Raw genomic sequence first — 53951 nt, forward strand, 5'->3', positions numbered from 1 at the left:
CATACAGGCTGCTGCCGCGTGAGCTGGTAAGGCCTTCGAAACGTAAGAAAGCCGCCGGATCAGTTCCGGCGGCTATTTTCATTGTCTTGCCGTTTCGACTAGAGAAGGCTGAATATCAAGAGCACTGCCACGAGCGCCGCGAGAATGAGTAGCGCGAGGCGGAAATAGCCGAAAGGACCGTAATTCGGACCCGGCGGCAGAGGATCGTTCTCCTCAATATTCACCATTGCGGTTCGTGCCGCCTCTTCGGCGTTTTGCAGCAGTTCTTTCATTGCATTCTCCTCCCGGGCCAACAGGCCCATGCAGCATCCAAACAGCTAGCGTGCGCGCCTGAACAGGCCAAGCACCAGCGAGATAATCAGCAGCGCGAGGAAGATATAGAACAGGATCTGAGCGATACCCGCAGAAGCGCCCGCAATCCCACCAAAGCCGAGCGCACCCGCAATCAGGGCCACGACCAGAAATACCAAAGCCCAATAAAGCATGTTACCTCTCCTTGTTGTTCAGCGGTACAACGTCATCTTCAACCGTTGGTTCCAAAACGCAGAAAAGCCGCCTAGCGGCGGCTTTTCGAGAGTTGCGTGGCTGTATGCGTATCAGGCGGCGGCAGCCTTTGCCTGATGGTCGAAGAACAGAGCCTGGCTGATAAGTGCCTTCACCATATCGGGATTGAAAGGCTTGGTTACCAGGAATGCAGGCTCGGGGCGCTCACCCGTAAGAAGCCGTTCGGGGAAGGCGGTGATGAAAATGACCGGCACCGGCGTGGTTGCCAGGATCTCGTTCACCGCATCAATGCCCGAGCTGCCGTCGGCGAGCTGGATATCGGCCAGTACCATGCTTGGATTGGACTTCTGGAACAGTTCGGTGGCTTCCTTGTGGGTACGAGCCGTGCCGACGACGTTATGCCCGAGGCTCTCGACCAGCTCCTCGATATCCATCGCGATGAGCGGCTCATCCTCGATGATCATGATATCCGTGGCGACGGTCTTGGAGATCTCGTCACTCGCCTGGCGCAGAAGCTCGTTGAGCTCCTTCTCTTCCACGTCAAGGATCTCGGCCGATTCAGCAACATCAAAGCCTTCAACGGCGACCAGCAGGAACGCCTGACGCGGCAACGGAGCCATGGAAGAGAGATTGGTTAGCGCGCGCTGCTCCCAGGCAGAGGTCGGCGTTTCATCTGGGATGCGCAGATCCAGCGAGCCAAATAGCTTCGCGAAAAGCTTGAACAGCGCAATGCGGTCCGTGGAGGCTTCCGGGAACACCGAAGGGTCCGCGATGAGCGCTTCAAGGGTTGCAGCCACCAGAGCATCGCCGCTCGTCTGGGAGCCAGACACCGCACGCGAGAAGCGACGCAGATAGGGCAGATGCGGGGTAATACGGGCTGACAGACTCATTTTCTTTCAATCTCCCTCGGCCAAGAACACCGTGTGTTTTGAAAATAGCGAACTCAGGAACGGGTAGGCGAGAAAAAAGTTCCCAATGGTTCGGAACAAAATTCAAACCCCGCCGTTAAGGCTCGGATGCAGAGACGAAACAAGCAAAGCTGCGCGCGCAGGAAGGCTTCGCTATAATGCCAATTCAACCGGGGCGAGACGCTGCAAAAGAAGCGAACAACATGAAGTATCAGTCTTTTGAAAAAGGCCGTAAGGCAGGTGGTGCAGACGAGGGAAGTGACCCGCTGGGTCCAAATTCCGAGATCGGCCGAAAGCTAAAACAATATTACGACGATCTGGTTTCTGAAGATATTCCCGACCGGTTCGCGTCACTCCTGAGCCAACTTGAGCAAAAGGAACAGCCTCAGAACACGGAGAAGGAGTAGTGCATGAGTAACACTCCTAATTTCCGCGAGGCGCTACTGGCGGCCGTGCCGGTACTTCGTGCTTTTGCACTCTCGCTTTCAAAAAATGCAGATCGTGCGGACGATCTCGTGCAGGAAACCCTCGTTAAAGCTTGGGACAAGCAGAGCAGCTTCCAGCCGGGCACGAACCTGAAGGCATGGCTGTTCACGATCCTTCGCAATGAATTCTACTCGCAAATGCGCAAGCGCAAGCGCGAAGTGGAAGATACCGACGGTTCCATAACCGCAAGCCTCTCCATTCACCCGAGCCAGGATGGTTCTTCGGATCTGAATGATTTCAGAAAGGCTTTGGCGCGCCTTCCGGAAGATCAGCGTGAAGCGATCATTCTTATTGGCGCAAATGGCTTTTCATACGAAGAAGCAGCAGAGATCTGTGGCTGTGCTGTGGGTACGATCAAGAGCCGCGTCAGCCGCGCCCGCACCCGTCTACAGGAGATCCTCTCCATTGAGGGTGAAGGCGAATTCGGGCCCGATCCGATTGCCGCTCAGGTTACAAGCGCAGCGGGCGTTGCTTGATCTAACTTTTGACTGCCGATAGCGAAACGAGCACCTCCAGCAGGTGCTCGTTCGCAAATGGTTTCTCCAGGACCGGAGCCTGAGGAAACTCCTGAAAGAAGGTCTGGTCCGCCGTATATCCAGATGCAAATGCAAAGGGTATCGAAGCCGCGTGCAATAGTGCCGCGAATTCACGCGTGGAAGCTCCGCCGATCTTGGTGTCGAGCACTGCCACATGCGGGCGCGGCTCAAGCAATTCGCTGCTCAGCCGTGAGAGATTCGTGGCAATCACCACATCCTGCGCCCCATTCTCCTTACAGAACTCTTCAAGGTCCATCGCGACGATGGCTTCTTCCTCGACAATGAGCACGCGCATTCCGGTCAGTGGACGGTTGTTCAATATGCAATCCTTGAGTGAGGGTCGTTCGTCCCATCGCTCCTTCTCATTGATTTGAGTGCGCGTCATTTAAAAATGATGCCGAGGGCGAACTGTTTTGTGAGGTGACTATCACCAAAAAGCCGGAATTCGCATTAGCACCCGGGGTGGCCCGGCTTTTGTTATCCGTCCCTGGTGCTAACGATCCGCCTCTGGTGGCATGCCCCAATTGATGCCGGGGATCAGGTTCCGTCCGATCGCAAACACGATCAGGAGGGCCGGGATGGCGATGAAGCCGCCCACCGGGCCCCAGAGCCACAGCCAGAAAGCCACCGCAAGAAATACGATGAATGGGTTGAGCGTCATCTGCTTGCCGATCACGGTCGGCGTCACGAACTGCGCTTCCATCGCGTTGATGGTGAGATAGACCAGAGGCGGCAGGAAAGCTCCAGCGAATGTTTCAAAGCTCGTAAGCCCTACACCGAACAGGATTACCGCCATTATGGCCGGGCCAATATAGATGACGAAATTGAGTATGCCCGCCAGCGCTCCCCATAACATTGCAGAAGGAACACCGATCAGCAGAAGCGCGAGGCCGACCGTCAGCGCCAAGCCAATGTTGATCAGGGTTATCGACAGCAGATAGCCGGACACCAGATCCTCCACTTCCCGGAAAATGTGTGCTGCTCGCCAGCGCAGTCGGCGATCAATGAAGAATTTCAGAATGGTGGAGCGGGTCTGGTGGCGGGTCGCTACAAAGAAGTAGAGGCTGGCCAGGAAGATTAGGAGCTGGGCAAGAAGGGTCGGTGCGAGCACGGCCACGCTTTCGACCGCTGATTCCTCGTCGACATTCACAGTCATCTGCTCGCTGTTGCCGGTCACGCTTTGCAGTTCTTCCTGAAGGCTGCGCACGGTCTCCAGTGGTTCACGCAGACTGCTGAGTTTCAGTTGCAGCTCGCCCCAGAGCTGAGGGACGCGTTCGCTCCATGAAGCAAGTGGTGCAACGACTGCCGTGCCCACGCCAATGATGATGAAAATGAACAGAACGACCGAAACTGCTGCTGAAACCGTTGGTGGAAGGCGCCAGCTTTCCAACTTGTTGGCGACAGGTCCCATCATCAGCCCCACCACAACAGCCATCGTGAAGGGGGCGAGCAGGAAGCGTCCAGCCTGGAGAATGAAGATGACCGCCAACAGCGCCATAAAGATGATCGCAAGCTGAGCGCCACGGGCAAGCGTCAGTTCCAGATTGGACTTCGGCGGCAATCTTACAACTGGCGGTTTCTTCCGGGGCTGGCGGGGCATGAAATGTTCCATCTTCAGGTAACCATCAACGACTTCATCAGCTACCGGTTCCAGAAGAGGGAACCACTGCATGGGTCGAGCGTTGTTGAGGCAGCTTTTCAAAGGAGCTCATTCATGCCGAACACCACTTCCACCGCTAAATCCTCAGCATCTGAAACGACGGCCAACGAAGCCCGCACGCGGGATCTGGAAAGCGACATCCAGCGGCTCAGGGACGACATTACTCAGCTGACGGCGCATCTGAAGCAGACGGGAGACAATTCTCTCGCACGCGCCAAGGATGCCGCCAGGGAGCAGGCCCGCAGCATTGAGAAAGATCTGGAAGAGCGGGTGCGCGAAAAGCCGCTGCACGCACTGGCCATGGCGGCAGGAGCCGGTTTCTTCCTCGCCATGATGTTCCGCCGCTAACAGGGCCAGATTGATGCTTGCACGACTCCTGACGCTGCTCACTACAGGCGAAGTGTCGATCCTGAAGCGGCGCATCATGGTGTCGTCCATTGCCTATGGGCTGGCGGGCATTTTCGGGCTGTTCGGGCTCGTCTTTCTGGTCATGGCCGGCTTCATGTGGACGGCAGAGCAGATCGGACCCATGGCTGCCGCGATCTATTTCGGCATCGGGTTCTTTGCCATGGTTGTGGTGACGCTGATCGGTCTGCGTATTGCCTCGGCACTGCTTCGGCGTGCACAGCGCCGAAAGCTTGCCGCTGATCGGAACATGGTCGCAGGCGCCTCGGCAATGGCAATGCTGCCAACCCTGATGAGCAAGAAGGGCGGCTTCAGCGCGGGTCTCATCACACTGGCCGGATTCGCTGGCTACATGGCCTGGCGCGAATATGAGCGGCGCTCACACAAACGACGTTGAATCTGCAAGGAGCAGAAAATGAGAGAGAAGCTGCCGGAGAACAAAGCGCGGCAAGGCCGTACGGGCTTTCCTGTCCTCATCGTGCTGATCGCCGGGTTGATCCTGGCGGCCATCGCCTGGTGGGGGGCCGAGATCTATGGCGTTGCCATCGATGAATCACAGCCGGTGGAGACCCCGGCTTCCGAAGACACGCCGGACGGTGCCCAAGTCGATGATGAAGTCGACGCTGAGCTTGATCCGGATGCAAACCAGTAGGAGTTGACGATGAGTGACGCTGTAGAAGTACTTCAGCCGAAGACACGACGCGACAAGATGAATGTCGGGCTGACGGAAGCCGATCGCAAGGAACTGGCGCAGGGCCTGTCCGAAATACTCGCAGCCACCTACCAGCTTCTGATCAAGACCCACGTCTATCATTGGAACGTGGTAGGCCCGTTGTTCCACACCATTCATGTCCTGACCGAAGAGCAGTATAACGAGCTCTTTGAGGCGACGGACATCATCGCTGAGCGCATCCGCGCGTTGGGTCATCATGCACCCGCGGGCAAGGGCAAGGAACAGACGGTTACGCTGAATGCTTCCGGCCGATCGGCACTGGAGATGGTAGAAGACCTGATTTCCGACCATGAAGAAGCCGTGCGCAAGATGCGCGAAGTAGGCACGGCTGCGGATGAGAAGGGTGATCTGGTTACTGCCGACATGCTGACGGCTCGACTGACGTTCCACGAGAAGGCCTTGTGGATGCTGCGTGCGACGATTGCCGACTAGGTCGGATTCTCACTAAAGACGTCTCGAACCGCCGGATCATGTCCGGCGGTTTTTTATTGCTCGGTAGGGGACGGGGCGAGTACGCGAAGAACTTTCGGATGCAGCTTCACCAGCATATCCTGAGCCAGCGGTTCCAGCTCCCCGTCGATGGCGCATTTGAAACGCGGATCGAGATAGGGAAGGTGTAACTTAACCCATTTCGCCTGGTGAATTTCCACCTGGTCATTCTTGCGCCAACGCCCGATTGCCATATTGGCGAAGAAGAAAAAGAGGTCACTGCGTCGTGCGGCCCGGGTGACATACAAGCCAAGTGTCCCCCCGTCCGGCTTGTCGGTAAAGGGCAGGTGTCCCTCACCATAGAGGTTGTTCGTGACACTCAGGCTTTGTGTCACCGCCTCGAACCTGGTGATATCGCTTTCCACTTGCACGAGGATGTTGTGTGGGTGCTGGAAAGTGGCAACGGCTGCACGCGTGGAAGCAAAAATCTTCCCCACCCGACCGCGAAAGGTAAGTTTTTCGCGCAGGTCTATGAGTTGTGGGTGCATGCCGATCGATAACTGGTGAACCAGATACCGGCCATTCACGCTCGCAAGATCGACCTGTTTTATCTTCCCCTTCGCCAGAGCTTTGATTGCTTGGTCGAGATCTAACGGCATGCGCAGACTGCGAGCGAAAAGATTCATCGTCCCGGCAGGTAGCACCGCCAAGGCCTTATCGCTCTCCGCAAGCTTGCCTGCAGCCAGTGAAATGGTGCCATCACCTCCGCCGGCCATCACGACGTCGATATCGGTCGCGGTCGCCGCCTCATCTATGGCTTTGACAATCTCGCGACCGGCAACTGCGCGGACGGTAACTTCGTGCCCTTCCTCACGCAGCAGCTCGATCAACCGCGGGGAGAACACCTCGATATCGAGGGAAGAGAGTGTGCCGCCGTCGCGGTTGAGAATAGCCAGAAATCGCATGGCACTACTTTGTATTGGGTGCAGACGCCACACAATGGGGCAGAAGCGAAACCGTTCCCATCAGGCAACTTGTCTTTATTGTCGAAGATTGCACAGCCGACTGACCATTCTCGAATCAAACTAAGCATTGCGAAAGGAACACGCGGAACCGTTTGTGGGGGTCGGCGTTGTAGGCAGGTGATGGCCGCGCTGCTGAACGTCACTGCCAAGATCAGTCAGTAGCACGGCCTGTACAGATAAACGCTGCACATGGAGACCTATATCATGATCCGCAACCTTTTGGCGACTACCGCGATTGCAACGCTGGTTTCCACCGGCGCATTCGCTCAGACGTCCCAGCCAGCCGACCCTGCTGCCACCACTGCACCTGTACAGCAGGAAACCCAGATGACAGTTCGCGCCGAGGGCCATCTCGCTTCCAATCTGATGGGCGAGAATGTCTATAATGGCTCCGGCGAAGAAGCCGAGAGCATCGGTGAAGTGAACGACCTGGTTCTTGACCAGGAAGGCAAGGTTCAGGCCATCGTAGTTGGTGTTGGCGGCTTCCTTGGCATCGGTCAGAAGGAAGTGGCTCTTGAGTATGACCTCGTTGAGTGGGTCGAGCGCGATGGCGACCGTTTCATCGTTGTTGAAACGACCGCAGATGCCCTGAAGGCGCAGGAAGAGTTCGATCGCGCCGCGTATCGTCCGATGCCGGCTGATGCCGATGTCGCAGAGACGAAGCCTGCAACCAAGGAAGATCTCGCAGCCGCTCCCAAGCCGGAAGATGCTGAAAACGCAGAGGGCACGGATGGCCAGATGGCGGTTGTTCCTGCCGACAAGCCTGAGCAGGCTGAAGAGCAGGCCGCTGATGCCGAGCCGGCACGTGACGCGGTGAAGGATGACGAGCAGACGGCTGAAGCCGAAGTCGTGAAGGAAGAAGAAGCTGCCGAGGCGGCCGAAGCTAAGGAAGGCACTGAAGATCGCGTCGAGCAGGAAACTGCTGAGGCCGAGCAGACTGCCCAGCCGACCGACGAGACCCAGACGGCTGCCATTGACCGCAACAGCCTGAAGGAAGCTTCCACTGATCAGATCAGCGCTGACGACCTGATGGGTACCACCGTCTATGGCGCCAACGAAGAGGATGTTGGTGAGATCGGCGACGTGATCCTGTCCAGCGACGGCAAGGTTGAGGCGATCATCGTTGATGTCGGCGGTTTCCTCGGCATCGGTGAGAAGGAAGTCGCCATCAGCATGGAGAACCTTGTCTTCATGGCCGACGAAGATGGCGAACTCTACCTTTACACCGAGTTCACCGAAGAGCAGCTCGAAGGTCAGCCTGAATATGACGAGACGAGCTATGCCGAGAAGCGTGACGAGCAGCTGATGCGCGTCGAGTAATCCGGTTAAAGCTTAGCCAAGGCAAGGGCCCCGCGCAGAAATGCGTGGGGCTTTTGTTTGCCTGAGAAAGCCACTGTCTTTCATCTGTGAACAATGCATCTTCGGCTTGGAGGCTGTAAGTATTGTCACCTTCGCGCCATTTGTTCTGATGACAATCGAGCGCCAAGGGAGAATTCCGATGCTCCAGCAAATCCAGGGAATCCATCACATTACGTCAATGTCGCGCGACGCGCGTGCAACTGACCGCTTTTTCACCAAGCAGCTTGGACTGCGGCGTGTGAAGAAGACGGTGAATTTCGATGCACCCGATATATACCACCTCTACTATGGCAACACGTCCGGTGTGCCGGGCAGCGTGATGACCTATTTTCCGTTCCCGAACATCATTGCCGGAGTGCGCGGTACGGGTGAAGTGGGTGAGACTTATTTTGCAGTGCCTTCGGGCTCCCTCGACTACTGGTATTCGCGCTTGGCTGAAGCTGGCTCACAGCCGGAGCGGATGGTCCGGTTTGACCAGGAAGTCCTGGTATTCACCGGCGTGGATGGCGATGGATTCGTTCTGGTCGAGCAGGCCGATGATCCGCGTGAAGCCTGGACCGGCGGCGGTGTATCCGTAGATCATGCCATCCAGGGCTTTAACGGCGCCAGGATGGTTCTCGCCGACGCGTCAGCCACGAAGGAGCTGCTGCAACTGATGGCTTTCCGTTCGATGGGAACAGATGGCGCAGTGGAGCGGTTTCAGCGCAATGGCGGTAATGGTGCCGAAGTGATCGACGTGGAAACCCGTTCCGACTTACCTCGTGCACGTGAAGGTGCCGGTTCTGTTCATCACATTGCGTTTGCGGTCGCTGATGACGAGGCACAGCTGAAGGTTCGCGAAACGCTGGTTGAAGCTGGCATGCGGATCACGCCGGTGATCGACAGGGATTACTTCCACTCCATCTATTTCCGCGCGCCGGGCGGTGTACTTTTTGAGATCGCCACCAATGAACCTGGGTTTGCGCGGGACGAGGATCCCGACCATCTGGGCGAAGAGCTGCGTGTTCCTGCACAGCACGCACATCTGAAGTCGCATCTGGAAAAGGTGCTGCCAGCAATCGGAGACGACTGATGAGCATCAGCTTGTACGAACATGCCGTACTCCCCGGTGATGGAGCCGGGGAGACATTGCTGGTTGTCTTCCATGGTACCGGTGGGAATGAAAGGCAGCTTCTTGCGCTGGGCCAACGGGTTGCGCCCGGGGCCCGGATCATCTCACCGCGCGGCGACGTGAGCGAGCAGGGTGCTGCGCGGTTTTTCCGGCGCACGGCAGAAGGCGTCTACGACATGGATGACCTCGCGCGCGCGACGGAGAAGATGCGTTCTTTCGTTCATGCTCACCGGCATGCCTCGGGTGCCAGGCGGGTTTTGGGACTTGGATATTCCAATGGCGCGAACATTCTCGCCAGCGTGATTCTCAAACAGCCACAATTGTTCGACCGGGCGGTGCTGATGCACCCTTTGATCCCGTTCAAGCCCGAAATAGCCGGTGAGCTGTCGACGCGGATGCTGATCACCGCAGGCAGGCGGGATCCGATTTGCCCTCCGGACCTGACGAACCGGCTTGCGAGCTGGTTACAGGCGGCGGGCGGAGACGTACTCCTTAACTGGCATGACGGCGGCCATGAACTGCGTGAGGCCGAGATTGAGGCCGCACGTGAGCTTTTTTCCCCCGACGGCGAACAGGATGAAGCCGACGAAATCGTGCACGAGGGTTCCCCGGAAGGGGGACGTTATGTCTATGCGGCGGGTAAAGATGAGGCGGAGCTAACCTACGCGCTGGCAGGCGGGCGCATGATCATCGATCACACTTTCGTGCCGCCGGCCTTTCGCGAGAAGGGTATTGCACTGAAACTGGTCAAGCGCGCGGTGAAGGATGCGCGGGAAAGAGGATGGAAGGTCACGCCGCTGTGCTCCTATGCCGCCGTGCAGTTTCGGCGGCATGAGGAATGGCAGGATCTATTGGCCTGAGAAGGCGGTGTTCAAGCCGCCTTCTTTATCGGAGTGGCTTCCTGGCTTTCGATGAAAGTGCTGTGGAGCGCCTTCACCGCCTTGTCGCAATCCTCGCTGCGAACAACGAACTGAACGTCCACGCAGCGGCCGGTTTCATGCGAAGAAATCGGCTCTATTCCGGCCTTGTCCAGAGCCTGCAGGCCCTTGAGCATCACGCCCAGCCCCTTCAGCTCGCGACCGATAACCGAAACGATGCTTGCGCGGCGCGTGGTGATGCGCGCTGAAGGATAACGCTCCTTCAGGTCACGCTCCACGCGGCGGATCGCCTTCAGGGGCGCTTCCACATGGTGCACGATCGAATTGGCGTTCGAAGTCTTCGAGACGATGCGTACGCGGTGGCGGGTCAGCACCTCCAGAATGGCGGCGTCGTAGCCCTTCACCCCGACCATGTCCTGCTCGAACAGTTCGAAAGAGGTGATCGGCAGGCCGGTGACCATTTCGACGCCCGGCTCGGTTGCCGGTTCTGCATCGATGAGTGTGCCCGGGTCATGCGGCTCGAAGGCGTTCGCCACGCGCAGCGGTACACCTGCCTGACGCAAGGTCTTTGCGGCGTTCGGATGGATCGCTTCCATGCCCATATTCGAAAGCTGATCTGCAACGTCGTAGTTCGTGCGTCCGATCTTGCGGACATTATCTGTACCCACCAGGCGCGGGTCGGCGCTGGAGAGGTGGAATTCCTTGTGAATGATCGCTTCACGCGCGGCAGTCAGTGCGGCGATGGTCGCGAAGGTCACCTCGGAATAGCCACGATCGAACTCGCGCATCAGGCCTTCGCGGCACTGGGTGTAGCCGGTGACGATGGGAAGTTCGCGGGCGAATTCGACATCGGCGAATGCGCGTTCGATGCGCTCATGCAGATCCGGCTGCGTCTCATCGCGCCAGCCTGTCAGGTCGATGAAACGTGCATTCACGCCACGGCGGCGAAGAAGCAGCGTCAGGTTGTTGGCCGAGTGGGCTTCGCCCAGGGCCGAAAGCATCTCGCGGATCGTGTGCATGTGCTCCACGAGCTGGAAATGACCATAGGAGCAGAGGCGCTGCAGATCGATCAGACAGCCGCGCGCACCTTCGATGCGTTCGCGCACGAAGTCGTCAGCCGCATTTCGGTCGCCGGCATCGTCGAAGAGCTCGGCGTTGATCTCCAGCATGGCACGGCTGACATTGGACAACGCATCCATCCAGCCGTGATCATTGTCGGCATGGGCGAACAGCGCATAGACGCCGGGCTCGCCGGACTTCTTGTGTTCCAGAAGCTTGTCCGTAATGCCGCCGAAAGCAGAGACGACGAAGACACGCTCGTAAAGGTCAGCCTCCTTGCGGTTGCCGATCAGGATCGTATCCAGAAGTTCGCGCGCACGGCTCATCGACGTGCCGCCGATCTTCTCCACAGTATGGTTGCCGCGCTTCTCTTCCGGCGCAGCGCGCATCTGCGCGCCACGCTTCGTTTCGTTCTCATGTTTCATGTCTGGTCTGTAGCCTTTCTGGTTATACCAGGCGTCCCGTCTCGACCTTGACCGGAGTCGGCTCGCCACGTTCGGCGAGAAAGTCTGGACGGGGCTTGCTTGCGCCGAACGGCTCGGTGAGCTGGTTCGACATGGCGTTGAACACGAAGAAGGCATTCGAACGCGGGAACGGTGTGATGTTCCCGTTGGAGCCATGCATCGTGTTGCAATCAAAGAGTACGAGTGTGCCAGCCTTGCCTGTGGCCGTCGTGATTCCGTGGTCCGAAGCAAGCTTGGTCAACGCCTCATGTGAGGGGACACCCACTTCCTGCTTCTTGAGCGAGGTCTTGTGATTGTCCTCCGGCGTCTCTCCTGCACAGGCAATGAAGGTCTTGTGCGACCCGGGCATGAGCATCAGCGGACCGTTATTGCCGTCATTGTCCGTGAGCAGCAGGGAGGCCGAGATTGCACGCATGCGCGGCATGCCGTCTTCCGCGTGCCAGGTCTCGAAATCAGAGTGCCAGTAGAATTCCTTGCCCGTGAAGCCTGGCTTGTAGTTCAGGCGCGACTGGTGGATGTAGACGTCATCACCAAGCAGGAAGCTGACGATACCAGCCAATCTGCGGTCAGAAGCCAGACGCATGAAAAGCGGGCTCTGCTCCGGCAGCTTGAAGATGGTGCGAACCTCGTCAGAACCGGGTTCGGTGACAACGCTGCCGTCGATGAGGTCACGTTCGCCGCCGCGCAACGCAGCGGATTCAGTCACGAGTGCATTGACCTCGTCTTCAGTGAAAAGATCCTTGAGTATCAGAAAACCGTCACGATCAAACTGATCCGCCTGCTGGGCGGTAAGTGGCGCGTCGGGACGCCATTGGGACCAGACCACCTTATCCTCGCGCGGCAGCCACTTTTCTTCATGCAGCCGGCTCGGATAGGGGTCGCTGGTTCGCTCAACCGGGTTTTTGATGGCAGACATTTCGCTTCTCCTTCTTCCTTTGGATTGGAAGGCGCGAGAAGTTCTTATCTCACGCCTCTTCGGCCTCGAGTGCGTAGGAGCCGTCTTCCTGGTGAACTTCCTTGCCCGTCACCGGCGGGTTGAACACACAAGCCATGATCATCGGCTTGTCGTTCGCGCGCAGGATGTGCTTGTCGTGCTTGTCCAGCGCGTACATCACGCCCGGGCGGATCTGATGGATCTCCCCGGTCGCAAGATCCTCAATCGAGCCTGTACCGTCCACGCAATACACGCTCTCAAGATGGTTCTTGTAATGCATCTCGAGTTCGGCGTTGGCGTGGATCGTGGTGATGTGGAAGCTGAAACCCATATTGTCGGACTTCAGGAGCAGGCGAACACTGTCCCACCCATTGGAATGGATATGGCGTTCGGTGCCTTTCGCTTCGTTCAGGTCACGTACGATCATCTGAAATTACTCCGCTGCAATCTTGGTGGAACGTGCAATTTCACCAACGGCCTCTTCAAGAATGTCGAGACCACGGGAAAAGGTTCCAATTTCAATGTTGATCGGGCACAGGATCTTCACGACCTCGTCATGTGCGCCCGAGGTTTCGATGATGAGACCTGCTGCAAAGCAGCGTGCGCAAATCTCGCTTGCAAGCTCACCGGAGCCGACATCGATACCCTGCATCATGCCTCGGCCCTTGAGGCGCGCATCGGGAAGCATGGCCGCGATCTCGCCCAGGCGCTTCTTCATAAGGTCGGCGCGCTTGCGGATCTCGGTCTGGAAGTCGCTGTCTGCCCAGTATTTCTCAAGGGCAACCCGCGCGGTCACGAAGGCATGGTTGTTGCCTCGGAAGGTGCCGTTGTGTTCGGCAGGTCCGAAAATGTCATGCTCGGGCTTGATGAGCAGCATCGCCAGCGGCAGACCGAAGCCGGATAGCGACTTCGCCATGGTGATCATGTCAGGCTCGACACCCATCTCCTCGAAGGAGAAGAAGGAGCCGGTGCGACCGCAGCCTGCCTGAATGTCATCGACGATGAACATCGCGCCATGGGCACGGGCGATCTCGGCCACACGGCGCACCCAGTTGCGCGAAGCGGCGTTAAGGCCACCTTCGCCCTGAACGGTCTCCAAGATGATGGCTGCCGGCGGTTCAATGCCGCTGGATGGCTCCGAGAGCATACGGTTCAGGAAGTCAGCCGTGTCGACATCCTTGCCCATCGAGCCCTCGAAGGGCATGCGGGAGACACCGGTCAGCGGCACACCTGCACCGCCACGGTGATAGCCGTTGCCGGTGGCGGCCAATGCACCAAGCGTCACGCCATGAAAGCCGTTGGTGAAGGAAATCACATTGGTGCGGCCCGTCACCTTGCGCGCAAGCTTGAGCGCTGCCTCGACGGCATTGGCGCCGGTCGGGCCCATGAACATCATGCGGTAGTCCATGTTGCGCGGCTTGAGCACGATGCGCTCGAATGCCTCCAGAAACGCAGCCTTTGCGCTCGTATGCATGTCGAGCCCGTGAGTGACGCCGTCATTGGTGATGTAGTCGACAAGGGCCGTCTTCATGTCCGGGTCGTTATGCCCGTAATTGAGCGAGGAGCAGCCGGCGAGGAAGTCGATATAGTCCTTGCCGTCAGCGCCCGTCAGCACTGCGCCTTTGGCTTTCTCGAAAACAACCGGAAAGCTGCGGCAATAGGATCGCGCAGCCGATTCCCGGCGTTCAAACACAGCTTTATCGTCCGTCGTAACGGTCGTCATGATACTTCCTTTCGGGTTGGTTCGGTGCGGGCGCGCCTGCCTTCAGGCGGCGCTGCGTGCCGCATTCATCAGCGAGATGGTCACCATGTGCTCGGTGGCATGCTCGCCGTCGAAATGTTCTTCCTTGCGGAAGTAGGGCTCGTCGCTCAGCTTTGCGCCCTGTGAGCGGGCAAAGGAGCGGAAAAGCGCCCAGCTGGCATCGTTGTCGCGGGTGATCGTGGTCTTGATCGTGTCGACCTGGTCGCAGCAATCACGCTCCAGCAGTGCGTTGAGCATGCGCTTTGCAACGCCCTGACCCTGCGCGCGCGCGTCGACGGCCACCTGCCAGACGAACAACGTGCTTGGATCATCAGGCATCAGATAGCCTGAAATCCAGCCCAGAACCTCGCCGTCATCGCGCTCGGCGACGACACAGGTGTCTGCGAAATGATCGCACTGCAGGAGGTTGCAGTAGAGGGAATTCTCGTCGAGCGGTTCGCAGGAGCGGATGAGATTCCACACAGCCGTGCCGTCCTCCGTAACCGGCATGCGGAATGAAATTGTCCCGGAATTTTTCCGGACAAGTTTGATCTCACTGGGGCTCATGACTCTCCTCTTCGTTGCGCTGAATATTACGATCAGCGAACCATATTTCAACCGCTGAACAGCAAAAAAAGTTCATTTTGGGCCGCAAAACCCGCTAAACGACGGGAATCAATGGCGAAAAATCTTTCGCTAATCAAAATAAAGAATTTCTGCTATCAAAACACCGGTGGGCATCACGTTCAGGTGGGGCAATGGAAGACCGGACACAGACAACATTGATCGCGCTCAGGCGCATATTGAGGGCGACGGAACTTAACGCGCGCCGGCTCGCCAAGGCGACGGGGCTAACGACGCCGCAATTGATCGTATTGGAGATTGTGACGGCAGCCGGGCGGGCAACCCCAAAGGATATTGCCGGCAAGGCCGGTATCGGTCAGGCGACGGCAACCTCACTGGTCGACAAGCTGGAAATCGCAGGGCTTGTCACGCGCACCCGTGGCGAGCGCGACAGACGCGTCGTGTGGGTGGCGCCCACGGATTCAGGCAAGCAGATGATCGAATCCGCTCCCGATCCGCTGCAGCGAACATTTTCCGACCAGTTTGAACGGTTGCCCGATTGGGAGCAGGCCATGATCGTGGCCGCTCTGGAAAAGGTCGGTGCCATGCTCAATGCCGAAATGATCGACGCTTCGCCGCTTCTGGATGTGGGTGCGGTGGATCGCAGATAAGGCGTGGGCCATAAGGCAATCGTGAACGTATCGAGGCGGGAAATGCCCCCACATGCCTCGCCTTCGCCGTGATTGCTGTTATCCTCATTCCCTACGCATGAAGGCGTGATTGGCACGGATCGCAGATATGGCCGAAACGAGCGACAACAGGGTTTCCCGCGAGCATGGATCGCTGATGACGCGCCTTGGCAGGATGCGTGCCATCACACGGATGACCATGGTGTTCGAGCGGCTATGGCCGCTCCTGCTGCCCATTGTGCTCACCACCGGCTTGTTCCTCAGCCTTGCCTGGCTGGGCGTGTTTCGCGTCGTGCCGGAATGGCTCAGAATTGCCATTCTTCTTGTTCTGGGCGTTTGTCTGCTTGTTTCCTTCTGGCCATTCCGCAGCCTGAAACAGCCAAGCGAACCGGAGGTGGATAGGCGCATCGAACAGGCCAACCGCCTGCAGCATGCGCCCGCCGCCACGCAGCGCGACCGCCTTGCATCGGGTGGTGAGGATGCGTTCTCCCGGGCGCTGTGGTCAGAACATCAGGCTCGCATGGCCAGGCAGCTTTCGCAGGTCCAGAGTGACTTGCCGCGCACGCGCGTGCCCGACCGGGATCCCTGGGGGCTGCGGGCGGTAGTGGCACTGCTCTTCGTGACAGCGCTCGCCTTCTCGGTCAGCCCGATGAGTGGCAGCGTGTCGGACATTTTCGGTGGCGGTGCCGACGCAGAAGCTGCGACGGCGCGCGTCGATGCATGGGTGACGCCACCGTCCTATACCGGCAAGGCACCGATCTTCCTTACCGCGGAAGCGAATAGCGGGCAGGAAAGTTTCTCGGTTCCGGTAAACAGCCAGTTGCAGGTGCGTATCAGTGGTGGCGGAGAGGGCACCTCACTCTCCTTTCGCTCAGATGGGGAGGATGCAGCGCCTGTTGCTCCCGAGGCTTCCGGTGAAGGCGCTGGCGGGCGGCAATTCTCCCTGCTTCTCGACCGCAAAGGCCAGGTTGAGCTGGGTGGCGGCGGCGTGGCTGACAAGGCCTGGAGCTTCCAGATCATTCCCGATGCACCGCCACAGGTAAGCTTCACGGAAGAGCCGCGGCGCGCGGCCAATGGTGCGCTGGAACTCATATATTCCATCACGGATGATTACGGCGCGGTAAGCGCCGTGGGTGTTCTCGAGTTGGAAGAGATCGACCCGAAGGCACAGGCGCTTTACGAAGCTCCGGAAATCGTACTCGGCCTGCCGCGCCGCAACGCGAAGGAAGGTGCGGCCAAGAGTTCCGTCGATCTCACCGAACATCCATGGGCAGGCAGGCCTGTACGGCTTGTCCTTGAAGCGCGCGATGCTGCAAACCAGGTCGGGCGCAGCGAAGCCAAGGTGTTCAAGCTGCCGCAGCGGCCGTTCACCAATCCCATCTCGCGGGCCTTGATCGAGCAACGACAGATGCTTGCACTTGATGCACGCGAGCGCGAGCTGGTGGCGCGGATGATGGATGCTGTGCTCTTGTGGCCGGAGGAGACCTTCGATGAGCCGCAGCATTTTCTCCTGCTTTCAGCGGTGAGGTCGAAGCTTGGCATGGCGCGCAGTGAAGACGCGCTGCGGCAGGTGGTTGACGACCTTTGGGAGATCGCACTCATTATCGAGGATGGCGATCTGACGGCAGCCGAAAAGCGACTTCGGCAGGCGCAGGAGGCCTTGCGTCAGGCACTGGAGGACGGCGCAAGTGACGAAGAAATCGAACAGTTGATGAGCGAGCTGCGCGAGGCCATGCGCGAATTCCTGCGCGAATTCGCCGAGCGTAATCAGCAGCAGAATAACCAGTCTTCCCAGAGCCAGAACGCGCAGACCATGACGCAAAGCGATCTGGAGCGCATGATGGATCAGCTGGAGGAGCTGGCAAAGAACGGCGCACGTGATCAGGCGCAGGATTTGCTTTCGCAGTTGCAGGACATGATGAACAACCTGCAGGCCGGGCGCCCGCAACAGGGGCAGAACGGCCAGCAGCAATCCCAGATGCGACAGCAGATGGATCAGTTGGGAGACCTGATGCGCCGCCAGCAGGAACTCATGAACGAGACATTCCGGCTTGACCAGCAGCAGCGTGGCAATCAGCAGGGGCAGATGAACCAGCCCGGCCAACCCGGTGGCGAGGGTGAGCAACAGGGTGAGAACGGGCAGGGCATGACGGCAGAAGAATTCGCTGATGCCTTGCGCGAGCTCCAGCAGGGTCAGGGTCAGCTGCAGCAGGAACTGCAGGGGCTGATGGAGGGCCTTGAGGGAATGGGCATCCAGCCGGGCGAAGGCTTCGGCGAGGCCGGTGAGGCCATGGGTGAGGCCGAAGGCGCTCTTGGTGAAGGTGAGGGCGAACGGGCTGTCGGTGAGCAGGGACGTGCTCTTGAAGCCATGCGCCGCGGCGCACAGGACATGATGAACCAGATGCAGCAGGCCATGCAGGGGCAGCAGGGTCAGGGCCAGCAGGGGCGCGCGCAGGGGCAGAACGGGCAGGACCCGCTCGGACGGCCGCGCGCGAGCACCGGGCCGGATTTCGGGGATTCGGTCGAGGTGCCAGACGAGATCGACCGCCAGCGTGCGCGAGAGATACTGGATGCCATACGCAAGCGTCTGGGCGACGCGTTGAGCCCTGAACTGGAAAAACAGTATCTGGAGCGCCTGCTGGAGCTACAGTAGTGCCTAGAGCGGCGGGATTTCTCCTAGCGGAATGAATCCCAGCATCATGCGGCCCTTGTTGATGCGCAGCTCCATCGGTTTTTGAGCCAGCCCCAGGACCAGCGGTCTGACACCGTCGATCTGTCCGGCAAGTTCGGGTGCATTATCTGCGACGAAGGTCAGTATCTGTTCAACGTCGCGCACGGAAATCTCCAGAAGCCCGTTAACGCGTCCATCGTCATCAATGCTCAAAGGGCCTGAAGCGGCGATCTGTGCGGTGCTGCCGGACTGGCTGATTACCAATTCATCGAGTAGCCATTCGGTGCCGCGCAGATTGCTGGAATTTGCCAGAATGATTTCCTCGCCATTCTTCAAGGTGGCAGCAAATCGCGCGTCAAGCGCCGGCAGCGTGATTCCTGCAGCCTCGGAGGCCACCGCTTCGCGCAGCAGTCCTGCCATCTGAAGATTGCCGTCATGGCGTCGGGCATGAAATTCGCCGAGCTCGGCCGTCGCCAATATCTGCGAGGGCTCCTCTTCCAGCGCGATCCGGAGCTGGCGCGTTTCACTCGAGAGGCGTTGTGGCAAAGGATGATCAAGGCGAATGCTTGCGCGGAAAATATCCCATTCGATTGTCAGAGGTGCGGTAATCGGCAGTTCCAGCTCGGCGGGGCCGTCAAGCTCACCGACCAGGTGCTGCGGCTGGTAGACCTGGGCTGCGGAGCGGAACTCACCAGCACGAATGGAGATGCCTCGCTGAACATTTTCGTAAAAGACGCTGCCGCAATGAAGGCCGATGCGGAAGGGGTAGCCGCGGGCATCCGGCTCCTCACAATGTGCGCGGGTGCCGTTTCGGTTCAGCTTTGCGACGGCTTCCTTCGCTTCGGCTTCGAGCTTCCCTGCGAGATAGAACCAGCCGCCGGAATAGGCGGCGATTGCGAGAACAATCGCGGCGGCAAACCAGCCGAAGCGACGAAAGATCCGAGATCCACCGGCATTTCTTGACGTCATGGTCCTGCTCCCGCTACTCGCTCCACATCGCTGCATCGGCGATAACACGCAACTGGCAGGTGGAAATGGACGATTTTTGGGTCTTTGGCTACGGCTCTTTGATGTGGCGTCCCGGTTTTGCCCATGTGGAAACCATGAAGGGACGCCTGTTCGGCTATCGCCGCGCCCTTTGCGTTCGCTCCCACGTCCATCGCGGAACACCGGAGAAGCCTGGACTGGTGCTCGGACTTGACCGCGGCGGCTCGTGCCTTGGCCTCGCATTTCGCGTGCCGGGAGACTTGCGTGAGGAGGTCGTGACCTATCTTCGTTCACGCGAACTGGTGACAAATGTCTATCTTGAGCGTCAGTTGCCGGTACGGCTGGCAGATGGACGGCAGGTCGAAGCCTTGACCTATGTTGTTGACCGGAGCCACGCGCAATATGCTGGCCGGATGGACATGGCACATGCAGCCGAGACGGTCGCCGCATCACACGGGCAATCCGGACCCAACAACGAATATGTGCTCAACACGGTTGAACATCTCGAGGCGTTGGGAATACAGGATCACTGGCTGAAGGGCGTAGCGAAGCTTTTGCCCAGACACCCCGTCTAGACTCGCTCCAGCCCACGCAGTTCCGCCAGGCGTGCTGCAGCGGTTGGTGGCATTGGTGGCGGATTTTCGCTATGGGCTGCATCAAGCAAGAGCTCGTCGCAGGCCGTTTCTGTTTCACGCACAAGGCGGTCCTGGAACTCGGCACGGGAGAGGCCCGGCGGGATCGGTGGCAGAAACCGTGCCCTGATCGTTCCGGGATAGCGCAGGAAGCGGCGGCGTGGCCAATAGAGGCCCGCGACATGGGCAATGGGCACCACCGGTACGTCAAGCTGACAGTAGAGCTCCACGATCCCGTATTTGTAGGCGGGCTCTGCACCGGGAGGGCGGCGGGTGCCTTCGGGATAGATGATGAGCTGACGGCGCTCCTGCATGCGCTCACGCGCTTTCGCAACGGCCTGGCGCAGTGCCTTCGACCTGCTTCCGCGGTTGATCGGGATCATGCGCATCTTGGCAACATACCAGCCGAACAGCGGTATCCACATCAATTCGCGCTTCAGAATATAGAGTGCGTCGGGGATCACGGGAAGAAAGGCAAAAGTATCCCAGAAGGACTGGTGCTTTGGTGCCAGAATGCACGGCCCTTCGGGCAGATGTTCCAGCCCCTGAATATCAACCTTTGTTCCGACGATAATGCGGTGAAGCCACATGCTCGTGCGCGCCCAGGTTTTTGGTGCAAACCAGGCCATGCGGCGAGGCACCACGAAATAGATGGGCGTGAAAATGATCATCAGGACGATCAGATTGACATAAAACGCGATGTTGTATGCCAGGGAGCGAAGCTGCAGCATATCGGCTATCCATTCGGTCGGGCTGAGATACCCTTCTGCCGACGTGGTTAGCTCAACTTTCCCGAGGCGGAAAGCCCCGCAGCATCACTGCCACTACTGAGCGGAGACGTTCGCGCGCACCATCTCGTATGGTTCAACCGCATTGGTGACGGGAAGCATACCGCGTGCAAGGGCAGCGACATATTTGGAATATTCCGTCGCGAGCACGCGAAGCGCATCGGGTTTGGAAAACCAGACATTGCTGCGAAGAGGTGTATTGACCACCGGGTAGGGCTGGAGGTCAGCCTTGGGCAGGATGCGGCGCATTTCCAGAAGGCTGCGCGGCATATGGTAGTTGTTCGTTACCACGATAATGCTGCCATAGGTGTTGGCGGCTGCCCATTTGGCGCTTTCTTCCGCATTGCCGATCGTGTTGAGGGCTGCGCGATCGATATCGACGCAGCAATCGAACAGCCTCTCCTCACCGCCAGTGGCAAGGCGAAGATCTTCCATCCGCGCCTTTGGGTTGACGCCACTGATGAGCAGGCGCTTGCCCTTGCCCGCCTTGAGGAGGTCAACCCCGGTATCAAGGCGCGATTGGCCGCCTGTCAGCACCACAATGCCATCTGCGGCCGCGAACTCGGCGGGTGTCTCAAGCGAAGCGATGTGGGCGGCGAAAACGGCAAAGCCACCGACGAAAGCGGCCGAAAGGAAGAGGCTACCACGCAAGAGCCACCGCGACGTCAGGGCAAAGCGCGACGTCTTCCGGTCGGGTATATGCGTCGAATCGGTGTGTGCCATACTCGTCATATAGAAAGCGTTATCTCACAATTTAGGCAAGTAGAGGACGCCCTCGTATCGGGTATGCAAAAAGAATAACGCGCTGAATCAATGCGTGAGCCCGCCCTGAAGGTCAGGTCTCGATGCGCTTCAGGTAGCTGATGACCGTGAAATGGGAGGTTGCAGCGGTCAGGATGGCGATCACGCAGACGATCAGACCGACCCCCATATAGCCGGACATACCGATGGCGAAGTTGCCGAACAGTGCCGATGCCTGATCCGCTTCCGGCGTGGCAACATTGCGCGCAGACCACCAGGAAAACAGCACGAAGACAATGATCGCCGCCAGGCCACCAGCTGCAGCACCGCGCATGCCGGCAAGCAGGAAGTGGCGGCGGAATTGCCGCGCGATATAGGGTGCTTCGGCACCGACGAAGTGGAGCACCTCGATCACGTGGCCATTGCCCGACATCGCACCGCGGGTGGCGAAGATAACGGTCAATGCTGTGGCGACAAGCATGAGGCTCAGGACCGAGAGGCCGATGGTCACCGTGGTTCGCGCCATCGCGACCAGCCGGTCGACCCAAGTGCGGTGGTCATCCAGGTTGGCTGAGGGCACCTCCTGCGACAATCGCGCCCGCATACTCTCGAAATCCGGCTTCTCGCGCGGGTCGATGGTGACGATGACAAGGCGGGGGACCGGCAGTTCCTCCATATCCAGGCCTGTGCCCAGCCAAGGCTCCAGGAGCCGGGCCGTGGCTTCATTGTCCACGATGGTTGCCTGCAGAACACCGCTAAATTCTCCGGCGATTTCGCGTGCCTTCTGCAGTGCCGCGTCAATATCTAGGTTCTCGTCCGGCTTGATCTGGATGGTCGCCTCGCGCGCGATCTGCGTCTGCCAGGTGGCAGCGGTGTCGCGCACCAGCGTTACCGCCCCGAGCGTCAGGCAGGAGAGGAAGGTCATGATCGCGATGACCAGCACCATGGCGCGGCCGGCAACATTGTCCGGCGGTACGATGGGCGTGCGCCGTCGTGTCGCCTTGGCAAAGGGTCGGCGCAGAGCCGATGTGGCTGTTTCAGCAAGTTGGCGCCATCCAGCTTTGGGTGCCGACCTTCCGGGTTTCGGCTTGGGACTGGATTGTGGGCGTGCGGCGTGTTGATTCACGAGCGCCTCCGAGGTGAAGGCCGCCGGACGAGGCTATTCATAGACATCAAGCCTCCCGCCTGACAGGACAAGCCTTCGGGCGTCCACCTGATCCATAAGCCCGATATCGTGGGTGGCAATGACGACCGCCGTACCCATTCGGTTCAGCTCGATAAGCAGGCGCAGAAGACGCCGGGCAAGCTGAGGGTCCACATTGCCGGTGGGTTCGTCGGCAAGAAGGATGCGCGGCTGCTCGATCAGCGCGCGGGCGATTGCGGCGCGCTGTTTTTCGCCGCCGGACAATACGGGCGGAAGCACATGCATCCGGTCGCCGAGACCCACCCATTTCAAGAGGTCGGTAACGTCGTTTCGGTAGCTTGCCTCTTCACGGCCACGCACACGCAGCGGCAGCGCGACGTTCTCATAGGTCGTGAGGTGGTCGAGCAGGCGGAAATCCTGGAAGACAACGCCGATGCGGCGCCGGATATGAGGCAGTTCCTCACGGGTAATGCGCGCGCGGTCCTTGCCGAAGATCGTGATAAGCCCGCGGGTCGGCTTCAGCGACATGAAAAGCAGGCGCAGGAGGGTGGTCTTGCCCGTCCCCGAAGGACCGCTCAGGAACTGGAAGGAGCGTTCGGGAATGTTGAGCGAAATGTCGCGCAACACTTCCGGACCCATACCGTATCTCAGACCGACATTTTCTAAGCGGATCACGTGGCACGACCTGCTGGTTGGAGTGATGAAGCGGCGAAGGCCTTCTGCCAGGCTTCATCCGACCTTCAGATGAACATGGTTAATTCGTCGTTAAGATTTGCGTGCTTCGGGCAAATGTTAACCATTGGGGTCTATACGCTGGAGACTGACAGAAAAAGGACCCTTGGCACAAAAATGGGTGCAATGGCGCGTTTCAGTTCCACAGGTTTGGTTGCGGGCAGTCACTTCGGGGCAGAAGGCCGAGCCTCCCTCGCAGGTGGTGGCGATATCGTCGATGCCGAATACGAAACTGTGAGCCACCCTTTTGGTCCCGTGGCGGGATTGGGCACCAACCCGGACAAAAGCGCATCCGCAATCGGCACCGGCTTTGCCAGTCTGGCTGGTGGGCAAGTGCCAAGCGGGGATCACGCGGGTCGCGGAGGCATGGCCTTTTGGGTGGCGGGTGCGCTCATTGCGTTCTGTGCATTCTGGATGGCGGGCGGGCATCAATTGCCCTCATTTCTTGGCTCCCTGCTGCAGGGGGAAGCTGCACCCCTGCGGTTGGAAAGCACTTCCAGCCGCGTTCTTCCGGCAGGTGACGGCCAGCGTTCGGTGGTGTTGGTGGAAGGGATGGTCGAGAATGACGGTCACGATGTGGCCGCAGTTCCCGGGCTTGTGATCACGCTGGCCTCCAGTGACGGACACAAGATGCACCATTATCTGGGGACAAATGAAGACCAGCTGGAGCCGGGCGGACGCATTGCCTTCTCCGGTCGGCTGGTGGCCCCTAAAGAGGGGGTCCAGTCCGTTTCAGTTTCTTTTCAGGAGTTCGCCCGCTGATGCATCAGGTGCGTGGCAAGGAAATCGAGGTACTCTTTTCGGCGTCGACGATCGCGCGCCGCAATCTGGAACTTGCGAAAGAAATCGCAAAGCGCGACTACAAGGATCTCCTGGTCATTTCGGTGTTGAAAGGCTCCTTCATCTTCGCGGCCGATCTCATTCGCGCGATGAATGATGTGGGCATCTCGCCGGAAGTCGAGTTCATCATGATCTCTTCCTATGGTGCAGGTAAAACCGCCGGTGAGATCAAGGTCCTGCGGGATATCGACAATGATGTGCGCGGGCGCGACATTCTGCTCATCGACGACATCCTCGAATCAGGAAATACGTTGAAATACACGCGCGAACTCATGCTTTCGCGTGGGGCAAACAAGGTGGACATCGCCGTTCTTCTCGACAAGAGGTCGCGTCGAAAGGCAACGCTGGACGCGGATTTTGTCGGGTTCGAGTGCCCAGACTACTTTGTCGTCGGATACGGAATGGATGTAGCACATGCATTCCGTGAACTGCCCTTCGTTGGTGTGATCAAGGGCGAAGACTGAACCTTTCGTATCCGCTTGCGTTCAGTGAACCGTAACGATTTGCGGCGAGATTGACGCCATGGCTAGACTTCTCATTGTTGAAGACGACGTTTCCGTCAGAACCTTCACCGCTCGTGCCCTTGCGGCTGCCGGTCACACGGTAGAGACCGCCGAGGACGGCATGGACGGGCTCGACAAGATCAAGGCTGCGGAAGGCAGTTTTGATCTGGTGCTTTCCGACATCCGCATGCCGGCCATGGACGGCATCGAGATGGCGCGTGAAGCGGCAAGCACCTTTCCTGACCTGCGGCTTTTGCTCATGACCGGCTTTGCCGATCAGCGCGAACGCGCGGCAGAACTCGATGGCACCGCCAAGGGCGTCGTCAACAAGCCCTTCACGCTCGCGGAAATCCGCGACCGCGTCGGCGAGGCGCTCGCAGCCTAGTCCTTCTTCGGATGTGCAACGACGTGGCGGCCGAAATCCGGCACGTCGATATCCTGACCCGCCTCGATGATCGAGCGGCGAATGGCGCGCGTGCGGGTGAACAGGTCGAACAGCTTGTCGCCGTCGCCCCAACGGATCGCGCGCTGCAGTGCGGAAAGATCTTCCGAGAACCGTCCCAGCATTTCGAGGATCGCATCCCGATTGTGCAGGCACACATCCCGCCACATGGTGGGATCGGACGCGGCAAGGCGGGTAAAGTCACGAAAGCCGGAAGCGGAATATTTGATGACTTCCGATTTCGTCACCGTCTCCAGATCATCGGCCGTACCAACGATGTTGTAGGCAATGATGTGGGGCAGGTGAGACACGATAGCGAGCACCATGTCGTGATGCTCCGGGTCCATCACCTCCACGGTTGAACCGCACCGTTCCCAAAAACGGGTCAGGTTTGACACCGCTTCCTGGTCGGTCCCGGTGGGTGGAGTCAGAATGCACCAGCGTCCTTCAAAAAGTTCCGCAAAGCCTGCATCGGGGCCTGAATGCTCGGTGCCGGCGATCGGGTGGCCGGGAATGAAATGGACATGGTTGGGCAGTTCGGGCTGCATCTGGGAGATGACGGAGCCCTTGGTGGAGCCGACGTCTGTAACGATTGCGCCGGGCTTTAGTGTTCCCGCAATCGCCTTGGCGACGGTGCCGGATGCGCCGACGGGAACGCTGACGACGACAAGATCGGCACCTTCAACCGCCTGGGCGGCATCCTGAAAATAGGCATCACCCAGTTCGAGCGCTTCGGCGCGTTTCAGCGTCTCGGCGCTCCGGGTCGAGACGATGATCTCGGCCGCCAGATTTTCACGGCGAATGACTCGTGCGAGCGATGAACCGATCAGGCCAATGCCGATCAGCGCAACCTTCTCAAACATAGGTTCTGTCATGGCCTCAGCCATTCATGAACTCCGTAAGGGCGGCGACGACGCCGCGATTTGCTTCTTCGGTCCCGACACTCATGCGCAAGGCGTTGGGGAAGCCGTAGGCGGTGACGCGACGCAGGACGAAGCCACGCGAGACGAGATGCTCGTCGGCCTCTGCCGCGCCCTTGCCTTTTGCATCGGGGAAGTGAATCAGCAGGAAATTGCCGACGCTGGGGGTCACTCTCAAGCCGATCCGCTCAAATTCCTTCGTCAGCCAGTTCAACCACTCGTCGTTGAACGCCACCGCCTTTGCCAGATGTTCGCGGTCGCGGATGGCCGCAGCACCTGCCGCGATCGCCATTGCGTTTACGTTGAACGGGCCACGCACGCGATTGATCGCGTCCACCACATGTGCCGGACCGTACATCCAGCCGATGCGCAGGGCGGCAAGCCCGTAGATCTTGGAGAAGGTCCGCGTCATGACGACGTTCTGGCAGGAGGAGACGAGCTCCACGCCTGCCTCATAGTCGTTGCGGTGCACATATTCCGCATAGGCTGCGTCGATCACCAGCAGAACATGGGGCGGCAGTCCGGCCTGCAAGCGGCGGACCTCGTCCACCGGGAGGTAGGTTCCGGTCGGATTGTTCGGGTTGGCGAGGAAGACGATCTTGGTGCGCTCGGTGACCGCGGCAAGGATTGCATCAACATCGGCGCGCGCATTCTTTTCCTTGACGACGACCGGAGTTGCGCCGTTGGCCAGCGTCTGAATGCGGTAGACGAGGAAGCCGTGCTCAGTGAAAACCGCCTCATCGCCTGCACTCAAATAGACATGAGCGAGCAGTCCCAGGAGTTCGTCCGAACCGTTCGAGCAGAGAATATTGGCAGGGTTCAGCCCGTGGATTTCCGCGATCGCATCACGAAGCGCGTGGGCTGCGCCGTCGGGATAAAGCTCAAGATGGTTCGTAACCGCCTGCATGGCTTCTATGGCCTTGGGCGAAGGGCCAAGCGGTGTCTCGTTGGAAGACAGCTTGTAGACCTTTGCCACGCCTTCGGCCGTTTCGCGGCCGGGCACATAGGCAGAAATTTCCATCACGCCGGGTTTCGGCTGGGGGCGGTCGGAAGAGCTCATCGGAAGTTCCCACGGGTTGAAGCCGCCTCACTTAGCCCATCACCAGCGTTGACGCAAAGGGGCTTGAGGCTTAAAAGCAGCCCGATCTCGTGGTGATTTGGCCGGTCGGCTTGCAGCCACGTTAAACAAGTCGCTAAAAGGCCGTGCAGCGTTCCTGACCGGCTTTGCGATATTTGCATTGGCCGGTTTTTTTGTGCCCGCTGCCGTGAGGCGCATAGGGGCGAAGGAGCGTGGATATGGTGAAATCCCGGGTCGCGAAAGCGCGGGACGAGGCGAACAATCCCTCCAGCAAGGTGGTGCGGTTCGGACCAGACAAGCCGCTGCATCTTGCCGCCGGTATCACGCTGTCGCCGTTCCAAGTCGCCTATCAGACCTATGGCGAACTGAATGCGGACAAGAGCAACGCGATCCTGATCTGCCACGCTCTGACCGGCGACCAGCATGTTGCCAACCAGCATCCGGTTACCGGCAAGCCCGGCTGGTGGGAAGCGCTGGTTGGGCCGGGCAAGGTCATCGATACGGACCGCTTCTTCGTCATCTGCTCGAACGTGATTGGAAGCTGTCTTGGTTCTACCGGACCCGCTTCCCTCAACGAGGAGACCGGACAGGCTTATGGCCTCGGCCTGCCGGTCATCACCATCAAGGACATGGTGCGCGCGCAGGCCATGCTGGTTGAACATCTGGGCATCGAGCGACTGTTCTCCGTCGTCGGGGGGTCGATGGGAGGCATGCAGGTTCTGGAATGGGCGGCAAGCTATCCCGAGCGCGTAAACACTGCGGTGCCCATTGCCACGGGCGCGCGCCACACGGCGCAAAACATCGCCTTCCACGAAGTCGGGCGCCAGGCCGTCATGGCTGACCCGGACTGGCGCGGTGGCGCCTATCTGAAGGATGGACGCCATCCCGGAAAGGGGCTCGCTGTCGCGCGCATGGCCGCGCATATCACCTATCTGTCCGAGCCCGCGCTGCACCGCAAATTCGGCCGCAACCTGCAGGATCGCGACCAACCGACCTTCGGATTTGACGCCGATTTCCAGATCGAAAGCTATCTGCGGCACCAAGGCATCACCTTCGTCGATCGCTTCGATGCCAATTCCTATCTCTATCTGACGCGAGCGATGGACTATTTCGATCTGGCGAGCGAGCATGGTGGGATGCTGTCGAAAGCCTTCAAGGGCACCAGGACCCGCTTTTGCGTGGTCTCCTTCACTAGCGACTGGCTGTTTCCAACCGAAGAGAGCCGCATGGTGGTTCATGCACTCAACGCTGCCGGCGCTTCCGTTTCCTTCGTGGAGATCGAGACCGACCGCGGCCATGATGCCTTCCTTCTCGATGAGCCGGAATTTCATGCGGCGATTGATGGTTTCCTGAAAGCTGCGGCGCGCAATGCGGGGCTGATCTGATGAGTGTAAACAATGCACAGCGCGTGGACCTGCAGGTCATTGCCGATCTGATCGAACCCGGGTCGAAGGTTCTAGATGTCGGGTCGGGCGACGGATCGCTTCTCGAACTGCTGCAGGTGCAGAAGGGGGTGGACGGGCGCGGGGTCGAGCTGTCCCAGCGAGGCGTCAACGAATGCGTGGCGCGTGGGCTTTCTGTCATTCAGGGGGATGCGGACCGCGACCTTCGTTTCTATCCTGACAAGGGCTTCGACTATGTGGTGCTGTCGCAGACGCTGCAGGCCACGCACAATCCCAAGAAGGTGCTGGACGAGCTCTTGCGGATCGGCGACCGCGCCATCGTTTCCTTTCCTAATTTCGGGCATTGGCGCGTGCGGCTCTCGCTACTCATGAAGGGGCGAATGCCGGTGACGAAGGATCTGCCCTATTCCTGGTATGATACGCCGAACATCCATTTCTGCACGATCCGCGATTTCGTGGAACTTTCGGACGAACTCGGAGCAACCGTCGAAAGCGCCACGGCACTTGATGCGACTGGCCAGAAGATTGGCCTCTCCATGCCCTGGTGGTTCTGGAACTTCTTCGGTCAGCAGGCGGTGTTTCTTCTGAAGCGCTGAAGATCACCTGCAGGTTCTTTCCGGTTGCCTTTCTTAACCAATAGGTTGGTAGGGAGGGCCGGGATTTGAACGGGGTGGTTTCATGAAGAAGTTGAGTTTGGCGGTTTCTGTGTCCTTCCTTTCGGCCTTGCCTCTGCAGGCAGCAGAACTGGAGGCTGTTGGCAATCCGGACCTGATCGTGCCAGAGCGTATCCGTCTGCTTGGCGGCGTGGGTTATGCGTCACTGAGCGCGGAAGAGTTCGTCTATGACGATGCCGGCAATCGCATCAGCCAACTTTTCTGGGAGTCCGACGTTCCGGTCGTGACTGCGGCAGCGGAAATCGACCTTGGCAACAATTGGGGCATCATTTCCCATGTAACAATCGGCCTCAACGGCGACAGTCATATGGTCGACTATGACTGGCTGGATGCCGCACCCAGCTTCGCTTTTGAAGACTGGTCGGATCGCTCTGAGCATCCGAATACTGATCTGGAGCACTATTTCACCGGTGATATTGCGCTTGGCCGCAACTTCTCGCTGGTGACCTCAAGCGTCAATCTGCACGCCGGTTTCAAATATACGGATGTGAGATGGGCTTCCTATGGCGGCTCTTATGTCTATAGCGAGAATGGCGGATACCGGAACGAGACCGGCACCGAGCCTGAAGGCCAGCGCGCCATCTCCTATCGACAGAAGCTTCCCGGTGTCTTTATCGGCGCACGTGCGCAAACCCGCATAAGCGACCTCACCCTGATCGCGCAGGCGCGTGGGGGTGTGACGATCAACGCACAGGACCACGACTGGCACTGGCAGACCAACACCCGTTTCGATGACGAGTTCAACGCCCTGCCATTCATCAGCCTCTCAGGACGGGCAGAATATGCCGTGGCTCCGATGACAAGCATCTTCCTGGCCGCGGCCTATGACCGCTATTTCCACGGTGTTGGAGATGTCGTGCTCAGCAAAATCGATGACGGCATGGTCACCGACAGCGATGCCGACGGTGCCGGTGCGCAGCTTGAGGCGGTTACGATCTCCAGCGGGCTGAGCCTGCGCTTCTGATGCGCTTGAAGAACGAGGGCCGGGCCATCTCCTCGGCTCCTTCCATCAGGCTTTTGAAGATTTCTTCGGCAGGTGCCTCCCTCGCCAAGGCCACCGCCTGACCGGCCCAAAGTGGCGAGAAGTCCCCGGAATCGCGTTCTTCCGCTGCGTTGCGCAGCGGAGTCAGGGCGGCAGTCGCGCGCGGGAAGGCGGGGGCGTCTGCCGCGATGGGGCCGAGCTCCATGATTGCCCTGTTGATGATGCTTCTGGCGGGGCGACCGGTGAAGATGTTGGTCAGTACCGTCTGGTCGTCCTTTGCTTCTGCCAAAGCACGGCGGTGAAATTTCGAGGTCAAGGCTTCCGGCGAGCGCAGGAAGGCAGTGCCGATCTGGACCGCAGATGCGCCGAGCTGGAATGCTGCGGCTATCGCCCTGCCGTCGCCAATGCCACCTGCTGCGATAACGGGCAAGGTAACCGCATCCGCCACCTGCGGCACGAGCGCCATGGTGGTTGGCTGTGCTGCAAGCGAGCTTTCCATAAAGATACCACGGTGGCCACCGGCCTCCACGCCTTGAGCGATGACCGCGTCGCAGCCACGCGCTTCGAGCTCGCGCGCCTCTGTGACGGTGGTCGCTGTCGCAATGACCTTCGCGCCTGTGACGAAGACTCGCTCCAGCAAATCGGCATCGGGCAGACCGAAATGAAAGCTCACCACCTCCGGTTTCAGCTCCTCGACCAATGCGCAGGCTTCCTCATTGAACGGATTGCGGCCTGCGCCGGAAATCTCTTCAGGCGGCTGTACATCGAGCTCCTTGTAATAAGGCGCCAGTCGCTCCAGCCACAGGCTTTCGCGGCTCTTGTCCGCATCCGGTTCGCAGTGGCAGAAGAAGTTGAGATTGAGCGGCCCGGCGACTGCCGTCCGGATGGTCAGGACCTCCTTCCGGATCTGGTCGGGCTTCAGCATCGCGCAGGGGAGCGCGCCGAGGCCACCTGCTTTCATCACCGCAATGGCAAGTGCGCTGCCACCGGAGCCTGCCATCGGGGCAAGCAGCAGGGGCTTGCTGATACCAAGCATTTTCGTGATGCGCTCGTCATGCCACATAGCTATTCCTCGACAGGCTCGCGTTTCGCCCCGGCCATGGTTGCACCCTGCGGTGAGAGCACCGGCACCAGAACCTTGCGCTTCTGGCGTCTGGTGACCCTGATGCCCTGGTAGAGGCGCTTTTCAGCTTCCACCACGAGTACGCCTGCGAACAAGGGCCAGAACCGCCGTCCCGCCTGCTCCATCCACCGGTGCAGGCGCATGATCCAGCGCTTTTCGGAAGGTGGGAAATGCAGGGCATCGGCCCATTTGGTCGGCGTGAAATTCGCTTCGCGCAGGATCGTGGTGAGCTGTGCGCGCGAATAAGGCCGGCCCGTGCCGAAGGGCGTATGTTCAAAGCGCGCCCACATGCCGCGTCGGTTCGGCACGACAAGGATCAGCTTTCCGCCAGGGGCAAGCACCCGCCAGATCTCGCTCAGTGCCTGGCCCGGATTCTCCATGTGCTCCAGCGTGTGCACCAGCAGCATGCGATCTATTGAGGAATCGCTCAAAGGCAATTCCTCCTCGAAGACCAGTGCCGTGGCGGAGGGAGCTTGTGCCGGCCAGCGAACCGCACCTTGACGGGCGGGCATGAAGGCAAAGCAACGCTCCGCATCCGGCGCGAAACGCTCCAGCCAAGGCAGAGCATAGCCAAGCCCCACCAGCCGTTCATCGGGAAGACGCGACCAAAGGCTTGTCAGCGCCATCGCGATGGAACGCTCGGTAAGCCTTCCCAGAACGGAGGAATAAAATGCCTTGAGATCAACGATATCAGAATTCATGGCGGTGACGGTATGTTCACCCTCGTTCGGGCGCAAGAATTACCTGCCGGAGATGACAAGCAGGCGAGCCCGCTCTATCGTGCGCGGCGACCAGATGGAGGGGATGATGACGCTTCAGATCGAACAGTTCATGTGCCGGAGTGATAATTTCGGCATTCTGTTGCGCGACAGCGAGACGGGAACCGTTGCACTGGTCGACGCGCCAGAGGAAACGGCCATTCTGGAGATGATTGGTCGTACTGGCTGGCGGCCGAGTTTTATCCTCACGACCCATCATCATCCCGACCATGTGGAGGCCAATCTGGCGCTCAAGGAGCGGTTCGGGCTCAAGATCATCGGTCCTGCCGCAGAAGCTGATCGCATACCCGGTATTGACCAGAAGGTAGGTGAGGGTGATGTCGTGGAGATCGGCGCAGCCAGGGCGCGTGTGATCGAGACGCCCGGCCACACGGCAGGGCATGTCTCCTATCATTTTGCCGGAGCGAATGTCGTCTTCACAGCCGACACACTATTTGCACTTGGATGCGGGCGGCTTTTCGAGTGCAAGCCACCGGTCATGCTGGAAACGTTGAAGAAGCTGGCGGCGTTGCCACTGGAAACGCAAGTCTATTGCGGACACGAATATACGCAGGCGAATGCCCGCTTCGCGCTGACGGTCGATCCATCAAATTCGGCCCTCAAGGAGCGTGCCGACAAGATCAAAAGATTGCGCGCGGAAGGCAAACCAACGCTTCCCACCACGATTGCCGAAGAGCTTGCCACGAACCCCTTCATGCGCTGGCATGACCCGGTCATCCGGCGCAATCTGGGTATGGAGCAGGCGAGTGATGCGGAAGTCTTCGCGGAGATCCGCAAGCGCAAGGATCTCGCCTGAAACTACTCCGCCGGTGCAGCGGATCGCTGGCGCAGGATCATGTTCTTGGCCGCCAGTGCAGCGCCTCCGGTAATCAGGAGACAGGCCGCAACGATGTTGGCGGTCGCTTCGGCCTGACCGGCAAGGATCAGCACGATGGTGGAAAGTAGAGGTGCTGCATAGCTGGCGGCGCCCAGCACCTGGATGTTCCCGTGCTTCACGCCGAAATCCCAGGCGTAGAAGGCTGCTCCGACAGGCAGCAGACCGAGACCGGCCACGGCCAGCCATTCCTGCAGCGTGGCGGGCCAAATGGTGGTTTCAAGTGCCAGGTGACAGAGCGCCGAAAGTGCTGCAGTTGCCGCGCAGTACCATGTCACTATGCTGGTCGGCACCGCCTGAAAGCGACGCGACAACAGCGAATATCCGGACCAGAAGAGCGCGCAGGCTCCGGCTGCGGCATAGCCGAGGGCGAATTCGGAATTATAGGTGAAGCCGCCCCCTTTCGTGATGATGAGGAAGGTTCCCGCCAGGCCCATCAATGCACCAGCGATGTGGTGCCAGCCCAGGCGCTCACCAGGCATCAGGGCGGAGCCAAGCACGATGAGCAGCGGCCAGAGATAGGCGATTAAACTGGCTTCTACTGCCGGTGCGTTGCGCAGCGCGGTGAAATAGAAGAAGTGGTAGCCGAACAAGCCCGCAATGCCCACGATCCACGCGGTCACCGGCACGGGCTGTGCATTGTCGTTTGGCGTGAAGGGACGGGCCGCAAGACCAAGAAGGGCAGCAACGCTGAACGATAGCGCCGATAGCAGGAATGGCGGTACATTGCCCGAGGCTGCGGTGAACAGGGCCAGCAGCGCCCACATCACCACAGCGGAAAAGCCTATCAGTGTCGCCTTGATCATGTTGGTTGCCCTGCTGCCAAAGTCATGCAGCTTTTGCTCTCACCGGAGCTTATGCGCAATGGCACAGATCATCCCATTGGTACGGTGCATTACCGGGTGCGCCGCGCCTTTACATGCACGTTGCCGATCTTTGTTCCCACGATTGCTTCGGAGGGCGAGTAGAGGCTGGTGCCTTCGACCGGGTTGAATCCGATGCGAATGACCGCCTTGTCGCGCAGAAACTTGATTGAGGAATGGTTCGGGCGATGTCCGGAAAGCGGCACGAATTTCCCCCGGCAGGTGACGGCAGCCTGTTTGAAATGTTCGCTGCGTGGGGCAGGGGACAGTTTGAGATCAATCCGCATTTCGCCGTCATAGACTTTCAGGGTCTGACGACAGACAGAGGCCGCATCGCTCGTGTTGATCAGGCTGGCGGAAATCGGGTCAGTCACGCCTGAGAGGTGGCTCTTTTTCAGCGGTACCTTGTCCTTGCGCTTCTTCAGTTCCGGGACGTTCGTTGTTTTGCTCACCTTTTCGCCGCTGAAGGCAATGGTCGTGCGCTTTCTCTTCTTGCCGCTTTCATATTTCAGGTCGTAGCTGGAAGGGCGCACTTCACCGCCTGCAAAGCGCCCATTGATGCTTATCGTGCCGTTGGTCTGGTCGAAGATGCGAACGAGCCCCGCGCTCGCGAAGCTGCCGGAGATTGCATAGCCGGCCTTGTTGAGGCGGGTGTCGAACTCCGCCTTGCCGATGGGCAGACCCAGATAGTAGGCGTCATAGCGCATGCGCACCGAGCGCTCCTGCGTCACGGCCGCAGAGGGGGCAAGACAGGCACCGGTCAATGCAAGCGCAAAAAGATGGCGGATCTTCATTTCAGTTCCTTGGATGGGCGTCCCTTCATTTTGTATGAGAAGGTCAAATCCGGCATTTATGGGGATGGTCCTGCAACTTCAGGTGCTCTCTCGGCACGGGAGGCGCTGTTTACTTGACGTTATGGCGGAATGCCTTTATGGGAAGCGCAATTTCCACGAGGCTGCTTGATGCTTTCACTAGCCGCACTCACAGGTGCGGTGGGAGTATCATGGCCCGAAAGATAAGGTAGAAAATATGTCCCGCGCTTGCGAACTGACCGGTAAGGCCGTGATGAGCGGCAACAATGTGAGCCACGCCAACAACAAGACCCGTCGGCGTTTCCTGCCCAATCTGTGCGATGTGACGCTGATGTCCGAGGCTCTCGGCCAGAACTTCCGCCTGCGCGTTTCCGCTGCAGCACTGCGCACGGTCGAGCATCGTGGCGGCCTGGACGCTTTCCTTCTAAAGGCAAAGTCCAACGAGCTGTCCCAGCGTGCCCGTCTGATCAAGAAGCAGGTGGCAAAGAAGCTTTCCGAACAGGAAGCTGCATAAGCAACCCGATCCTTTCGGATGGGCCCTTCGGGCCCGTCCACTGGTTCCATCACCCAGGATAAAAAAATGACACGCATATATGCTGTCTGGCCCTTCGTGGCCGCAATGGCCGTTACGGTCGTTGCCTCCAACATTCTCGTTCAATACCCGTTCAGCCATCTTGGCCTTGGTGAGATCCTCACCTGGGGTGCCTTCACCTATCCGGCTGCGTTTCTGATCAATGATCTGACCAATCGCCGCTTCGGGCCTGTCGCTGCGCGCAGGGTGGTGCTTGTTGGTTTCGCTCTGGCTGTTCTTCTGTCGATATGGCTTGCCACGCCGCGCATTGCGCTTGCGTCGGGCACGGCCTTCCTCTCCGCTCAGTTGCTTGATACCGCTGTCTTTAACCGGCTGCGGGGCAATGCCTGGTGGCGTGCGCCGCTGATCTCCACGCTGATCGGTTCGGTGCTAGATACGGTGCTGTTCTTCTCGATCGCATTTGCGGGAGCCTTTGCCATCCTCGACACCGGTCTTGGCCTTACCGACGGCTCGCTCGCCTTCGAAGTGCCGCTGCTTGGTTTTGGCGCCATGGTGCCGCTTTGGGTCTCGCTGGCGCTAGGCGACTTCGGCGTGAAGATCCTGGTGGGGCTGGCGATGCTGGTTCCCTATCGTGGGGTCCTGGCTCTGACCCAGCCCGCGGAAGCTGCAAGTTAATCAATCAGATCCTGCAGCGTGAACTCCAGATAGAGATTGCGCTGCAGGATCGAGTGATTGTCGTCTGACATGATCGAGAGCATGGTGGCGCCGTCCTGGCGCTGCCAGACATCCAGCGCTTCCATATTGTCGATCTGGTAGCTCATGTCTGCTTCCAGCAGCACCTGACCATCCACAAGCGCATCCCTGGCCAATGTGTTACCGCCAATGCGGCGCAGACGCATGGCGACGCCCGTGGCCATGGAAAAACGGCGCTCGAGCAGTATGAGATCGCCGGAGGGCAGGAACGCACCGTCGGTTACGTCAAAGTCGTCCGACCGCTTCACCTTGAAAATGCCCTTGCGGGGCCCTTCGAGGATGGCGGCGAAGATGTTGCCGTTCTCGTCAATGCTGCGCTCGCTGACTGCGATGCGGGCGCCCGCCAGGGCACCGTTGGCAGGCGCATAGGCGATAGTCTCGAAACTTCGGTTGGAGCGAAGCTCGTTGCGAGGAACGAGATAGTCCACTTCGCTGAGCGGCCCGCCGGACATGTCCTCCGAAAGCTCATATTCCACGACACGATGAACGCGCTCGAAGCCAACCGTGGCACGGCCATTCCCGACGGCCAGGGCCTCGGCATCGGTCGTCCACTTCTCGCCACTGGCATTGCCATTTTCGTCACGGATGGGGTCCATGCGCGCATTGTTGATTCCGCTCGGGCGCTGGTCATCATCATGTTCCACCTGACCCCGCAGCCAGAAGCCGGTGTCAGTTACGGCCAGAAAAGTCGTGCCGTCGATAAAGCGCATGGAGGAGATTGCGCCGAAATCGCGAGCAGGGGAGACCATTTCCAGTCCACCGATGAATTCCAGTGAGCCAAATTCGCTCTGCTGATGTCCGATGCGGAACTGCTCAATCGGGCGCGCCTTAATCTCGATGGCTTCCGCCTGTGCCTGTGTGACACTGCTGATTGCAATCAGGCTGATGCAGCCGCTGGCGGCCAGACGGAGCAGGCTAGCCCGCACGGCGCATGTTTCCATTACGGCTTCCGCGTCCGCGCCCTTCCTCTTCGAAAAGCGATGCAAGCTGCTCGGTCATCGCGCCCGCCAGCTCTTCCGCATCGACGATGGTGACGGCGCGGCGGTAATAGCGCGTGACGTCGTGGCCGATGCCGATGGCGAGAAGCTCGACGGGTGAGCGCGTCTCGATCAGGTCGATCACGCCGCGCAGGTGGCGTTCGAGATAATTGCCCGGATTGACCGACAGGGTGGAGTCATCCACCGGCGCGCCGTCGGAGATCATCATCATGATCTTGCGCTGCTCCGGCCGCGCCATCAGGCGCTGATGCGCCCAGAGAAGCGCCTCGCCGTCGATGTTTTCCTTGAGCAGTCCCTCGCGCATCATGAGGCCGAGGTTGCGGCGCGCGCGGCGCCAGGGGGCGTCGGCGGATTTGTAGATGATGTGGCGCAGGTCGTTGAGGCGGCCCGGTGTGGCGGGCTTGCCGTCCTTCAGCCACTGCTCGCGCGCCTGCCCGCCTTTCCATGCGCGGGTGGTGAAGCCGAGTATTTCCACGCGCACACCGCAGCGCTCCAGCGTGCGTGCAAGGATATCGGCACAGGTTGCCGCAACCGAAATCGGGCGACCGCGCATGGAGCCGGAATTGTCGAGCACCAGCGTCACCACGGTATCGCGGAAATTGGTGTCCTGCTCCTGCTTGAAGGAGAGCGGCTGCATCGGATCGATGACAAGGCGCACGAGGCGGGCCGTATCCAGAACACCTTCTTCGAGGTCGAAGTCCCAGGAGCGGTTCTGCTGCGCCATCAGGCGGCGCTGCAGGCGGTTGGCCAGCCGCCCGACAACGCCCTGCAGATTGGCGAGCTGCTTGTCGAGATAACCGCGCAGGCGGTCAAGCTCTTCCTCGTCGCAGAGTTCTTCAGCGCCGATGGTCTCATCAAATTTGGTCGTGAAGACCTTGTAATCCATCTCGCTGGCCGCCTGGTCGAACGGGTTGTCCGGCCTGCGCGCCTCGCCGGGCGTCTCCGTGTCGATATCCTCGTCTTCGCCCGCATCTTCGGCGGTGGACTCGGATGGCTCGCTCTCGCCAGTTTCCTGGTCCTCGCCGGCGGCATCGCTTTCCTCGGCCTGGGCGCTTTCGCCCTCGGCCTCGTCGGTATCGCCTTCGTCGGAAGAGTCTTCGCCTTGCGGCTGGTCTTCCGCGTTCTCGTCTTCGTCGAGAGGTTGCTCTTCTTCCAGCTCCTCGCCCATCTCCATCGAACCGAGCAGGTCGCGCACCGTACGCGCGAATGCATCCTGATTTTCGATATTGGGCTCAAGTGCCTCGAGATCTGCTCCGGCCTTTTCCGTAATCCAGTCGCGCCAGAGCGCGACAAGCTTCTCTGCGCTTTTCGGCGCCGGGCGCCCGGTCAGTTTCTCGCGGACCATGAGCGCGACCGCTTCCTCAAGAGGCGCTTCCGAGCGGCTTGTCACATCGGCGAGATTAGCACGCGCATATTTGTCTTCCAGCATGGCGGTGATGTTGTCACCCATGCCCGGCATCGCACGAGCGCCAATCGCTTCGACGCGGGCCTGTTCGACCGCATCGAAGATCGCACGCGCCTGCTGGCCCTGGGGTGCCAGCCGGCTGTGTAGCTGCTGGTCATGACGTGCGCGGCGCAAGGCCATGGAGTCACCCAGGCCACGCGTCACTTCCAGTGCTTCGGCAGTCGCCTTCTTTCCCAGTTCCGGGAGTCGCGCCCTGCTTCCGCTCAAGCCTGGCTTGTCTTTGGAGAAGACGACTTCGAGCTCATGATCACCTGCCACCGCACGCATGCAGCTCGTGACCGCGCGCTTGAAGGGGTCAAGCGGCGCATCATGGGGCTGGCCAGGCTTGCGGTTGGACGTGCTCAAAGGATTGCCGCTCCTAGCTCAGAACCACATTGGCTGCGGATTCCGGCAGTTCCTCCCCAAAGGCGCGCTGGTAGAACTCGGCCACAATTGTGCGCTCGAGCTCGTCGCATTTGTTAAGGAAGGTGAGGCGGAAGGCAAAGCCCACATCGCGGAAGATTTCGGCATTCTCCGCCCACATGATGACCGTGCGCGGGCTCATTACGGTGGAAAGATCGCCATTCATGAAGGCCGACCGGGTCATGTCGGCGACGCGCACCATACGGGAGATGGTCTCGCGACCTTCCTCGTTCTGGTAATGCTTCGCCTTGGCCTGGACGATCGAGACTTCCTCGTCATGGGGCAGATAGTTCAGCGTCGTCACGATGGACCAACGGTCCATCTGCGCCTGGTTGATCTGCTGCGTGCCGTGATAGAGGCCGGTCGTGTCGCCAAGGCCCACGGTGTTTGCCGTTGCAAAAAGGCGGAAAGCAGGGTGCGGGCGCAAAACGCGGCTCTGGTCGAGAAGCGTCAGGCGACCGGAAGATTCCAGAACACGCTGAATCACGAACATCACGTCCGGGCGACCGGCGTCATATTCATCGAAAACCAGCGCGACATTGTGCTGGTAGGCCCAGGGCAGCATGCCGTCCTTGAATTCGGTGACCTGCTTGCCTTCCTTCACCACGATGGCATCCTTGCCCACGAGGTCGATACGGCTGACATGGCTGTCGAGATTGATGCGCACCAGCGGCCAGTTGAGGCGCGCGGCGACCTGCTCGATATGGGTGGACTTGCCCGTGCCGTGATAGCCCGAAACCATGACGCGGCGATTGTATGCAAAGCCTGCAAGGATCGCCATGGTGGTCTGACGATCGAAGAGGTAGTCCGGATCGATATCGGGTACGTAGGAATCGGCGGTCGTATAAGCCGGTACCACCATGTCCGACTCAAAACCAAAGGTCTCCTGAACGGAAACGGTCGTGTCGGGCAGGTTGGCGATATCGCGGTCCATCTGGTTCATCATGCCTCCAGCGCTCGCTTGTGCGTTTTTCCAAGCCGGCGCAGCCTTTTTCGTGAAAACCCGGAACGTCTAGCAGAGATCGCGGTCAGCAGAAACCCGCCTGCCTGAGAAGCCGGTACGCCTGAAGAACTTCTCGCAGACGGGCTTCGGAACCACGGTCGCCGCCATTCGCATCGGGATGGTGACGCTTTACCAGGGTTTTATAGCGCGCCTTGATGTCTTCGCCAGTCGCTTCTGCGCCAAGACCAAGCGTTTCCAGCGCCTTGGCCTCAAGTGGCCGCACTCTCTTGGCAGGTTTTGCAGCTCGGGCTTCCGCTGCGGCTTCACCGAAGAGATTGAAGGGGTCGCCAATGCGCTTGTAGTAGCCTGCGCGGCCAGAACGGAAGGGTGCAAAATCGCCGGAAGGCCTGGAGCCACCGGGTCCCGTCAAACCGACCTTCCATGTCGGGCGATGTCCGGTCAAAGCCTCTTTCTGGAAACGCTGGATATCCGTGTCGCGAAGGCCGGAAAAGTAGTTGTAGCCTTTGTTGTATTCCCGGACATGGTCAAAGCAGAAGCGGAAATACTCACCCTCCCGCTCCCGACCGACAGGCGCACGATGGGTGCCCGGCGCATCACAGCCATCCCACTGACAGCGCGGCGCACTTGTGTCAGCGTCAGCCTTCTTGTCGGGCCGGATCCTGATTTTCTCGAAATATTTCGAGTTCACTTTCATCGCTTACCTGGTTCGTGCGAGTGAGTCGGGAATTATGGACCTTGAGCCGGGCGAAACAAGAATTGACTTTTCGCAGCTAAGGGACCTAGCCAGACAAATGAGAAGATTTCAGGGGTGCGCGCCCCATATGGGTCGAGGAGACAGTAATGTCCATACAGGAACGCATTGAAAAGAAATTGAACGAAGCCTTTGCGCCGGAGCGCATGCAGGTCCTCAATGAAAGCCACCTCCACGCCGGTCACCACAATCGCGATAGCGCGGGCGAGACCTTCGACGGGCAAGGTGAAACACATTTCCGCGTGCGGCTGGTCTCACCCAAATTCGCGGGCATGGGGCGTATCGACCGCCACAGGGCGGTCAATGACGCATTGGCACAGGAACTGGCCGAGGGTGTTCATGCGCTGGCAATCGAGCCAGCCGCGCCCGGTGAGGCGACGCGCTGGTAGCGAATGTCAGTCTGACTTTGCCAAGGTGGTTTCGTCTACTGCCGGGCGGATGCGCAGCTTCGTGATGCGGTTCTTGTCACGCTTCATCACGATGAAGCGCTTGCCGAAGAAGGTGAAGGCCTGCTTCTCTTCGGGGATCGTCTGCGTCTCGTGAATGACGAGCCCGGCGATAGTCGTGGCTTCCTCGTCGGGCAGGTTCCAGTCGAGCGCACGGTTGAGGTCGCGGATCGGCACCGATCCATCGACCACGACAGAGCCGTCCGCTTCCTGCTTCACGCCCTGCATGTCGACATCGTGTTCGTCGGAGATGTCGCCGACGATCTCCTCGATGATGTCTTCCAGCGTGACGAGCCCTTCCACCTCACCATATTCGTCGACGACGATGGCGATATGGGCCTTGCGGCGCAGGAAGGCGTTGAGCTGGTCCTGAAGCGTGGTGGTGTCGGGCACGAACCAGGGCTTCGACGCAACTTTCATGATGTCGATGCGGCTCGAGTCATTCTCGACATCGTTGAGCGCGCGCAGCAAGTCCTTGGCGTGAACGACGCCGACAATGTTCTCGGTGGAATTGCGCCAGACCGGTATGCGTGTATAGGGGCTGCTGAGGATCTCGCGGACCACGGTCTCGGAAGGATCATCGGCATTGACCGAGCGCATATTGGTGCGGTGGATCATGACGTCGGAGACTTCGAGTTCGTGAAGGTCGAGCAAGCCACCGAGGCGATCACGGTCCTGCTTGTAGACGCCGCCTTCGCGGTGCAGCACTTCCACGGTGCCACGAAGTTCTTCATGTGCGGAGAGCATGAATGTGTCGCGCGAGAGGCTTACGCCGAACAGGCCCAGCATGATGCGCACAAGCGCATTGGCAGCCGACGAGAGAGTGCCGAAAAGCAACACGACCAGTCGGGCAAAGGGAGCGACGAATAGCGAGAAGCGCTCCGGGTTCGACAGGGCCCACGACTTCGGCAGGATCTCCGCGAAGATCACCAGAAGGACGGTCATGATAATGGTGGCATATGCCACGCCCGCTTCTCCGAAGAGATTCAGGAAGAGGCTCGTCGTCAGCGCGGAAGCAAGAATGTTGACGAGATTGTTGCCAATGAGCAGCGCTCCCACCAGCCGGTCGCGTCGCGTGACCAGAGTGGCAACAATGCCAGCATGCTTGTCGCCTGCCTGCTCGAGCGTGTGCAATCGCGCACGCGAAACGGCTGTCATTCCCGTCTCTGTGCCGGAGAAGAAAAAGGAAAGGGCGATGAGCCCGATGATGATGCCGCCGGTGATCAGGATTTCGCCGGTCATTGCGGTCTGTTCTCCCTCAGGAAGGACAATACTTCAGAGGCCGGCACATCGCGTGCGATGAAGGACCGGCCGATGCCATTGGTCAGAATGAAGGTCAGCGCGCCGCGCGAAACCTTCTTGTCCTGCGCAATATAGGTAAGGAGCCTCTCTTCGTCAGGGAGATCGCCCTTGATGTCACTCATGCGCGTGGGAAGGCCCACTTCGCGAAGATGCGCCTCGACACGTTGTGCATCGTCAACGCTTGCCAGGTTCATGCGGGCGGAAAAACGATGCGCCATGACCATGCCGATGGAGACCGCTTCGCCGTGAACGAGCCGTGAGCTGTCATAGGCGGTGGCCGTCTCCAGCGCATGGCCGAAGGTGTGGCCGAGATTGAGCAGGGCGCGCTCGCCGGATTCGCGTTCATCGCGCGCAACGATGTCGGCCTTGGACTGGCAGGAGCGGGCAATCGCATCCACGCGGGCGGGGCCGCCTGCAAATATGTCTTCCCAGTTCTTCTCCAGCCATTCGAAGAAGTCGGGCTGGTTTATGAGACCGTATTTGGCGACTTCCGCATAGCCAGCGCGAAACTCCCGCGGTGTGAGTGTGTCGAGCAGAGCCGTATCCGCAATGACGAGTCTCGGCTGATGGAAGACGCCGATGAGGTTCTTGCCATGGGCGGAGTTTATGCCGGTCTTGCCGCCAACGGAGGAATCCACCTGCGCCAGTAGGGATGTCGGGATCTGGACGAAGTTCATGCCGCGACGCACGATGCCGGAGGCAAAGCCGGCCAGATCGCCGACCACGCCGCCGCCTAGTGCTATAACCGCGTCACCCCGTTCAAGACGTGCAGACAAGATGCCGTCCACGACCGCCTGCAGATGCTCGAAGCTTTTGCTCTTCTCGCCAGGCGATACGGTGATGACTTCATTTCCGATACCGGCATTTTCGAGGGCGGACTTCAGTGTATCCAGATGGAAGCCGGCGACGGTCTCGTCCGTGACGATGGCTGTGCGCGCGCCGGGCAGGGTGCGCGCCAGAAGATTGCCCGCTTCGCGCAGGATGCCGGGGCCAATGACGATCTCGTAGCTTCGCTCTCCAAGGCCCACCTTGACTGTGGTTTGGTGTCCCGCTGAAGCGTGATCGTTCATCATGTCCTCATTGATCCTTGAAGAGGTGCGCTGCAAGACCTTCCAGTACCTCGGCGGCGATCACGTCTTTCGATTCGTCGCGTGTGCGTACCACCACATTCGCCTCGCCATAGAGCGGGTAGCGGTCTGCCATCAGCTTCTCCATTACCGCACGCGGATTTTCCGTCTGAAGAAGCGGCCGGTTCTGGCGTTTGGCGACACGTTGCATAAGCGTGTCGAGGTCTGCCTTGAGCCATACGGAAACGCCGTTGCGCGCAACGGCCTTTCGGGTGCGCTCGCTCATGAAAGCGCCGCCGCCGGTGGAGAGGACCTGCGGGCCCTCACGCAGCAGGCGGGCCAGCACGCGGCGCTCCAGCGAACGAAATTCGGCTTCCCCGTAGTTTGCAAACAGGTCCGGGATGCTCATGCGCGAGACGGATTCGATCTCGTGGTCGCTGTCGATGAAGGGGAGGGAGAGTGCGGATGCCACCTTGCGGCCGATGACGGTCTTGCCGGCTCCCATAAGCCCGACGAAGACAATGCTGCGCCGCCCCAGCCGTTCAAGCAGGGTTCGTGTGTCTACGCTGTGCTTGATGGCTGTCTCTGTCATCCCCGCGCCAGCATTGTTGAACTCACGCCGGTTCGACATGAAAAGGCCTTCGTCGTCAAGCAATTGTCATGTGCAAACTTGCATTGACCCACCCAAGTGCTCATAAGATCGACATCCGCTTTGTTTTTAAATGCTCAGGGCTGATTGCTGATGCCGACCCTCTTCCGGCTTATTACCGTCATCGCCGTATTGGTGGGTCTGGTCTATGGGGCAATGTTCGCGCTCGCGACATTCGTGGAGCCGAAGAAAGGCGAGATGAAAGTGCGCATTCCCGCCGAACGGCTGACAGATCAGCGCTGACATGAGCGGCTTTCGGGTCGAAACATTCCTGGAAATGATGGCTGCCGAACGCGGTGCCAGCGACAATACGCTTGGCGCCTACAGGCGCGACCTCGAAGATGCCAGCGCCTTCATGGACGGGCCACTCGAGAAAGCCAGTGCAGATGACATCCGGGCGTTCCTGTCGGACATGGCGGGGCGCGGCTTCACGCCGGGCACGCAGGCGCGCAAGCTTTCGGCGCTGCGGCAGTTCTTCCGCTTTCTCTATACGGAAGGCATGCGCGGTGACGACCCTACCGGGGTACTGGACAGTCCAAAGAAGGAGCGGGCACTCCCGAAGGTTCTCGGTGAGGATGAGGTGAGTGCGCTTCTGGCGCGCGCCGAAGAGGAAGTGCATGCTGCAGCGCCGGGCAGTGAAGAACATCTTTCGGCGCTGCGTATGCAAGCGCTTCTGGAGGTGCTTTATGCCTCCGGCCTGCGCGTATCCGAACTGGTCAGTCTGCCCGTCACCGTGGCGCAGCGCGATGAGCGCTTTTTTGTCGTGCGCGGCAAGGGGGGTAAGGAACGGATCGTTCCCCTCTCACAGCGTGCGCGGGCGGTCATGAAGCAGTGGCTCAAATCTCGCGCAGGAATAACTCAGTTCAAGGATAGTCACTGGCTTTTCCCCGCGGCCTCGCAGAGCGGTTACCTGCCAAGGCAGGTTTTTGGTCGGGAGCTGAAGGCGCTTGGTGCGCGGGCCGGGATCGCGTCTGCCAAATTGTCACCGCATGTGTTGCGCCATGCATTTGCCAGTCACCTTCTGCAAAACGGTGCTGATCTGCGTGCAGTACAGCAACTTCTTGGCCACTCGGACATTTCAACAACACAAATCTATACACATGTGTTGGAAAAGCGGCTGGAAGAACTGGTGCAGAATCACCATCCGCTTGCCGATTAGGCAGATGACGGTTATGTGAGGCGCACATTCAGCGGTTGTTGCCGCATCGGCAACATGCAGCCGTATCGTAGATCCCGTGTCCGCAGGCGCTCATGTATAACTATCTGGATTTCGAAAAGCCCGTCGCAGATCTCGAAGGCAAGATCCTCGAGCTCAAGAAGCTAAGCGAAACCGGGGAGGCCGTCGATGTGGCCGATGAGATCGCCCGGCTTGAGAAGCGCTCACGGGATGCCCTTCGTGACATCTATCAATCTCTGACGCCCTGGCAGAAGGCACAGGTCGCGCGTCACGCGGATCGTCCGCATTGCATGGATTATGTCCGACAGCTCTTTACGGATTTTACGTCGCTTGCCGGTGACCGCAGTTTTGGCGATGACGAAGCGGTTGTTGCAGGCTTTGCCCGCTTCAAGGGCCAGTCTGTCGCCATCCTTGGGCAGGAAAAGGGCAGCGATATGCAGAGCCGCCTGCGGCATAATTTCGGCATGGCGCGCCCGGAAGGCTACCGCAAGGCGGTGCGTGTCATGGAGCTTGCCGAGCGTTACCAGATCCCGGTGGTAAGCCTGGTGGATACTGCCGGTGCCTATCCCGGCATTGGAGCGGAAGAACGTGGCCAGGCCGAAGCCATTGCGCGCTCAACCTCCAAATGCCTCAGCCTCACCGTCCCGAACATCTCCGTCATCATCGGTGAAGGCGGTTCCGGCGGCGCGATTGCAATTGCGACGGCCAATCTGGTCTACATGCTGGAGCACTCGATCTACTCGGTGATTTCGCCGGAAGGTGCGGCTTCCATTCTCTGGCACGATTCCACGCGGGCCAAGGATGCTGCAACGAATATGAAAATCACGGCCCAGGACCTGCTGGCACTCAAGGTGATCGACGGCATAATCGACGAGCCGATCGGCGGTGCCCATCGTGCTCGCGAGGCGGTGATCGAAGCCACGGGCGAAACGATCGAGAAGGGCTTCAACGATCTTCAGGCCGCCGGAACCGATTACCGCGAACATCGTCGCGAAAAGTTCCTGGCCATCGGACGCACGCTCTAGCTCTACTGCTATCACGGCTTGTTGAGACCCGACCGCGCGCAAGGCTGCTTGCGTGCGAATGCGACTGTTTGTATCAATTTGCCACAAAATCGCCGCTCAAATGCCCAATCTAGCCGGGGCCCAGCCGAGTGGGGTGATTGGCCGGTAATCATTTCTCAAGCTTAACGGGTGTTTACTGGACGCTGAAGTGGGACGCGCGGATTGTCTGCGCGGTGTGAAGTCTAAGAGATGTTCATGATACGTCGCCTTGCCAGAGCCGCTGTAATGGTCTCCGCAATCGTGCTCGCTGGCTGTAGCGGGTCCCTGGAGGATATCGCGCCCAAGGCAGAGCGAGAGCTCCCGCAGAAAATCCTTACGCAGATGAAGGCAAAGGGCATGCGCAAGGATGCCCCCATCATGATGCGCATCTTCAAGGAAGAAGGTGAGCTTGAGGTCTGGAAGCAGAAGACCAACGGCCGCTACGATCTGATCGCCAGCTACGATATCTGCAAATGGTCGGGCAAGCTTGGCCCGAAATATACCGAAGGCGATCGCCAGGCGCCGGAGGGTTTTTACACTATCGGCCCGGCCCAGATGAATCCGAGATCGCAATATCACCTTGCGTTCAATATTGGTTTTCCGAACGACTACGACCGCGCCAATGGCAGAAACGGCACGCATCTGATGGTGCATGGCGCTTGCTCGTCTGCGGGTTGCTATTCGATGACGGACGAGCAGGTCGAGCAGATCTACGCCTTCGCCCGTGATGCGTTCCGTGGCGGGCAGCAAGCTTTCCAGCTGCAGGCCTATCCATTCCGCATGAGCGCTGCCAACATGGCGCGCTACAAGGATGACCCGAACTATCCGTTCTGGACCATGCTGAAGGAAGGCTACGATTATTTTCAGGTGACCAAGCAGCCGCCCAAGGTGGATGTCTGTGAACGGCGCTATGTGTTCAACAAGGTTGCCGCGGATGGTGCGCGTTTTGATCCTGTTGCCGCCTGTCCGCCTGCAACGACGCCACAACCGCTGCTGACGGCCTATCAGAGCTATCAGAAGGCCTATCAGATGGACTTTGCCAAGGCGATGAAGTCCAAGCGCAGCCAGGAGACCAAGCCTTCCATCTATGGCGTTCAGGAAGCCGCTCTCGTTGCTGATTGGAGCCGCCGCCGTGCTCGTGGCGAGCGCGTATCGGCCGAGCCTCCGAGCCTTGCGCCCTCCAATGGCAATCTGGCGCCAGGAACCATGACCGCATATTCGTCTCCGACTTCGGCCGCTGCCGACGCAGAGCCGCAAGCGTCCGGCTCGACGGTTCCTGCGCCACAGGTGCCGGAGACGATTGCTGATGGTCAGGCTGCCGTAGAGACGCAGCAGACTGCAGCAGATCCTGCCGTCCTGCCTGCTCCCAATCCGCGGCGTTTCGGTGACGGGCAGGGTGGCGCAGAAGGGCCCGGCGCCGTTCAACGCGCGCGCGGTGCGATCACCAATCTGTTCGGCGGACAATGACCTCCAAAGTGGAGCACTACGATCTGCGTGGGCTGAACTGTCCGCTGCCGGTTTTGAAAGCGCGCAAACGTTTGGCAGCAATGCCACAGGGCGCGCAGCTATGGGTCGAAACAACCGACCCGTTGGCGGTCATCGATATTCCTGCCTTCTGTCAGCAGGAAGGTCACAGGCTGGTGGAAACTGCCCCTTGCGAGGGTGGACATCGCTTTTTGCTCGAGCGTGGCTAGAGCGCTTGCTTCTCATCCGTCGAAACTGAAGCCTGATATGGACAGCGGGTTGTCTTCCAGTGCGGCCCGGTCGGGTCGATCAAGCACGGGCTGACCGGTAAAACTGGCGAAAGTGTCTTTGATCAGGCCGATATCCAATCCCTCGCCAATCAGCACCAGCATTGTACCATTCGGAACCGCGTGCTTCTGCGAGGGAAGGCGTGCCGGTTCTTCAAGCGTGCGGCCGACCGCCTGCAGCAGATAATGGCCTTCTGGCGTCTCGACGGTGCCCTTCAGGCGCAGAAGCCGCATGCCGGAACGGGCGAGCACCCAGTCGCAAAAACCTGTGACGACGTTCAGGGGGAGAGTGCTGTCGTGGCTCAGCACAAGTGATTTGGCAGTGCCATGGCCATGATCATGGGTGGGCTTCTGGCGGGTGCCCGAAAGGCCCAGTGTGGCCACATCGCGCGTGAGCAAGGCAGCGAGTTCATCCGGTGCGATCGCGGAAAAAAGCTCCGCTGTCGGATTGACGGAGGAGATGCGCGCCGCAGCGCCGTGGCGGTCCGTTTCGCCCAACCGCTCCGCGCGCGTGAGAATTATCGCATGGGCGAAGGCGATCTGTCGCGTGGCTTCTTGATGGCCAAGGAGCGTTTCGGCTTCGGCGAGATTTACGACAGTAACAACCATTGCCGGCTGAAAAGCGTGCGCCAATACCTCATCGCGCAAAAGCGCTTCGGCTACAGGGGCTGGATCGGCGAGGCCGCTCGTTTCGATTATGACCCGGCTGGGTTCGTATTCACGTTCGGCCAAGGCGCGCAGGGCATCGACCATCTTTCCGCGCACCGCACAGCACATGCATCCATCGGCGAGTTCGGTCACGTCATCTGAGACCGAGGAGACGATCAGATGGTCAACCGACACCTCCCCGAACTCGTTGATGAGAACGGCCGCATTCGAGAAGGCCTCGTGAGACAGAACGCGGTTCAACAGCGTCGTTTTGCCCGCACCGAGAAAGCCGGTCACGATTGTTACCGGAATACGCTTATCAGCCACCCTGCGCCGCCTCCGCTGCGACCGGTTGCGGTTCCGGCCGGTAGTCTGGACGCGGAGTGGGGATCGGCACATCGGCATATTTCGGCGCCGTGGAAGCCGGACCGTCGGCACCAAAGCGGACGACCTGAAACTGGGGCTCGGTGGCGCGTGCCGTGACGAATTGCGAAGCTTCGATCAGTACGTTCTCGTCATCGCCCCGGTCGATGCGCGCCTTCACAACCTCGGGCGAACACACGGTCGACCGCAGATTGGCGGGCTCCATGTCTTCCGGGCGCTGGGCGTACATCGCAACGGGCGTCGGGGTTCCATCTGTTTCATTGGCAAAACCCTTTTCCAGAAGCGTTGCCGCAAGGGCAGCGCGCTCCACCTGACCGGGTGCGCCAAGCACGACGGCTGCCAGGGTCCGGCCGTTGCGTGTTGCCGTCGCCACCAGATTGAAGCCGGACTCGCAGACATAGCCCGTCTTCATCCCGTCCGCGCCGCGAAAGCGACCAAGAAGATAGTTGTAGTTCGGGTAGCGCTTTTCCCCGACGGTGAGGCCCTCGATCCTGTAGAGCCAGTCATACTGAGCAAACTCGGTGCGCAGCGCACGCGTGAGGATGGCCATGTCGCGGGCAGTTGTATATTGCCGCGCGGCGAACAGACCGTGGGCGTTGACAAAGTTGGAGCCGGTCATGCCGAGGCGCTTGGCCTCTTCGTTCATCAGGGTCGCAAAGCCATAGGTCGAACCCGCCAGGCTCTCCGCAATCGAGGTGGAGATATCATTGGCAGATTTCACCATGATGATCTTTAGCGCTTCCTCGAATGTAAGCACGGTACCAGCCGGCAGGCCGATCTTGCTCGGCGGCTCGCGCGTCGCCTTCGCGGAGATGGTGACGGGCGAATTCATCTGGATTTGCCCCTTCTCGACCGCGCGCAGCACCGTATAGGCTGTCATCAACTTGGTGAGGGAGGCGGGGTACCAGCGCTTGGTCGCATCTTCCTCGGCCAGAATCTTGCCGCTGTCGATTTCCATCAAAACGTATGGCTCTGCCTTGGCTGCTGTGCCTGCCAGCGAAGCCATAACGAGCAGCGTGGCAGCAAATGCTGCCGATATATGTCGTTTGAACCGCATGAGCGCCCCTAAACCTGCATGAATCAGTGCATGCTGCTGCGTATGCCCGAGAGCAACATGGCTGCCGTCACCGGTGGAACTGCCGCATCTCGGCTCGCCACCCACCAGCATATCGGCATTGTAACGCCGTTATCTAGAGCATATGACCTGATGATGGCAAAACGAACTCCGCGACGATTTGCTCCTTATTTGCGCCTCGGAAAATTGCAGGACCCTCCATGCCCATTCTCAACCGTGCAGCAGAACTCCATGGCGAGGTGACCCGGTGGCGGCATCACCTGCATCAGAGGCCGGAGATCCTCTACGAGGTGCATGAAACTGCGGCCTTTGTTGCGGAAAAGCTGCGCCAGTTCGGTTGCGACGAAGTGGTGTCTGGCATCGGCCGCACCGGAGTGGTGGGTGTCATCAACGGATCGAAGGGGGCAGGGCGTGTGATAGGCCTGCGGGCCGATATGGATGCGCTACCCATGCGCGAGGAAAGCGGCAAGCCTTATGCCTCGCAGACCGATGGGCGCATGCATGCCTGCGGGCATGACGGCCATATGGCAATGCTTCTGGGCGCGGCGCGCTATCTCAGCGAGACGCGCAATTTCGCGGGCAGGGTAGCGGTGATCTTCCAGCCTGCGGAAGAAGGTGGTGCAGGAGGCGCGGCCATGGTTCGCGATGGCCTCATGGAGCGCTTTGGCATCGAGAAGGTCTACGGCATGCATAATCTGCCGGGACTCCCTGTCGGTCAGTTCGCCATTCGCCCCGGGCCGATCATGGCGGCCACGGCAGAATTCGAGATCGCGGTTCGCGGACGCGGCGGACATGCGGCCATGCCGCACAAGAGTGTGGATCCCGTGGTGGCTGCTGGGCACCTTGTCGTAGCCCTTCAGGGCATTGCCTCGCGTTCGGCCGATCCGCTGGAATCGCTGGTCGTCTCGGTGACGCAAATTCACGGCGGTGATGCCCACAACATCATCCCCGATGAGGTCGTGTTGCGCGGAACGGTGCGCACCTTGCGCAAGGAGATGGCGGAACTGGCGGAGAGACGCATGCGCGAGATATCCGCGGGCATTGCTGCGGCTCACGGCGCGCAGATCACCGTCGATTACGACAACAACTATCCGGTCACCTTCAATGATCCGGCAGAAGCTGCCTTTGCCGAGCAGGTTGCCATCGAAGTAGCGGGGGAAGGCCGAGTGGATGCAAATGTGGCGCCGCTTATGGGTGGCGAGGATTTCTCCTACATGCTGGAAGCCCGGCCCGGCGCATTCATCTTCATCGGCAATGGAGACAGCGCCTATTTGCACAATTCGAGCTACGATTTTGCGGATGACGCCATCCCGCACGGCATCAGCTACTGGGTTCGTCTGGCCGAAACCGCACTCGCTCCGTCCTGACCCGCCAAGTCTTGGCGAAGCGCTCAAGACGCGTTATGACGAGCCCATGCGGTCCCGTAGCTCAGCAGGATAGAGCATCAGATTCCTAATCTGAGGGTCACAGGTTCGAATCCTGTCGGGATCGCCATTTTTCCTTGGTTCAGTCGCTCGAATCCGCGTGCATTTGTCTGGCGAATATTATATTCGAGCGCACCCTTTGTTGTTGGCGTAACGACCATGCTTCGGCTTCGCGCTGCTTGTGGCTTTTTGGCTGCTGATCCCTCTCTGAAATTTGCTGGCTTCCGGAACCGGGATTCATCTTCCGCGTTCAAAGTTTCAGCTGCGGAAGAAATTTTGCCGGCGCCTTATCGCGCGGCAGTCTCCATCATTTTCTATAACAACCTGTCGCTTTATTTGAGGCCTTCCGCCTCAACCTGATCACGTTTAGTGCGTTGAACCGGCTCGACATTCCGATCGGGATGACAGAGGGGCAAAAAGCGCGTTCCGCGCGATACTCATGAGTACATATCCGGATATGAATCGACGTTCCCTGCTTTTGAACGGCTGTGCGGCAGTGCTGGCCAGCCATCCAGTTTTTGCGGCATCACAAGCCTTTGCGCAGGCGGCGCAGGAGGAGGCCGACAAACCGGCTGAGCCAGCGGGCAATCCGTTCTCCTTCGACCGGCTGACGGCGATGATGAAGGCGCGTGCGGGAAAGGCCTATGAGGCGCCGGCGGCCGATTTGCCGGACCAGATTGCCAACCTGAATTATGACAAGCACCGTGCCATCCGTTTCCGCCCCGACGAAGCCGTGTGGGCGGGTGAGGCACCATTCGAGCTTCAGGCCTTTCATCCCGGCTGGCTCTTCAAGGAACCGGTGAAAATTCATGTCGTCGAGGATGGGCGCGAAGAGGTGCTCAGCTTCGACAGCCACCATTTCGAATACAATCAGCCACTTGATGCGAGCGCTTTCGAGGGACTGAAGCTGCCTGGCGTGGCAGGCTTCCGCCTGCATTATCCCCTCAATTCTCCCGATGTCATGGACGAGCTGGTCGCCTTTCTGGGGGCGAGCTATTTCCGGGCGCTTGGCAGGGGAAACTTCTACGGTCTTTCCGCGCGCGGACTTGCGGTGAATACCGCCACTTCGGAAGGTGAAGAGTTCCCGCGGTTCAGTGAATTCTGGATCGAGAAGCCGAAGCGGCAGAGCAAATCCGTCACGGTCCATGCTGCGCTGGACAGCCAAAGCGTCACGGGTGCCTATCGCTTCGTCATCACTCCTGGTGCGCGTACGGTAATGGAAGTCACGGCGCGCCTGTTCATCCGCGAAGACATCAAGCGCCTGGGCATTGCACCCATGACCTCCATGTTCCTGTTTGCGGAGAACAATGACAGTTCCTTCGACGACTTCCGTCCGCAGGTCCATGACAGCGATGGGCTGAAGATCGTGCGCGCCAGCGGTGAGGAACTTTGGCGTAATCTGAACAATCCGCGCAAGCTTGCGACCTCCTTCTTCGGAGAGACCAGCCCGAAAGCGTTTGGCCTTTACCAGCGCGACCGCAGCTTCGAGAACTATCAGGATGCGGGCGCGGGCTATGAGCGTCGGCCTTCACTCCTGGTCGAACCTCTCGGTGATTGGGGCAAGGGCTGGATCAATCTGGTGGAAATTCCCACGGACCTGGAGGTCAATGACAATATCGTCGCCTTCTGGGTGCCTGAAGGGGAGGTGAAGGCCGGGCAGGAGATGGAATTCTCCTACAGGCTCTCCTGGGGCGATCTGCCGGAACCAGGCAAAACGCTTGGTCGCGTTGTCGCTCTGCGCACCGGGGAGGGTGGCGTCTCCGGCGTGAAAAACGAAAAGGGACTGCGGAAATTCGTAGTCGATTTCGACGGCGAGGTTCTGCGGAACCTTTCTTCCGAGGATGAAGTTCTGGCGCAGATATCGGTCAGCAATGCGGAGATCTCGCATAGCGGCGTCTCGCGCGTGGAAGCCAATGGTGTATGGCGCCTCGTGATCGACCTCCTGCCTGAAGGTGACAAGCCCGTCGAAATGAAAGCGCATTTGACCCGTGGGAACGAGGTCCTTTCCGAAACCTGGCTCTATCAGTGGAGAAATGGCGATGACCGCAGATCGTAAGAACAATGCGGAAGACGCAACGGGTTTGCCCCTTGCGCCCCTGGCCATGCCGCAGCAGGTGCTGGTGCGTCAGCGCCGGCGTGGTCTGTTCTCTCATCCGCGCCTGGCTTGGCTTTCCTGGCGCTGAGGCTGATGCAGTCCGGCACGGGCTGCACGGGATGACACCATGACTTCAGTCCGTCGCTCCATCTCGCTCGTATTTGCGCTGGTCACGTCGATCGCGGCCAGCCTGCTTGCGGGCGACTACTATTTTGCTGATGGCGTGCAGTGGATCGATCTCGTGCGGATCGGCCTTCTGGCCTTGAGCACGGCATGGTTGGCATGGGGTGCCTCCATCGCCTTCAACGGGCTGGCCGCCAATCCACAGACGGATGTGCCTTCCATACCAGTCCGCGACTTCGTACGTACGGCCATCCTCGTTCCCGTTTACAACGAGGACCCGGTCAAGACGTTCAGTCACGTAGCAGCAATGGCAAAAAGCCTGGCCGCGCTTGATGCGCTTGGCCAGTTCGAGTTCGCAATCCTTTCGGATACACGTGACGAGAGGATCGCTGGCCGCGAACGCTTCTGGGTAGAGCGGCTTCGGGCTGA

At 59.5% G+C, this 53951-nt stretch carries 63 protein-coding genes, 1 tRNA gene, 1 pseudogene and 1 riboswitch (2 of these 66 cut by a window edge); of the genes and pseudogenes, 34 read left to right on the forward strand and 31 right to left on the reverse strand.

What is annotated here, in order from left to right:
- Positions 1–22 carry the 3' end of an ATP-binding cassette domain-containing protein gene (locus WA367_RS03530; RefSeq protein ID WP_336055402.1) on the forward strand. The gene continues 767 nt to the left of window position 1, outside the view, so 22 of the gene's 789 nt are visible here — the last part of the coding sequence; its start codon lies beyond the left edge, outside the window; it ends in the stop codon at positions 20–22.
- A gap of 76 nt (positions 23–98) precedes the next feature.
- Here the strand turns inward: WA367_RS03530 and WA367_RS03535 are convergent, their stop codons facing one another.
- The 3 genes from WA367_RS03535 to WA367_RS03545 all read right to left on the reverse strand — a co-directional run bounded on the left by WA367_RS03535 (position 99) and on the right by WA367_RS03545 (position 1394).
- Complete coding sequence (locus WA367_RS03535; protein ID WP_336055403.1) at positions 99–272, reverse strand: hypothetical protein; 174 nt, start codon at positions 270–272, stop codon at positions 99–101.
- Positions 273–317: 45 nt separating this feature from the next.
- Positions 318–485 carry a DUF1328 domain-containing protein gene (locus tag WA367_RS03540; protein WP_036486125.1) on the reverse strand — a complete coding sequence of 56 codons (168 nt, stop codon included), beginning with the start codon at positions 483–485 and terminating at the stop codon, positions 318–320.
- Positions 486–596: 111 nt separating this feature from the next.
- Positions 597–1394, reverse strand: a complete 798-nt coding sequence (locus WA367_RS03545; protein WP_336055404.1) for a response regulator — start codon at positions 1392–1394, stop codon at positions 597–599.
- Between the two features lie 221 nt (positions 1395–1615).
- Here WA367_RS03545 and WA367_RS03550 point away from each other — a divergent pair, with 221 nt between their 5' ends.
- Positions 1616–1819 (forward strand): NepR family anti-sigma factor, encoded by a 204-nt coding sequence (locus tag WA367_RS03550; protein WP_336055520.1) that lies wholly within the window; start codon positions 1616–1618, stop codon positions 1817–1819.
- A gap of 3 nt (positions 1820–1822) precedes the next feature.
- The gene (locus tag WA367_RS03555) at positions 1823–2374 is read left to right on the forward strand and encodes a sigma-70 family RNA polymerase sigma factor (protein ID WP_336055405.1); all 552 of its coding nucleotides are present in this window, start codon (positions 1823–1825) and stop codon (positions 2372–2374) included.
- A 1-nt stretch (position 2375) separates the two neighbouring features.
- Here WA367_RS03555 and WA367_RS03560 read toward each other — a convergent pair whose 3' ends face one another.
- Positions 2376–2819 (reverse strand): response regulator, encoded by a 444-nt coding sequence (locus tag WA367_RS03560; RefSeq protein ID WP_336055406.1) that lies wholly within the window; start codon positions 2817–2819, stop codon positions 2376–2378.
- Positions 2820–2927: 108 nt separating this feature from the next.
- Positions 2928–4106: an AI-2E family transporter gene (locus tag WA367_RS03565; RefSeq protein WP_336055407.1), complete on the reverse strand. Its 1179-nt coding sequence runs from the start codon at positions 4104–4106 to the stop codon at positions 2928–2930.
- Between the two features lie 42 nt (positions 4107–4148).
- Between WA367_RS03565 and WA367_RS03570 the strand changes: the two genes are divergently transcribed.
- The 4 genes from WA367_RS03570 to WA367_RS03585 are packed head-to-tail and all read left to right on the forward strand — an operon-like array spanning position 4149 to position 5664.
- A complete protein-coding gene (locus tag WA367_RS03570; protein WP_336055408.1) occupies positions 4149–4442 on the forward strand; it encodes a DUF883 family protein in 294 nt (97 codons plus the stop codon).
- A 13-nt stretch (positions 4443–4455) separates the two neighbouring features.
- On the forward strand, positions 4456–4896 hold the full coding sequence (locus tag WA367_RS03575) for a hypothetical protein (RefSeq protein ID WP_336055409.1): 441 nt from the start codon (positions 4456–4458) through the stop codon (positions 4894–4896).
- 18 nt (positions 4897–4914) lie between these two features.
- On the forward strand, positions 4915–5151 hold the full coding sequence (locus WA367_RS03580) for a hypothetical protein (RefSeq protein WP_336055410.1): 237 nt from the start codon (positions 4915–4917) through the stop codon (positions 5149–5151).
- Between the two features lie 9 nt (positions 5152–5160).
- The gene (locus tag WA367_RS03585) at positions 5161–5664 is read left to right on the forward strand and encodes a Dps family protein (protein ID WP_336055411.1); all 504 of its coding nucleotides are present in this window, start codon (positions 5161–5163) and stop codon (positions 5662–5664) included.
- A gap of 53 nt (positions 5665–5717) precedes the next feature.
- On the opposite strand, the gene WA367_RS03590 is transcribed toward WA367_RS03585, so the two are convergent.
- Complete coding sequence (locus WA367_RS03590) at positions 5718–6626, reverse strand: diacylglycerol/lipid kinase family protein (RefSeq protein WP_336055412.1); 909 nt, start codon at positions 6624–6626, stop codon at positions 5718–5720.
- Between the two features lie 264 nt (positions 6627–6890).
- On the opposite strand from WA367_RS03590, the gene WA367_RS03595 reads away from it, so the two are divergent.
- From WA367_RS03595 to WA367_RS03610, 4 genes and pseudogenes are all read left to right on the forward strand, one after another.
- A complete protein-coding gene (locus WA367_RS03595) occupies positions 6891–8006 on the forward strand; it encodes a PRC-barrel domain-containing protein (RefSeq protein WP_336055413.1) in 1116 nt (371 codons plus the stop codon).
- A 178-nt stretch (positions 8007–8184) separates the two neighbouring features.
- Positions 8185–9117 (forward strand): VOC family protein, encoded by a 933-nt coding sequence (locus WA367_RS03600; protein ID WP_336055414.1) that lies wholly within the window; start codon positions 8185–8187, stop codon positions 9115–9117.
- Positions 9117–9716, forward strand: a pseudogene (locus tag WA367_RS03605) (alpha/beta hydrolase); the annotation flags it as partial. The gene WA367_RS03600 and the pseudogene WA367_RS03605, both read left to right, overlap by 1 nt.
- A gap of 33 nt (positions 9717–9749) precedes the next feature.
- Positions 9750–10016 (forward strand): GNAT family N-acetyltransferase, encoded by a 267-nt coding sequence (locus WA367_RS03610; RefSeq protein ID WP_336055521.1) that lies wholly within the window; start codon positions 9750–9752, stop codon positions 10014–10016.
- Between the two features lie 11 nt (positions 10017–10027).
- On the opposite strand, the gene WA367_RS03615 is transcribed toward WA367_RS03610, so the two are convergent.
- Genes WA367_RS03615 through ectA form a run of 5 tightly spaced genes read right to left on the reverse strand, consistent with a single transcriptional unit; the run spans position 10028 to position 14742 of the window.
- Complete coding sequence (locus WA367_RS03615) at positions 10028–11518, reverse strand: aspartate kinase (RefSeq protein WP_336055415.1); 1491 nt, start codon at positions 11516–11518, stop codon at positions 10028–10030.
- 22 nt (positions 11519–11540) lie between these two features.
- A complete protein-coding gene (thpD, locus tag WA367_RS03620) occupies positions 11541–12473 on the reverse strand; it encodes an ectoine hydroxylase (RefSeq protein WP_336055416.1) in 933 nt (310 codons plus the stop codon).
- Positions 12474–12522: 49 nt separating this feature from the next.
- Positions 12523–12918 carry an ectoine synthase gene (locus WA367_RS03625; RefSeq protein ID WP_336055417.1) on the reverse strand — a complete coding sequence of 132 codons (396 nt, stop codon included), beginning with the start codon at positions 12916–12918 and terminating at the stop codon, positions 12523–12525.
- A 6-nt stretch (positions 12919–12924) separates the two neighbouring features.
- Positions 12925–14214, reverse strand: coding sequence for a diaminobutyrate--2-oxoglutarate transaminase (ectB, locus tag WA367_RS03630; protein ID WP_336055418.1), 1290 nt, complete (start codon positions 14212–14214; stop codon positions 12925–12927).
- A 42-nt stretch (positions 14215–14256) separates the two neighbouring features.
- Positions 14257–14742 (reverse strand): diaminobutyrate acetyltransferase, encoded by a 486-nt coding sequence (gene ectA / locus WA367_RS03635; RefSeq protein ID WP_336055419.1) that lies wholly within the window; start codon positions 14740–14742, stop codon positions 14257–14259.
- Positions 14743–14990: 248 nt separating this feature from the next.
- Here ectA and WA367_RS03640 point away from each other — a divergent pair, with 248 nt between their 5' ends.
- Both WA367_RS03640 and WA367_RS03645 read left to right on the forward strand, forming a co-directional pair.
- Positions 14991–15467, forward strand: a complete 477-nt coding sequence (locus WA367_RS03640; RefSeq protein WP_336055420.1) for a MarR family winged helix-turn-helix transcriptional regulator — start codon at positions 14991–14993, stop codon at positions 15465–15467.
- A gap of 127 nt (positions 15468–15594) precedes the next feature.
- Complete coding sequence (locus WA367_RS03645; RefSeq protein ID WP_442935535.1) at positions 15595–18138, forward strand: TIGR02302 family protein; 2544 nt, start codon at positions 15595–15597, stop codon at positions 18136–18138.
- 3 nt (positions 18139–18141) lie between these two features.
- Here WA367_RS03645 and WA367_RS03650 read toward each other — a convergent pair whose 3' ends face one another.
- A complete protein-coding gene (locus WA367_RS03650; RefSeq protein WP_336055422.1) occupies positions 18142–19125 on the reverse strand; it encodes a DUF2125 domain-containing protein in 984 nt (327 codons plus the stop codon).
- A gap of 65 nt (positions 19126–19190) precedes the next feature.
- Between WA367_RS03650 and WA367_RS03655 the strand changes: the two genes are divergently transcribed.
- Positions 19191–19718, forward strand: a complete 528-nt coding sequence (locus tag WA367_RS03655; protein WP_336055423.1) for a gamma-glutamylcyclotransferase — start codon at positions 19191–19193, stop codon at positions 19716–19718.
- Here WA367_RS03655 and WA367_RS03660 read toward each other — a convergent pair.
- The 4 genes from WA367_RS03660 to ftsE all read right to left on the reverse strand — a co-directional run bounded on the left by WA367_RS03660 (position 19715) and on the right by ftsE (position 23123).
- Positions 19715–20506 carry a lysophospholipid acyltransferase family protein gene (locus WA367_RS03660; RefSeq protein WP_336055424.1) on the reverse strand — a complete coding sequence of 264 codons (792 nt, stop codon included), beginning with the start codon at positions 20504–20506 and terminating at the stop codon, positions 19715–19717. The genes WA367_RS03655 and WA367_RS03660 overlap by 4 nt on opposite strands.
- Before the next feature lie 93 nt (positions 20507–20599).
- Complete coding sequence (locus WA367_RS03665; protein WP_336055425.1) at positions 20600–21295, reverse strand: YdcF family protein; 696 nt, start codon at positions 21293–21295, stop codon at positions 20600–20602.
- A 103-nt stretch (positions 21296–21398) separates the two neighbouring features.
- Positions 21399–22325: a cell division protein FtsX gene (locus tag WA367_RS03670; RefSeq protein WP_336055522.1), complete on the reverse strand. Its 927-nt coding sequence runs from the start codon at positions 22323–22325 to the stop codon at positions 21399–21401.
- A 138-nt stretch (positions 22326–22463) separates the two neighbouring features.
- Complete coding sequence (gene ftsE / locus WA367_RS03675) at positions 22464–23123, reverse strand: cell division ATP-binding protein FtsE (protein WP_336055426.1); 660 nt, start codon at positions 23121–23123, stop codon at positions 22464–22466.
- Here ftsE and WA367_RS03680 point away from each other — a divergent pair, their 5' ends adjacent.
- Genes WA367_RS03680 through WA367_RS03690 form a run of 3 tightly spaced genes read left to right on the forward strand, consistent with a single transcriptional unit; the run spans position 23124 to position 24908 of the window.
- Positions 23124–23942 carry a hypothetical protein gene (locus WA367_RS03680; RefSeq protein ID WP_336055427.1) on the forward strand — a complete coding sequence of 273 codons (819 nt, stop codon included), beginning with the start codon at positions 23124–23126 and terminating at the stop codon, positions 23940–23942.
- A complete protein-coding gene (gene hpt / locus WA367_RS03685; protein WP_336055428.1) occupies positions 23942–24484 on the forward strand; it encodes a hypoxanthine phosphoribosyltransferase in 543 nt (180 codons plus the stop codon). The genes WA367_RS03680 and hpt overlap by 1 nt, the downstream gene beginning before the upstream one ends.
- Positions 24485–24542: 58 nt before the next feature.
- Entirely contained in the window at positions 24543–24908 is a 366-nt protein-coding gene (locus tag WA367_RS03690; RefSeq protein ID WP_336055429.1) for a response regulator, read from the forward strand.
- On the opposite strand, the gene WA367_RS03695 is transcribed toward WA367_RS03690, so the two are convergent.
- Positions 24905–25840 (reverse strand): prephenate/arogenate dehydrogenase family protein, encoded by a 936-nt coding sequence (locus tag WA367_RS03695; RefSeq protein ID WP_336055523.1) that lies wholly within the window; start codon positions 25838–25840, stop codon positions 24905–24907. The genes WA367_RS03690 and WA367_RS03695 overlap by 4 nt on opposite strands.
- A 4-nt stretch (positions 25841–25844) precedes the next feature.
- On the reverse strand, positions 25845–26945 hold the full coding sequence (gene hisC / locus WA367_RS03700) for a histidinol-phosphate transaminase (RefSeq protein WP_336055430.1): 1101 nt from the start codon (positions 26943–26945) through the stop codon (positions 25845–25847).
- A 79-nt stretch (positions 26946–27024) separates the two neighbouring features.
- Positions 27025–27102: riboswitch (SAM riboswitch) on the forward strand.
- 79 nt (positions 27103–27181) lie between these two features.
- On the opposite strand from hisC, the gene metX reads away from it, so the two are divergent.
- From metX to WA367_RS03715, 3 genes are all read left to right on the forward strand, one after another.
- Positions 27182–28348: a homoserine O-acetyltransferase MetX gene (metX, locus tag WA367_RS03705; RefSeq protein WP_336055431.1), complete on the forward strand. Its 1167-nt coding sequence runs from the start codon at positions 27182–27184 to the stop codon at positions 28346–28348.
- Entirely contained in the window at positions 28348–28962 is a 615-nt protein-coding gene (metW, locus tag WA367_RS03710; protein ID WP_336055432.1) for a methionine biosynthesis protein MetW, read from the forward strand. The genes metX and metW overlap by 1 nt, the downstream gene beginning before the upstream one ends.
- A gap of 82 nt (positions 28963–29044) precedes the next feature.
- On the forward strand, positions 29045–30004 hold the full coding sequence (locus WA367_RS03715) for an omptin family outer membrane protease (RefSeq protein WP_336055433.1): 960 nt from the start codon (positions 29045–29047) through the stop codon (positions 30002–30004).
- On the opposite strand, the gene WA367_RS03720 is transcribed toward WA367_RS03715, so the two are convergent.
- Entirely contained in the window at positions 29970–31085 is a 1116-nt protein-coding gene (locus WA367_RS03720; protein WP_336055434.1) for an NAD(P)H-dependent flavin oxidoreductase, read from the reverse strand. The genes WA367_RS03715 and WA367_RS03720 overlap by 35 nt on opposite strands.
- A gap of 2 nt (positions 31086–31087) precedes the next feature.
- Positions 31088–31846, reverse strand: a complete 759-nt coding sequence (locus WA367_RS03725; protein WP_336055435.1) for a methyltransferase domain-containing protein — start codon at positions 31844–31846, stop codon at positions 31088–31090.
- 106 nt (positions 31847–31952) lie between these two features.
- On the opposite strand from WA367_RS03725, the gene gloB reads away from it, so the two are divergent.
- Complete coding sequence (gene gloB, locus WA367_RS03730; RefSeq protein WP_336055524.1) at positions 31953–32720, forward strand: hydroxyacylglutathione hydrolase; 768 nt, start codon at positions 31953–31955, stop codon at positions 32718–32720.
- Between the two features lie 2 nt (positions 32721–32722).
- On the opposite strand, the gene yddG is transcribed toward gloB, so the two are convergent.
- Positions 32723–33604 carry an aromatic amino acid exporter YddG gene (gene yddG / locus WA367_RS03735; RefSeq protein ID WP_336055436.1) on the reverse strand — a complete coding sequence of 294 codons (882 nt, stop codon included), beginning with the start codon at positions 33602–33604 and terminating at the stop codon, positions 32723–32725.
- A gap of 89 nt (positions 33605–33693) precedes the next feature.
- Positions 33694–34455 (reverse strand): DUF3108 domain-containing protein, encoded by a 762-nt coding sequence (locus WA367_RS03740; protein WP_336055437.1) that lies wholly within the window; start codon positions 34453–34455, stop codon positions 33694–33696.
- Positions 34456–34690: 235 nt separating this feature from the next.
- Here WA367_RS03740 and rpmB point away from each other — a divergent pair, with 235 nt between their 5' ends.
- Entirely contained in the window at positions 34691–34987 is a 297-nt protein-coding gene (gene rpmB / locus WA367_RS03745) for a 50S ribosomal protein L28 (protein ID WP_036486185.1), read from the forward strand.
- 66 nt (positions 34988–35053) lie between these two features.
- Complete coding sequence (locus tag WA367_RS03750) at positions 35054–35680, forward strand: VUT family protein (protein ID WP_336055438.1); 627 nt, start codon at positions 35054–35056, stop codon at positions 35678–35680.
- On the opposite strand, the gene WA367_RS03755 is transcribed toward WA367_RS03750, so the two are convergent.
- From WA367_RS03755 to WA367_RS03770, 4 genes are all read right to left on the reverse strand, one after another.
- Positions 35677–36699, reverse strand: a complete 1023-nt coding sequence (locus WA367_RS03755) for an esterase-like activity of phytase family protein (RefSeq protein WP_336055439.1) — start codon at positions 36697–36699, stop codon at positions 35677–35679. The two genes, WA367_RS03750 and WA367_RS03755, sit on opposite strands and share 4 nt — an antisense overlap.
- Positions 36674–38566, reverse strand: a complete 1893-nt coding sequence (cobT, locus tag WA367_RS03760; RefSeq protein ID WP_336055440.1) for a cobaltochelatase subunit CobT — start codon at positions 38564–38566, stop codon at positions 36674–36676. The genes WA367_RS03755 and cobT overlap by 26 nt, the downstream gene beginning before the upstream one ends.
- 13 nt (positions 38567–38579) lie before the next feature.
- Positions 38580–39566 carry a cobaltochelatase subunit CobS gene (gene cobS, locus WA367_RS03765; protein WP_036486541.1) on the reverse strand — a complete coding sequence of 329 codons (987 nt, stop codon included), beginning with the start codon at positions 39564–39566 and terminating at the stop codon, positions 38580–38582.
- An 85-nt stretch (positions 39567–39651) separates the two neighbouring features.
- Positions 39652–40281 carry a J domain-containing protein gene (locus tag WA367_RS03770; protein ID WP_336055441.1) on the reverse strand — a complete coding sequence of 210 codons (630 nt, stop codon included), beginning with the start codon at positions 40279–40281 and terminating at the stop codon, positions 39652–39654.
- Between the two features lie 146 nt (positions 40282–40427).
- Between WA367_RS03770 and WA367_RS03775 the strand changes: the two genes are divergently transcribed.
- Positions 40428–40727: a BolA family protein gene (locus WA367_RS03775; RefSeq protein WP_336055442.1), complete on the forward strand. Its 300-nt coding sequence runs from the start codon at positions 40428–40430 to the stop codon at positions 40725–40727.
- A 6-nt stretch (positions 40728–40733) separates the two neighbouring features.
- Here the strand turns inward: WA367_RS03775 and WA367_RS03780 are convergent, their stop codons facing one another.
- Genes WA367_RS03780 through WA367_RS03790 form a run of 3 tightly spaced genes read right to left on the reverse strand, consistent with a single transcriptional unit; the run spans position 40734 to position 43745 of the window.
- Positions 40734–42026 carry an HlyC/CorC family transporter gene (locus tag WA367_RS03780; protein ID WP_336055443.1) on the reverse strand — a complete coding sequence of 431 codons (1293 nt, stop codon included), beginning with the start codon at positions 42024–42026 and terminating at the stop codon, positions 40734–40736.
- Positions 42023–43156 carry a 3-dehydroquinate synthase gene (gene aroB / locus WA367_RS03785; protein WP_336055525.1) on the reverse strand — a complete coding sequence of 378 codons (1134 nt, stop codon included), beginning with the start codon at positions 43154–43156 and terminating at the stop codon, positions 42023–42025. The genes WA367_RS03780 and aroB overlap by 4 nt, the downstream gene beginning before the upstream one ends.
- A 7-nt stretch (positions 43157–43163) precedes the next feature.
- The gene (locus WA367_RS03790; protein WP_336055526.1) at positions 43164–43745 is read right to left on the reverse strand and encodes a shikimate kinase; all 582 of its coding nucleotides are present in this window, start codon (positions 43743–43745) and stop codon (positions 43164–43166) included.
- A gap of 150 nt (positions 43746–43895) precedes the next feature.
- On the opposite strand from WA367_RS03790, the gene WA367_RS03795 reads away from it, so the two are divergent.
- The 5 genes from WA367_RS03795 (at position 43896) to WA367_RS03815 (ending at position 47716) form a co-directional block, all read left to right on the forward strand.
- Complete coding sequence (locus WA367_RS03795; protein ID WP_036486197.1) at positions 43896–44045, forward strand: hypothetical protein; 150 nt, start codon at positions 43896–43898, stop codon at positions 44043–44045.
- Between the two features lies 1 nt (position 44046).
- Complete coding sequence (locus WA367_RS03800; protein WP_336055444.1) at positions 44047–44961, forward strand: site-specific tyrosine recombinase XerD; 915 nt, start codon at positions 44047–44049, stop codon at positions 44959–44961.
- Between the two features lie 92 nt (positions 44962–45053).
- Positions 45054–46004 (forward strand): acetyl-CoA carboxylase carboxyltransferase subunit alpha, encoded by a 951-nt coding sequence (locus WA367_RS03805; RefSeq protein ID WP_336055445.1) that lies wholly within the window; start codon positions 45054–45056, stop codon positions 46002–46004.
- 234 nt (positions 46005–46238) lie between these two features.
- Positions 46239–47489 (forward strand): L,D-transpeptidase family protein, encoded by a 1251-nt coding sequence (locus WA367_RS03810; protein ID WP_336055446.1) that lies wholly within the window; start codon positions 46239–46241, stop codon positions 47487–47489.
- Entirely contained in the window at positions 47486–47716 is a 231-nt protein-coding gene (locus tag WA367_RS03815) for a sulfurtransferase TusA family protein (RefSeq protein WP_336055447.1), read from the forward strand. The genes WA367_RS03810 and WA367_RS03815 overlap by 4 nt, the downstream gene beginning before the upstream one ends.
- A 12-nt stretch (positions 47717–47728) precedes the next feature.
- Here WA367_RS03815 and WA367_RS03820 read toward each other — a convergent pair whose 3' ends face one another.
- The gene (locus WA367_RS03820; protein ID WP_336055448.1) at positions 47729–48748 is read right to left on the reverse strand and encodes a CobW family GTP-binding protein; all 1020 of its coding nucleotides are present in this window, start codon (positions 48746–48748) and stop codon (positions 47729–47731) included.
- Positions 48741–49862 (reverse strand): D-alanyl-D-alanine carboxypeptidase family protein, encoded by a 1122-nt coding sequence (locus tag WA367_RS03825; RefSeq protein ID WP_336055449.1) that lies wholly within the window; start codon positions 49860–49862, stop codon positions 48741–48743. Before WA367_RS03825 ends, WA367_RS03820 begins: the two co-directional genes overlap by 8 nt.
- 218 nt (positions 49863–50080) lie before the next feature.
- Here WA367_RS03825 and WA367_RS03830 point away from each other — a divergent pair, with 218 nt between their 5' ends.
- The 5 genes from WA367_RS03830 to mdoH all read left to right on the forward strand — a co-directional run.
- On the forward strand, positions 50081–51247 hold the full coding sequence (locus WA367_RS03830) for a M20 aminoacylase family protein (RefSeq protein ID WP_336055450.1): 1167 nt from the start codon (positions 50081–50083) through the stop codon (positions 51245–51247).
- 50 nt (positions 51248–51297) lie between these two features.
- Positions 51298–51374, forward strand: a tRNA-Arg gene (locus tag WA367_RS03835).
- 387 nt (positions 51375–51761) lie between these two features.
- Positions 51762–53360, forward strand: coding sequence for a glucan biosynthesis protein (locus WA367_RS03840; protein WP_336055451.1), 1599 nt, complete (start codon positions 51762–51764; stop codon positions 53358–53360).
- Positions 53344–53487: a hypothetical protein gene (locus WA367_RS03845; protein WP_336055452.1), complete on the forward strand. Its 144-nt coding sequence runs from the start codon at positions 53344–53346 to the stop codon at positions 53485–53487. The genes WA367_RS03840 and WA367_RS03845 overlap by 17 nt, the downstream gene beginning before the upstream one ends.
- A gap of 39 nt (positions 53488–53526) precedes the next feature.
- Positions 53527–53951, forward strand: the 5' portion of a protein-coding gene (gene mdoH, locus WA367_RS03850; protein WP_442935525.1) for a glucans biosynthesis glucosyltransferase MdoH. 1387 nt of this gene lie beyond the right edge of the window; only the first 425 of its 1812 coding nucleotides appear in the window; the start codon lies at positions 53527–53529; its stop codon lies beyond the right edge, outside the window.

Origin of the sequence: Nitratireductor sp. CH_MIT9313-5 (genome assembly GCF_037029545.1) — a bacterium.
In the GTDB taxonomy this organism is placed as follows: domain Bacteria; phylum Pseudomonadota; class Alphaproteobacteria; order Rhizobiales; family Rhizobiaceae; genus Chelativorans.

Bases quoted from the DNA above. Each gene is read 5' to 3' on its own strand.
- WA367_RS03535 (WP_336055403.1), bottom strand. From the start codon at position 272: ATGAAAGAACTGCTGCAAAACGCCGAAGAGGCGGCACGAACCGCAATG.
- WA367_RS03540 (WP_036486125.1), bottom strand. From the start codon at position 485: ATGCTTTATTGGGCTTTGGTATTTCTGGTCGTGGCCCTGATTGCGGGT.
- WA367_RS03545 (WP_336055404.1), bottom strand. From the start codon at position 1,394: ATGAGTCTGTCAGCCCGTATTACCCCGCATCTGCCCTATCTGCGTCGC.
- WA367_RS03550 (WP_336055520.1), top strand. From the start codon at position 1,616: ATGAAGTATCAGTCTTTTGAAAAAGGCCGTAAGGCAGGTGGTGCAGAC.
- WA367_RS03555 (WP_336055405.1), top strand. From the start codon at position 1,823: ATGAGTAACACTCCTAATTTCCGCGAGGCGCTACTGGCGGCCGTGCCG.
- WA367_RS03560 (WP_336055406.1), bottom strand. From the start codon at position 2,819: ATGACGCGCACTCAAATCAATGAGAAGGAGCGATGGGACGAACGACCC.
- WA367_RS03565 (WP_336055407.1), bottom strand. From the start codon at position 4,106: ATGCAGTGGTTCCCTCTTCTGGAACCGGTAGCTGATGAAGTCGTTGAT.
- WA367_RS03570 (WP_336055408.1), top strand. From the start codon at position 4,149: ATGCCGAACACCACTTCCACCGCTAAATCCTCAGCATCTGAAACGACG.
- WA367_RS03575 (WP_336055409.1), top strand. From the start codon at position 4,456: ATGCTTGCACGACTCCTGACGCTGCTCACTACAGGCGAAGTGTCGATC.
- WA367_RS03580 (WP_336055410.1), top strand. From the start codon at position 4,915: ATGAGAGAGAAGCTGCCGGAGAACAAAGCGCGGCAAGGCCGTACGGGC.
- WA367_RS03585 (WP_336055411.1), top strand. From the start codon at position 5,161: ATGAGTGACGCTGTAGAAGTACTTCAGCCGAAGACACGACGCGACAAG.
- WA367_RS03590 (WP_336055412.1), bottom strand. From the start codon at position 6,626: ATGCGATTTCTGGCTATTCTCAACCGCGACGGCGGCACACTCTCTTCC.
- WA367_RS03595 (WP_336055413.1), top strand. From the start codon at position 6,891: ATGATCCGCAACCTTTTGGCGACTACCGCGATTGCAACGCTGGTTTCC.
- WA367_RS03600 (WP_336055414.1), top strand. From the start codon at position 8,185: ATGCTCCAGCAAATCCAGGGAATCCATCACATTACGTCAATGTCGCGC.
- WA367_RS03615 (WP_336055415.1), bottom strand. From the start codon at position 11,518: ATGAAACATGAGAACGAAACGAAGCGTGGCGCGCAGATGCGCGCTGCG.
- thpD (WP_336055416.1), bottom strand. From the start codon at position 12,473: ATGTCTGCCATCAAAAACCCGGTTGAGCGAACCAGCGACCCCTATCCG.
- WA367_RS03625 (WP_336055417.1), bottom strand. From the start codon at position 12,918: ATGATCGTACGTGACCTGAACGAAGCGAAAGGCACCGAACGCCATATC.
- ectB (WP_336055418.1), bottom strand. From the start codon at position 14,214: ATGACGACCGTTACGACGGACGATAAAGCTGTGTTTGAACGCCGGGAA.
- ectA (WP_336055419.1), bottom strand. From the start codon at position 14,742: ATGCCGGTTACGGAGGACGGCACGGCTGTGTGGAATCTCATCCGCTCC.
- WA367_RS03640 (WP_336055420.1), top strand. From the start codon at position 14,991: ATGGAAGACCGGACACAGACAACATTGATCGCGCTCAGGCGCATATTG.
- WA367_RS03645 (WP_442935535.1), top strand. From the start codon at position 15,595: ATGGCCGAAACGAGCGACAACAGGGTTTCCCGCGAGCATGGATCGCTG.
- WA367_RS03650 (WP_336055422.1), bottom strand. From the start codon at position 19,125: ATGACGTCAAGAAATGCCGGTGGATCTCGGATCTTTCGTCGCTTCGGC.
- WA367_RS03655 (WP_336055423.1), top strand. From the start codon at position 19,191: ATGGACGATTTTTGGGTCTTTGGCTACGGCTCTTTGATGTGGCGTCCC.
- WA367_RS03660 (WP_336055424.1), bottom strand. From the start codon at position 20,506: ATGCTGCAGCTTCGCTCCCTGGCATACAACATCGCGTTTTATGTCAAT.
- WA367_RS03665 (WP_336055425.1), bottom strand. From the start codon at position 21,295: ATGACGAGTATGGCACACACCGATTCGACGCATATACCCGACCGGAAG.
- hpt (WP_336055428.1), top strand. From the start codon at position 23,942: ATGCATCAGGTGCGTGGCAAGGAAATCGAGGTACTCTTTTCGGCGTCG.
- WA367_RS03690 (WP_336055429.1), top strand. From the start codon at position 24,543: ATGGCTAGACTTCTCATTGTTGAAGACGACGTTTCCGTCAGAACCTTC.
- WA367_RS03695 (WP_336055523.1), bottom strand. From the start codon at position 25,840: ATGACAGAACCTATGTTTGAGAAGGTTGCGCTGATCGGCATTGGCCTG.
- hisC (WP_336055430.1), bottom strand. From the start codon at position 26,945: ATGAGCTCTTCCGACCGCCCCCAGCCGAAACCCGGCGTGATGGAAATT.
- metX (WP_336055431.1), top strand. From the start codon at position 27,182: ATGGTGAAATCCCGGGTCGCGAAAGCGCGGGACGAGGCGAACAATCCC.
- metW (WP_336055432.1), top strand. From the start codon at position 28,348: ATGAGTGTAAACAATGCACAGCGCGTGGACCTGCAGGTCATTGCCGAT.
- WA367_RS03715 (WP_336055433.1), top strand. From the start codon at position 29,045: ATGAAGAAGTTGAGTTTGGCGGTTTCTGTGTCCTTCCTTTCGGCCTTG.
- WA367_RS03720 (WP_336055434.1), bottom strand. From the start codon at position 31,085: ATGTGGCATGACGAGCGCATCACGAAAATGCTTGGTATCAGCAAGCCC.
- WA367_RS03725 (WP_336055435.1), bottom strand. From the start codon at position 31,846: ATGAATTCTGATATCGTTGATCTCAAGGCATTTTATTCCTCCGTTCTG.
- gloB (WP_336055524.1), top strand. From the start codon at position 31,953: ATGACGCTTCAGATCGAACAGTTCATGTGCCGGAGTGATAATTTCGGC.
- yddG (WP_336055436.1), bottom strand. From the start codon at position 33,604: ATGATCAAGGCGACACTGATAGGCTTTTCCGCTGTGGTGATGTGGGCG.
- WA367_RS03740 (WP_336055437.1), bottom strand. From the start codon at position 34,455: ATGAAGATCCGCCATCTTTTTGCGCTTGCATTGACCGGTGCCTGTCTT.
- rpmB (WP_036486185.1), top strand. From the start codon at position 34,691: ATGTCCCGCGCTTGCGAACTGACCGGTAAGGCCGTGATGAGCGGCAAC.
- WA367_RS03750 (WP_336055438.1), top strand. From the start codon at position 35,054: ATGACACGCATATATGCTGTCTGGCCCTTCGTGGCCGCAATGGCCGTT.
- WA367_RS03755 (WP_336055439.1), bottom strand. From the start codon at position 36,699: ATGGAAACATGCGCCGTGCGGGCTAGCCTGCTCCGTCTGGCCGCCAGC.
- cobS (WP_036486541.1), bottom strand. From the start codon at position 39,566: ATGAACCAGATGGACCGCGATATCGCCAACCTGCCCGACACGACCGTT.
- WA367_RS03770 (WP_336055441.1), bottom strand. From the start codon at position 40,281: ATGAAAGTGAACTCGAAATATTTCGAGAAAATCAGGATCCGGCCCGAC.
- WA367_RS03775 (WP_336055442.1), top strand. From the start codon at position 40,428: ATGTCCATACAGGAACGCATTGAAAAGAAATTGAACGAAGCCTTTGCG.
- WA367_RS03780 (WP_336055443.1), bottom strand. From the start codon at position 42,026: ATGACCGGCGAAATCCTGATCACCGGCGGCATCATCATCGGGCTCATC.
- aroB (WP_336055525.1), bottom strand. From the start codon at position 43,156: ATGAACGATCACGCTTCAGCGGGACACCAAACCACAGTCAAGGTGGGC.
- WA367_RS03790 (WP_336055526.1), bottom strand. From the start codon at position 43,745: ATGACAGAGACAGCCATCAAGCACAGCGTAGACACACGAACCCTGCTT.
- WA367_RS03795 (WP_036486197.1), top strand. From the start codon at position 43,896: ATGCCGACCCTCTTCCGGCTTATTACCGTCATCGCCGTATTGGTGGGT.
- WA367_RS03800 (WP_336055444.1), top strand. From the start codon at position 44,047: ATGAGCGGCTTTCGGGTCGAAACATTCCTGGAAATGATGGCTGCCGAA.
- WA367_RS03805 (WP_336055445.1), top strand. From the start codon at position 45,054: ATGTATAACTATCTGGATTTCGAAAAGCCCGTCGCAGATCTCGAAGGC.
- WA367_RS03810 (WP_336055446.1), top strand. From the start codon at position 46,239: ATGATACGTCGCCTTGCCAGAGCCGCTGTAATGGTCTCCGCAATCGTG.
- WA367_RS03815 (WP_336055447.1), top strand. From the start codon at position 47,486: ATGACCTCCAAAGTGGAGCACTACGATCTGCGTGGGCTGAACTGTCCG.
- WA367_RS03825 (WP_336055449.1), bottom strand. From the start codon at position 49,862: ATGCGGTTCAAACGACATATATCGGCAGCATTTGCTGCCACGCTGCTC.
- WA367_RS03830 (WP_336055450.1), top strand. From the start codon at position 50,081: ATGCCCATTCTCAACCGTGCAGCAGAACTCCATGGCGAGGTGACCCGG.
- WA367_RS03840 (WP_336055451.1), top strand. From the start codon at position 51,762: ATGAATCGACGTTCCCTGCTTTTGAACGGCTGTGCGGCAGTGCTGGCC.
- WA367_RS03845 (WP_336055452.1), top strand. From the start codon at position 53,344: ATGACCGCAGATCGTAAGAACAATGCGGAAGACGCAACGGGTTTGCCC.